A 56756-nucleotide genomic window follows, 5' to 3' on the forward strand; every position below is an offset into this window, starting at 1 on the left:
CCCTCGTTCGGATCATTGCGCGAACTAACCCGGGTCGTCGGCAACGATTGCGCCATCGAGATCGACACGAACAGTTACTCGGTGCCGTGGCGCCTAATTGGTGAGCGCGTGGCGGTAACGGTCGCGGCCGGCGAGGTGCGGATCCGCCATGGATTGCACCAGGTGGCGGTCCATAAGCAATCGGAGGGGCGCCGGCTGCGGATCGTCGATCCCGCCCATCTCGATGGTGTTGCCGGGCGGAATGGCGCGGTTCGCCGGCCGGAGATTGCGGCGGCGGTGCCGGGGTCGTCTCCACCGCCTTCGTTGTTGCGTCCTCTTGCCGAATATGAAGCCGTGATCGGGGGAAGCTTCTGATGACGCGCGCAAAGAAGGCAACCGAAGTACCGACTGATCCCCTTGATGCCATGCTGGCGCGATTGCAGCTCTCCGGCATCCGCGATCAGCTCGATAGCTTGCTCGACGAGGCGGCGCGCGCAAACCTGTCGGCGCGTGAGACGCTGATCCTGCTGTGCGAACGTGAGATTGCGCGCAAGGATCATCGCCGCATCGACATGGCGCTGAAGCTTGCACACTTCCCGGCCGTGAAGGAGCTTGCGGGCTTCGACTTCGAGGCGCAGCCGTCGATCGATCCGAAGCAGATCCGCGACCTGGCCGCGTCACGTTGGATCGCCAACGGAGAGAACGTGCTGCTGCTCGGCCCGCCGGGCGTCGGTAAGACGCACTTGTCGATCGCGCTCGGGCGAGAGGCAATCCTGGCCGGGTATACGGTGCAGTTCACCACGGCGACGACGCTGGTCGCTGGCCTTGCCAAGGCGCATGGCGATCGGCGCCTGGACGAGAAACTACTCGCGCTGTCGAAGCCAAAGCTACTGATCGTCGACGAGCTCGGCTATCTGCCGCTGGAACCCGACGCGGCCCATCTGTTCTTCCAACTGGTCAGCCGACGCTACGAAACTGGTGCCATGCTGATCACGTCGAACCGCAGCGTTGCCGAATGGGGCACCGTGTTCGCCGATCCGGTGGTCGCCACCGCGATCCTCGACCGGCTCCTGCACCACAGCTACGTGTTGACTATCCGCGGCGACAGCTACCGGCTCCGCGCCAAACGGAAGAGCGGCCTCATCAAGCCGCCGCCCGCCGGTGACGGCCCTCCGGTCGGCTCCGCCTCCCTCCGTCCCGTCACCGGCGGAAGCAACCTTCAACCAAGATCATAACCCGATGGTGGGGGCAGTTCTTCATGACGCAAAGGGGGCAGTTCCGGATGGCGTTTGACACCGAGCTTCAAAAATGACAGAAACTGGGATCCGGAACGATCGGTGGAGCGTAGCGAAAGGTATCGACCTGCAACAGCTTCGATTGGCTGTTATCGCCTGTGAATGCGGAAGCTTTCGACGAGCCGCAGAAGCGCTTTCAATCAAGCACAACGTCATCAGCCGTTCTATCAGTCGACTCGAGCATTTGATCGGCGCCTCGCTGTTTGAGCGCTCAAGCGGTGGAATCAAGCCCACGCGCGCTGGCCGGGCGATTCTACGTATTGCACGGCTGATCCTGGAACAGGTCGACATGCTCGTTGACACCGGTAGATCCGGTGGTCGCGGCGACACAGGCCATCTTGTCGTTGGCTTCTACACGTCCATGTCCACCGGCAATTTGCGAGCGACGATAGGTGAACTCAAGAAACTGCTCCCGCAACTCGAACTGGCTACGGTGGAACGCTCTCGCTCTCATATGATGACTGCCCTCCGTAACGGCACCGTCGACATTGTTGTTGGCCCTGGACGTCTGCCCTCAAAGGACGTCAGGTCACTACTGCTGTGGAGCGAACGCATTCTGATCTCGCTGCCCCAGGATCACTGTCTGGCAGCACGCCAAATCATCTATTGGACCGATTTGCGTAACGAAAAGATCCTTCTAAGCGACTATGATCCCGGACGAGAGCTCGAGGATCTCATGATTTCGAAGTTCGTGCTACGTGACGACCGCCCCAAGGTAGAGCGTCATGACGTAAGCCGTGGCATCATCAAGAGTCTGACGAGCATGGGTATGGGGCTCAGTCTGGTGATGGAATCGGATATTGGTGCAAGTTTCGCTGGCCTTGTGTACCGAGAGTTGCAGGACGGAACGGGACCAAGCCGGGTGGACTTCTATGCGCATTGGCGTGACGACAATGAGAATCCGGCTCTAAAGCGTCTCCTAAATCTGTTGGCAGAACGCTATCCCTCACCTCCGCCGGTTCTCGGGAAATGACTGGCTCGCTTCGCCTTTGCGAAACCGCGGTCCGTGGCCATAAAGCGCGCCAGCATGGGCGCGATCAGCTTTGCCGGATCGGTGGGCTGCCCATTTTCGCGTGACAGGGCCTCTGCGTAGGCGACGAGATCCCTATGCACTGATGCTGGCAACTCAGTGGTGACCTTGACCGGCTTGTCGTCCGGCAGTGCTCCTATTCTAAGCTTGGGCATCCCCTATCCTCCGTACGGTGCAAGTATGAGGTCGCGATTGACGATGACGCGAATCGGGAAACCCGGCCGCACGGTCAGAGTGGGCTGGATGTTGAGACTTCGCCGAACCACCTGCTGTCCGGTCTGGTTGAGTGAGTCGGAGGCTCCGTGTCGCAATGCCTGGATGATGGCGCTGTCGTTGCTATTGGTATCCGAGCCGGCCCCCAGCTCGGTACCGACCGCCAGAAACGTCGATAGTGCCGCAGCCTTGAATAGCTCGCCCCAGTGATTGTCCACTTGGTCTTCGAGACCTGTAAACCCGGCGGTGTCAGCGCCAGGTTGCCGCTCGAGAACGATCGAACGTCCGTTCGGCATGATCAACCGGGTCCAGACGAGCAGCACGCGGGACTGGCCGAAAGTGACTTGGCTATCGTACATGCCGATCAAACGTGCTCCCTGAGGCACAAGAAGAAAGCGACCGGTCGGCGTGTCAAACACATTCTCGGTTACCTGTGCCGTGACTTGGCCTGGGAGGTCTGATCGGATTCCGGTGATCAGAGCTCCCGGAATGACGGTGCCAGCTTGCACGATATACGGTGAAGCTGGCCTCGTGATACGGTCAGAGCTGACCGTGCGACGATCCACAGAAGCGTTCACGAAGGCAAGCTTTCGGTCCTGACCGCTCTGCGCAAGCCCGTCGGCCGTGGTGCTCGTTGCGTTCGGTGGCATCACACGGTCGCTTCCAACAGCGGCAGCGGCGGTCGGACGCAGTTCTCCTCCATTGGTCGCGGCGAACAAATGGCTGACACGGGCTGCTTCGGTCTCCTGGTCCCGGCGCTGCTGTTCCGGGTCAGCTCCGATCGTCGGCGACTGCCCCTGAGCAGCAAGGATCGGTCGACCGAGGTCTCCAGGGAGCGGCGGACCAAGCTGCGGAATCGCCTGCCGTGTGCTGCTCGTGTAATCCTTCGGCAGTGTCTCAATGCCGTCGGCAACATTGTGATGTTCGGTGCTGTAAAGCTCATCAGCAGGCTGATTTCGGGAACGATTGTTCTGCAGCGACCACAACACCGCTCCACCGATTACAAGTAATGCAGCAGCGCTCCCTCCGGCCAGTACTTTCCGCGACAACCGTGTCACGCGCGGATGCTCAGCTCTTAGACGGAAGCTCCTAGACTGCTCGTCTTGCGTCCGCGCTGGAGTCGTTTGCTCGTGTTCACTTCCATTCGGAGCATTCATGACGACGGCCTCCCGTCAGTCCTAACAATTCTGACTTTCTGCTGATGCTCGCCGCCGAGCCGGAGTTCGGCAGCTGCGAACAGCCGATCGATAATCAACACGTTGCCGTAGGCGCGATAATTGACAAGTTCGGTCTTACCATCAGGGCCGATGACGAAGAGCGGAGGCATCTGTCCCTGAACAATTCCTTGCGGGAACTCGACATAGACCTTTCGGCCATCGTCATATGCGGCGACCGGTCGCCAGGGTGGCTTGTCCCCTTCAATCGCGTAGCGAGAGATGCGGTTCACTGGCTCCGGAAGAACGGGTTTCAGAGCAACCGAACGCGATCGTTCGCGGACGGTTTCCGGATAGTACCAGGCAACGGATGGCATGTATGGCCGCTCGCGGGAGCGGAGCTCGATCAGGTAGGTGCGCCGGTCGGTATTGACGACAAGATTGGTTTCGATCGATGCGCGGGTCGGCTTGAGCAGGATATGGACACGTCGCGTGTCGCCGCTACCGCTCTCCGTATCGCCCACGACCCAGCGCACGGTGTCGCCGGCCGCAATAGGCCCCGATCCCGTCAACTGCTCTCCTTCTTCGAGCGCGATATCCGTGATCTGCCCCGGCGCGGCGTAAACCTGATAGAGCGCTCCGGGGCTGTAGGCGTAGATTTGCGCTGCGTTGAAATATCCCCGTTTGCGTGGTTCGACCCGGGCTGCGCTATTTGCAGTCTCAACCCGGTTTACGGGTTGGGGATCTTCTTTCGCGGCCGCCTTACCGCCGAGAGCCGGCTTCCAGAGCGGAGGAACGTGAAGCGGCTTCGATCGGTCGTCGAGAGCCATCCGGGGCGCTGGCAACGGGGGCACTTCAGCGTCGTAGCTGATCTCTGGTGGTACGTAGGTTGCGCACCCACCAAGCACGGACGAACAGAGCAGCACAGCGCATAGAATTGCTCGTCTCGAGCTCACGAACTCGGACCAAATCGATTTGCGCCTGCTTCTGGAGCTGAGACGCTTCAAATGAACGTCAGACGGCGTCTTAGTCACTGACTCAACTCCTTTGACCAGTTGATGGCGCGGACGTAGACGCCAAGGGGATTCTTGCGCAGGCGTTCGGCATCGCGCGGCGTCTCGATCACAACAGTGAGAATCGCAGTCCAGCGCTCGTTTGAGCTCAACGAACCGTTGTCGTAGGTGCGCTGGGTCCACGCGACTCGAAAGCTTTCTGAAGACGCGCGAATGACGCTGGAGACCTCCACGGAGATCTGTGCCTTGCCCAGCCTGGCAAAGGGATCATTGTTACGCGCATAGTCGTTGAGCGCGGCGGCGCCACGATCGGTTGTAAAATCGTATGCTCGGAGCCAGTTTTGGCGCAGAACGATGCCGTCGGCCGGCAAGCCTCGGACATCCTCGATAAAGCGTGCCAGATGGTATGCGATCTGCGCGTCGGTTGGTTGATAGTCGATATTCGCCGGTGCAACCCTTTGGGCTTGACCGAGATGATCGACCTCGACCACCCAGGGCGTGATCGATCCCCGGCTCGTTTGCCAGACAAGGCTCCCGGCAAAGCCCGCGGACAGCATCAAGCAGCCGAACGCCATCAGACGCCAGTTCTTGGCTTGCACGCGCGCGGATCCTATGCGTTCGTCCCAAACCTGCGCTGCCTTTTGATAGGGCGTCACCGATTCGGGCATGCGCCCGTAGCGAACGGAACTTCGTTTGAACATCGATGATTGCCCCCTGGGATCGAGTGATTAGGTTCAAGTCGTGCGTCGCTAGCGCTCGGCTAGCCGCAAAAGCGCATTGGCTGCGTGTCAGCGCTCTCCTTCCGACAGATCGACGGAGGAACCACTGCCACCGTGATCGCCTGAGCGAACCGCGTGGCCGGCTGCCGATGCTCCGTGGCGAATGGTCTGGCTACGCTTCATCCGTCGCGCCCAGTCGGGCTGACCCGCGGCAGAAGCGCTCGTGGCCTGCTCGCCGGCTTGCCCAGTTCCGTCGAACGCAGCTGCTGCACGTCGCAACGGGCTCAAGGCAGTTGAGGCGCCCGCCTCCGCGACGCCAGCAAAGCCGCCACTTCGATAGGCGGCGGATGCTCCGCTCAAGACGGCGCCGCCACCGCGCGCGGCGCCAGCCATCGCCCCGCCGGCAAGACCAGCACCACCGGCGGCAAGACCTGTACCGGCCGCAACAAGGCCGCCGGCAGCAAGGCCCGTTCCGATCGCGGCGCCGGCGCCGAGCTGCGGCCCGCCGGACACCAACCCGTTAGCAATTCCTGGACCGAAGATACCGAGCCCCAGCAGGGAGAGGGCTGCGAGCACCATCGTCATCGCGTCTTCGATGGTCGGCTGTGCACCGCCGAAGCCAGCGGTAAACTGCGAGAACAGTGTCGATCCAATGCCAACGATGACGGCCAGGACGAGAACCTTGATCCCAGAGGATATCACGTTGCCCAGGATCCGCTCCGCCGCGAAGGCGGTCTTGCCAAATAGACCAAAGGGAATGAGCACGAAGCCGGCCAGCGTTGTGAGCTTAAACTCGATCAGCGTGACGAAAAGCTGGATTGCCAAAATGAAGAAGGCGAGCAACACCACGACCCAGGCGAACAGGAGAACGACGATCTGGACGAAATTCTCAAAGAAACTGATGTAGCCCATCAGATTCGAGATTGAGTCGAGCAACGGTCGGCCGGCGTCGAGGCCGACTTGGGCGATCCTTCCCGGTCGCAGGAAATCGGATGCAGATAGGCTTGTGCCAGACGCCTTCAGCCCAAGGCCGGCAAAGCTTTCGAAGACGATGCGTGCCAAGCTATTCCAGTTGCCGATGAGGTAGGCGAAGACGCCCACAAAGAGCGTCTTCTTGACAAGGCGCGCGATGATGTCCTCGTCCGTGCCCCAACTCCAGAACAACGCGGCGAGCGTGATGTCGATCGCCGCAAGGGTCGTCGCGAGATATCCGACATCGCTACCCAAGAGGCCGAAGCCGTTATCGATATAACGCGTGAACGTTTCCAGGAACTGGTCGATGATCCCGGTACCAGTCATGGCCTGTTCGCCTCAGGTGTCGCCAGAGGCGGATATCCTTGCGGGATCCGGCTCTGATCCTTCGGGGCCGGCGCCAAGCCTGCGGCGGAATCATCGTGGTCAGGAGCTACAGCCTTCTTGCCAAAGAAGCGACGTCGGTTTTCGTCCCAAACCCGCTTGCAATGGTGATACCCTGCCGTTTCCTCAGAGGTGACGCCGCGACAGCGTGCAAGGTCAGAGCTGGTTGCACCTGTCGTCTGCTCCACAGTCGGCGGCGGGAGAGAATCGTCTCCACCGCGAAGCTTAATCGTGCAAGCAGCGACGACGAATACACCGATTGTCGCAAGCAGTGACAACGCCTTGAATGCCCTTACATCGGTCATTAGTGGAACATCCGTACGTCCTGGGATTGATAGCCCTGACCCGGTTTCAGGAATCGACGAAGCTGTTCTCGTCCCTGATCCTGAGCCGATGTCCGCTGAGCGGCTTCAAGACTCTGTGCCCTGGCCTGTGCCGTCATGACGGCCGTGAGGTCGGCGAGTTGCTGCGCGTTCAGCGCGAGAATCTGATTGCCGGCCTGCATTGCTTGCAGAGCGCCGCTGGCGCCCTGGCTCGACGTTACGAGCGCTGACGTCTGGATGCGGTTGGTGTCGAGATTGCCAACGATGCCGGCCTGAACCCGGAGCGCGTCTTGCGTTGCCGTATAAGTATTCTGCCACCGCGATTGAGCGTTGGAAATCAGCAACTGATACGACTGGCTGCCGCTAGCTGGCGCATAGCTTGTCGAGAATGCGCGATCAATCTGCTGGACGTCGTAAGCGATCCGCTGGGCCTGAGCCAGCAATTGCTGGGTCCGCTGGATCGATGATTGCAACGGCTGCAGCGACGAATACGGCAGGTTCGCCAAATTCTTCGTCTGATTGATCAGCATATGCGCCTCGTTCTGCAACGAGGTGATTTGGTTATTGATCTGCTGAAGTTCCCGCGCGGCGATCAGGACATTCTGAACGTAGTTGTTTGGATCGAAGACGATCCACTGCGCCCGCGCGGGCATCGCCACGCCGAGCGTGAGGGCGATGGTGCCGGCAGCCGCCAGTAGGCCAAGGTGCCTCATTGCGATTTCTCCAGATTGCTGAGATTGGGGATCAGATCGGCCGCCCAGGCGGCGCCACGATGCTCGAGCCAGGCCGGTACGAAACCGTCAGGTCCATGCTCGGCGAGAAGCTGCGCGATGGCAGCCTGGTCGGTCTTGGAAGAGGCTGCGGTGAAGGCGAGAGCAAGTTCACCTAATCCAAGTTCGAACATTCGATTGCCGCGACGGGACTGACAGTAGTAGTCGCGCTTTGGCGTTGCCCGGCTCAGAAGTTCGATCTGGCGATCGTTGAGTCCGAAGCGGCGGTAGATGGCCGTGATCTGCGGTTCGATCGCACGTTCGTTCGGCAACAACACGCGCGTTGGGCAGCTTTCGATGATCGCGGGCGCGATCGCGGAGCCATCGATGTCCGAAAGCGATTGAGTGGAGAAGATGACGGAGGCGTTCTTCTTCCGAAGCGTCTTCAGCCATTCGCGGAGCTGGCCGGCAAAATCCTCGTCGTCGAGCGCAAGCCACCCCTCATCGACAATCAGGAGTGTCGGCCGGCCGTCGAGGCGGTCCCCAATACGATGGAAGAGGTAAGCCAGCACGGCAGGGGCCGCACTGGTTCCGATCAGCCCTTCGGTCTCGAACGCCTGGACCGAGGCTTTGCCAAGGCGTTCGAATTCGGCGTCAAGCAGGCGCCCGGATGGACCGCCCAGACAATAGGGTTGCAGGGCACGTTTCAGGGAGTTCGATTGCAGCAGGACCGACAGGCCCGTCAGGGTGCGTTCCTGCATCGGCGCCGAAGCAAGAGACGTCAGTGCCGACCACAGATGATCCTTGACCTCAGGGGTGAGTTCGATTCTTTCCCGTGCCAGGATCGCGCCGATCCATTCCGTGGCCCATCCGCGCTCGGAAGGATCGTCGATCCAGGCCAACGGTTGCAACGCAACGGGCTGGTCGCCTCCGTCAGACAATGCGCCGCCGAGATCATGCCAGTCGCCATCCATGGCGAGCACGGCCGCCCGGATCGAGCCACCGAAGTCGAACGCAAAGACCTGAGAGTTTGGATAACGGCGGAACTGGAGCGCCATCAGAGCGAGCAGTACCGACTTGCCGGCACCCGTCGGCCCCACCACAAGGGTATGGCCGACGTCACCAACGTGGAGCGAGAACCGGAACGGGGTTGACCCCTCAGTCTTGCCGAACAGGAGGGGCGGACCCTTGAAATGCAGGTCCCTCGCCTCGCCCGCCCACACGGCCGACATTGGGATCATGTGGGCGAGGTTGAGCGTTGAAACAGGCGGTTGCCGCACATTGGCGTAGACGTGCCCGGGCAGGCTGCCGAGCCAAGCCTCAACGGCGTTTACCGTCTCGATCATGCAGGTGAAATCGCGGCCCTGAATGACCTTTTCGACCAGCCGCAGCTTTTCATCGGCAGCGTTGGGATCACGGTCCCACACGGTGATGGTCGCTGTGACAAAGGCTTGCCCGATCTGGTCCGACCCCAGCTCCTGCAACGCTGCGTCGGCGTCGATCGCCTTGTTATGGGCGTCGGTATCGAGCAGTGTCGACGCCTCGTTGGTCATGACCTCCTTGAGAATCGCGCCTATGGACTTCCTCTTCGCGAACCATTGGCGGCGGATCTTGGTCAGCAGCTTGGTGGCATCGGTCTTGTCGAGCATGATCGCCCGGGTCGACCAACGATACGAGAACGCCAGGCGATTCAGGTCGTCCAGGATTCCCGGCATGGTCGCGCCCGGAAAGCCGACAATCGTCAGAACGCGCACATTGGCTAAACCCAGCATCGGCTCGAGCCCGCCAGTCAGCGGCTGGTCGGCCAACAGCGCATCGATGTACATGGGAATTTCGGGTACTCGAACGCGATGGCGCTTGGTCGAGATCGTTGAGTGCAGGTAGGTCAGCGTGTCCTGATCATCGAGCCAGGCGCATTCGGGCATGAACCCTTCGACGAGTTGCAGCACACGGTTGGTTTGATCGATAAACCCGCGAAGGATCTCGCGCGCGTCAGTTCCAACGGTGCGGTTGCGGCCCTCATAAAGCAGTCGCTCTGCCCGGGCAGCCCCCTCCTCCGGCGGCAGATAGAGAAAGGTCAGGAAATAGCTGGACTCATAGTGCGCGCCTGCTTCCTCGAACTGCGCCTTGCGTTCGGCGTCAACCAGCGCCGACGCGACATCCGGAAAAGTGTTCGGCGGGTAGCTACCGGCAAAATGGCGCTGTGCTTCAACGAATAGGGCCCAACCGGATCCGAGGCGACGCAAGGCGTTGTTCAAACGGCCTGCGACGCCGACAAGCTCAGCCGGCACAGCGCTATCGAGATCGGGTCCCCGGAACTTTGCCGTCCGTTGGAACGAACCGTCCTTGTTCAGGATGATTCCTTTGTCGACGAGCGCTGCCCAAGGCAGGAAATCGGCGAGACGCGCGCTGGAATGGCGGTATTCGGCGAGATTCATCATAACCGAGTGCTCACGCATTGAGATGGCCGGGAATGCGCAGATGTCGGCGCACCACATCAACAAAGGCGGGATCGCGCCTGGCGGCCCAGACGGCGGCCATATGGCCGATGAACCAGAGGACGAGACCCGCAATCCACAGTCGCAATCCAAGTCCAAGGGCCGCCGCAAGTGTGCCATTGACGATCGCGACCGAGCGCGGCGCGCCGCCCATCAGGATCGGCTCGGTAAGCGCGCGGTGAACGGGCGCGACAAAACCTGCGACCGATTCATCCATCAGATCACCACACCGCCGCCGAAAGAGAAGAACGACAGGAAGAAGCTCGAGGCTGCAAACGCGATCGACAGCCCGAACACGATCTGGATCAGTCTGCGGAAACCACCGGACGAATCGCCAAACGCAAGGGTGAGCCCGGTCACAACAATGATGATGACGGCGATGATCTTGGCGACGGGACCTTCAACCGACTGCAGAATCTGATTGAGCGGCTGCTCCCAGGGCATGTTCGAGCCAGCCGCCCATGCCGGCGCCGTCATCAAGAGAACTGAACTGGAAGCAGTCAGGGTTGTAGTTTTCCAAAGAACGCGAATTTGCTGACGCATGTCAGTCTCCTGCTGATGAGAGGCTGTAGTCGCCCGCGGCCTCCAGCCCTGAAACGGCAGCCAGCTCGGCGAGGCGACGATCGGTACCGCGGCCTGCAAGGACGGCGACCATGTTGATGGTTTCGGCGATGAGGGCACGCGGAACCGTGATGACGGCTTCCTGAATGAGTTGCTCGAGCCGCCGCAGCGCGCCGAGCGCCGTGCCCGCATGAATAGTGCCGATGCCGCCGGGATGGCCTGTGCCCCAGGCCTTGAGCAGATCGAGTGCTTCGGCACCGCGGACCTCGCCAATCGGGATCCGATCAGGACGCAGTCGCAGCGAGGACCGAACAAGGTCGGATAGCGTCGCCACACCGTCCTTGGTTCGTAGCGCGACAAGATTGCGCGCTTTGCACTGCAGTTCGCGGGTATCTTCGATGAGCACCACCCGGTCGGCAGTCTTCGCCACCTCGGCCAAGAGCGCATTCGTCAATGTTGTCTTGCCGGTCGACGTCCCACCGGCGACAAGGATGTTCTTGCGTGAGGCGACTGCATTCTTCAGTATCTTCGCCTGCTCCGCGGTCATGATGCCCGTGGCGACGTAGTCGTCGAGCGTAAACACGGCGACCGCGGGTTTGCGGATCGCGAAAGCAGGAGCAGCAACGACTGGAGGCAACAGACCTTCGAAGCGCTCGCCGGTCCCAGGCAGTTCGGCCGAGACGCGTGGTGCGCCGGAATGCACCTCCGCGCCGACGTGGTGCGCCACCAAGCGAACGATGCGCTCGCCATCCGCCGCGGACAATGTTTCGCCGGTGTCGGTCAGGCCACCCGACAGCCTGTCAATCCAGAGTCCCCCATCAGGATTGAGCATCACCTCGATGATGGATTCATCTTCAAGGTAGCCCGCGATCGCCGTGCCAAGCGCGCTCCGCAGCATTCGTGCGCCGCGCGAATTCGCCTCCGATTGAAAGGAATGGATTGCCACTGCTGTCCCCACCGAATGAGGACGTCCAAAGCGCGTCCTCTGATGGGGATGATTAGAAAAGCCATCGGTCGACTAGCGCAATAAGCGCTTTTGGTGATCGTAGATCGTCGTAGAAAAAGAAAGACGACGAACCACCATTTGGCGCCTACACGGCCTTATCGGTGCATTGCAGGTCGCGCTCTTTACCACTCGACATCATCATCGCAAGACATCAGTACGACGGCTTGCTCACAGAAGATGCCTGGTTCGACTGCTTCGGAAGCACTGACCGGCATGGTGGAAGGAATTGAACCCATCCGCGATGTGAACGATTGGAGCCAAGGCAGTGCGAACCAGATCAACGCCGCGATCTGAAGGGCCACGTTGAGACCAAACGCGACTTGATAGGCTACAAGGGATCTGTGACCATCCTCTGTGGGCCACTGCTCAAGAATCGCACCCGTCGCGTACTGGGCCAGAAAAGCCCAACCGAAATGCAGAACGTTCAAGGCCCCATTTGCGCGACCGGCAAGTTCCGGCGGATAGCGATCTGCTATCACCGCGAAGCTGACCACGGTTGCCGTTCCGACAATTGCGACAACGGACCAGGGCAAGATGGACGGCAAAGGCACGCGAAGGATCAAGGCTAACTCGGCTGCAATAAACAGCAGCGCGACCACCGCTAATATCGCCTCCACCCTGACACCTCTTCGTTTAATGTAATGAACCGTCATACCGAACAACCAGGCGCCGCTGCTAAGTACAATCGACATCATGAACAGCTGTCCGACGAAACTCGCACGATCAAAGCCCTCGATATCCATCAACCATGGCGATGCCCACAATCCCTGCAGCGACCAGGCCGAACCAACACAAGTCGCGGACAACGGGGCCATTCGCCAGAAGTGCCTATCGCCGAAAACGGAGCTAAGGGTGGCGGGCATTGTCGATTTTGATAAGACAATGCCTCGTTCGGGCACCAGGAAATAGATAAACATGGCCGTAGCAGCAGTCGCAGCCGCCAAGATTTCAAAGAGCTGCCGCCAACCCATCCAGGCGAGTAGGTGCTCGGCGGGAGCTGTGGCGGTCACCGCCCCTAGTGACCCCAGCATGACCATGTAGCCGTTCAGCAAGGCTACTCGCTCCCTGGGAAACCAGAGAATGATGGACTTCAATCCAGCCGTCAGCGCAGCCGCCATGCCAAACCCGATCATTGCGCGCGCGATCAAGAGTGACAGGAAGCCGGTCGAGACCGCGAACAGTCCGGCGCCCGCGGCGGCGATCAAAAACAGGGCACTCTGGACGCGACGTGGGCCAAATCGGTCCAACAATATGCCGATGGGAATCTGAGCCGCCGAGAAAACAAGAAAATAGACTGACGTAAGCAATCCGAGATCAGCGGTCCCAAGCCCGGCATCCGAACTAAGATGATCGGCGATCAAAGCGTTGATGGTGCGAAACAGATACGAAAGATAGTATCCAGCGGCAAAAGGGAGAAAAACGCGCGCGATTCGACGCCACACTATTGAGATTTGCATGCTGGCCCCTTGTGCTCTCAGCTCGTGCGAGCCGATAGCGCGTCCAGTTCTTTGTCAGTTCGGCAAAATCTCTGCAGTCGTAGGCCGGCGTAGAAAAAGAAGGGCCGGCGCGATCGCGCATCTAGAACGCTCAGTCAGGATTCGTCGGCCGGTTCCTGGTGGCGGATATCTTCTGGAATTTCGCGCAGGAAGCTTTGCCCTTTTTGCAGACGGCGACCGAGCGCCTCGACAAATCCATCAAAGCGCTCCCTCCCCTTTGCTTGCGCGGCCGCCTGTGAATCGTGCGGCAAGGGTGGTGTGACCGTCAGCCAGAAGCGGATGAAGAGGGCCAAAGTCTCGGCCGTCAAACCAACGTCACGCTCCAACCTTTGCATCTGACGCGACAGCCGATCGAGGCGCCGGGCGAACGCTGCCTCCCGCCGGTCCGCGCCGTCCGGCGATAGAAACGAAGCGACGGCCGCTTCCACGATCGCAGATCGGGAAAGCTTCTTGCGATCCGCGAGTTCCGAGATCTGTTTCAGCAGCTCTGGCGGGAAGTAGACGTTCATCCGGTCGCGCATATTGCCTCAGAGCTCCATGCCGTCATTCGGGTCCATGGCGACCTGACGGGCAACACCGCGCATTTGTTGGCGTATGAGCCGGGACTGACGGACCGCATCATCGTCATCGTCGAGAACGGCGGCAAATTCTTCTGCCGGTGTCGGCTCGGTCTCCTCCTTGACGATCGCGACGTGGTCGGGGAGTTCGGGCTCACGACGCAGGCCGCTGTTCGCCGTGTCTTGCTCGACCTCCGCGCCTTTGTCGGTTGGACCTGCCGCCGCCTTCAGCGTTCCGAGCGCTGACCATCCGTCGGTAGGCGGTGATCGACCGGATGCCGCTGGATCAGGCGGTGGCAGAACCCGTTCGGTGAACCGCGGGTCATCGTAGTAGCGAACCTTCTTTGCCCGGATCGGCGGTGCGCCCGCCACCATGACGATCTCGTCCATCGGTGGAAGCTGCATGACCTCGCCAGGGGTCAAAAGCGGCCTCGCCGTCTCCTGGCGCGAGACCATCAGGTGCCCCAGCCATGGGTTCAACCTATGACCGGCATAGTTCTTCATCGCCCGCATCTCGGTCGCCGTACCGAGCGCGTCGGACACACGCTTCGCTGTCCGCTCGTCATTGGTCGCGAAGCTGACTCGGACATGGCAGTTGTCGAGGATGGCGTTGTTGGGCCCGTAGGCCTTCTCGATCTGATTCAGGGATTGCGCGATCAAGAAACTCTTGATGCCGTACCCCGCCATGAAGGCGAGCGCGGACTCGAAGAAATCCAGCCGGCCCAGCGCCGGGAACTCGTCTAGCATCATCAGGACTCGATGCCGGCGGTCGCGGGCGTGCAGATCCTCGGTCAGACGACGGCCAATCTGGTTCAGCACGAGGCGGATCAGTGGTTTGGTCCGAGAGATGTCCGAGGGCGGCACCACCAGGTAAAGACTCGTAGGACGACCGTCTGCGATCAGATCGGCGATGCGCCAGTCGCAACGGCGGGTTACCTGGGCCACGACGGGATCGCGGTAGAGCCCGAGGAACGACATCGCGGTAGACAGGACGCCGGAGCGTTCATTCTCGGATTTGTTGAGGAGTTCGCGCGCGGTCGACGCGACAACGGGATGAGCGCCCTGCTCGCCGAGGTGCGGCGTGGTCATCATCGCCTTTAGCGTCGCCTCGATCGGCCGCTTCGGGTCGGACAGGAAAGCGGCGACGCCGGCCAAGGTCTTGTCCGCTTCGGCATAGAGGACATGGAGGATGGCACCCACCAGGAGTGAATGACTGGTCTTCTCCCAATGGTTCCGCTTCTCGAGGGAGCCTTCGGGGTCGACCAGGACATCGGCGACGTTCTGGACATCGCGGACCTCCCATTCCCCGCGCCGGACTTCGAGGAGCGGATTGTAGGCTGAGGACTTCGGGTTAGTCGGGTCGAACAACAGAACACGGCCATGACGGGAGCGGAAGCCGGCGGTCAGTTGCCAGTTCTCACCCTTGATGTCGTGAACGATGGTGGAGCCCGGCCAAGCCAGCAGCGACGGAACGACGAGACCGACACCCTTACCGGATCGGGTGGGTGCAAAACACAACACGTGTTCCGGCCCGTCATGGCGGAGGTAGTCGCAATCGAGCTTGCCCAGCACCACACCATCCGGACCGAGAAGCCCGGCCGCTCGAACCTCTTCCGTATCCGCCCAGCGGGCCGAGCCATAGGTCTCAACATTCTTGGCCTCACGCGCCCGCCACACTGACGTGCCGACCGCCACCGCGATCGAAACGAAGGTTCCCGACGCCACGATGAAGGCGCCCTCGACAAAGACCTGTGGCGCATAGGCATCGTAGACGAACCACCACCAGAAAAAGACGGGCGGGTAATAGACCTTGAAGCCTAGGAGTTCGAACCAGGGTCGCCCGAGCTCGGGCTGGTAGGCGAGCCGCCAGGCTGTCCACTCGGTTGCTCCCCAGATGGCGAGCAAAACGATGAGACCGACGACGATCACCTGTCCCCAGAGGATTTTGGTTCCGGACATCCCGAACGCCTTTCCGCTACTGAACTGGAGAGATTGCTAGAGGCCAAGGTCGCGCTTCCGACCAAAGCCCCATTCGATGCCACCGCCGTCCTTCACGACGCCGGTGACGTGTTGGCCGAGTTTCTTTTCGAGTTCACGGGACCAGGGCACGAGCTGAAACCCAAGCCCGTTGTCGATCATGGCGAAGCGCCCCGAGGCGAGCGTCAAACGCTGACGATAGACACCGACCACATGCTCCCCAGAGGTGACGTTCACAGGAGGCAAGCCGGTGTCGGCCGAGACTTTTGCGGCCACCCCATCGAGTTCGCGTCGACGCAACGTATTCAGGAGGTCTCGCGGCAAGGTGATCTGTTGGCCCTGCCGCCGCGCCAAGCCCTCCTGGATCAGATGCTCGGTGCGGGCTTCCATGGCATCGCGGGTCTGGCGGCCAAAGCCGCCCATGGCGAGCGGCATAGCATCGCGTTCGACGAGGCGGTGGTCGAGCCAGGTCGCCCCTTTCGCGGTAACTTGCTCCCTGAGGTCGAGATCGGAGCGGGTCACAAGCACCAGGGTAGGTCGCAAATCGCCGGCGTGACCGAAGCGCTGGACTTCGACGATGCCGCCAATCGGTGGAGCATGTTCGAAGGCCTCGATCCCTTGGAAGCGCACGTGGTGAGCGCGTCCGTCTGTTCCGTCGATCATGGCGTAGGCCTCGCCAGTCAGTTCGTCATGCAATCCGCGCTCGACCAGTCGCCCGACGATGTGCGACGCCGGCGGTCCACCTTCGATGACGAAGTCGGCAACACCACGCGCTTCCCCACGCTCAGTAAAGGCGCGGTGCATGGTCTTGATGATGTCGCCGCGCATGCCGAGGTCGCGCAAGCTACGCTCGGCCTCGAGTTCGACCATCCATTCGCTTGGTGCGGCGGATGCGGCAAGGCCCATCTTCTCCAGGTGCTGCAGGCGGCCGATCATCAGGCGCCTGATCTCGGGATCGGACCTGCCGGGATTCTCGGAACGAAGATCGACATAGCCGGTCTCGTCGGCTGCCAGCCGGATCTCCCGATCAAGCCGCGTCCATCGTTCCGCCGTGACTTCCGTCTCCAGCGAACTGCGGACCTCACGCTCCAGTTTTGGACCCAGTTCAATCGCGACCAGTTCCTCGGCGCGCGAGCGCAGGCCCCGGCTGATGTAGTCGCGTGAAATCACGAGATCCGCGCCTTCCTGGTCTGTTCCCCGAACCAGAAGATGGACGTGAGGGTTGTCGGTATTCCAATGATCAACAGCCACCCAACCGAGCCGCGTCCCGAGATCGGCCTCCATCTGCTTGGCGAGATCGCGGGCGAAGGCCTTGAGGTCGGTCATATCGCCGGCATCCTCCGGTGAGACGATGAACCGGAAATGGTGGCGGTCGTCCTTGCAGCGTTCTGCGAAAGCGGCGCTATCGGCGCGGTCGCTGCCGGCATCGAACATCTCGGCCCTCTCGCCACTTCGAGTCACTCCATCGCGCTTCAGATATGAGAGATGGGCCGTCAGTGGTGCGGACCGGAAGGCACGTCCTTTGTGCCGGACTACACGCGCCTTCACCACAACGCGCCGCGTCGAGCCGAACAATCTGGCACGGCTAAAGGACAGCCGGCCGCGGCCAAACGTCGAGCGTCCATAGGCCGCCGAACGCCTGCCGGCTACGGTCTGACCCGACGTGTGTCCTGCTCTCTTCGCCGCCCGCAGTACCTGGCTAACGAAGCTCTTGGGTTTCGGCGCGCGGGTACTGCGGATGCGCCCAGGCCGAATCCGCAGATCGCTGTCGCCCGCGGTCATGGCCGGACCTCCGTGCAATGAAGAGCACACACGGTGCCGAAAATGTCCTTGATTGCATTCTTCAAATTACAATGCGCGGCACGCGCCCCGACCGACCGGCACGTCGGAACCCAAACCATACCAATGGCTTGCGGTTCGACCGGCGAGCCCCTTTTATCTCGCGCGCCTTCCCAACCATGTTTGCCCACGGCCCTCGTGTGTCCGTCAATCGCCCGCTCTGGCACGCCATTGCTTCCCAATTTGCACACGAGGCCACTATGGCGGCGTCCCTAGCCCCGACCGTGCGACGAACACACCTTTACCCCTGGGGATCATCGCCGACACATCGTCTCGAGAGGCTGCAGTCCTCGCGTCGCTCAACGACACGAATGCTGACGGCTGATCCTGCCTCCTCGTCAGATCGGAGCGCGCAGCGAACGGCGTTGACGCCGCCGACCGCTGTCGGGCGGCGGTCGACATCGGCGGCAGTCCAACACCGAGCCGGCCTGCAAACTTAGCCACATAGGCTCGCGTCTCGTCTGGCAAAAGGCCGCCCGCGAGATGCCGCTCGTAGCGTGAAGGCCCGGCGTTGTACGCCGCAAGCGCGCCGGGCCAACCGTAGCGGCCGAATAATTCCCGCAGATACGCAGTTCCTGCCAAAATATTGTCGCGCGGATCGTAGGGATCGTTACCGAGATGGTAGCGACGGCGTAATTCGGTCCACGTCGCCGGCATGATTTGCATCAGACCCATTGCCCCTTTAGTCGACGTGGCGTGCACATCTCCCGCGCTTTCGATGCTCAAGATCGAGCGAATCCAGTCCGCCGGAATCGCAAAACGTCGCGCGCCTTCTTCGATGAAAGCCGCAAATGGATCGCCGAACTGATCGACAACTGGAATGACCGTTGAACTGGCTTCCGCCAAAGCAGCATTTTGTGAGGAGGTGAGATGCAGTAGCAGCGGTATGATGGCCCCAGAACGCACACTCCATCGAACCAAAGCTGCCGTCGTACTCGCGCCTGACCAAGGTAAAGCTGATCCACGCCAGCCATTCGGCCGCCCTGAACTGGCGCTCTGGGCGTCGATCTTACAAGTGCTGGTCGCGATGGAGAATTAGTCCAGCCATTGATCGAACAGAGTAATGGCGCGGCGAGTACAGAGAACACGCACGTCACTCCTCCCACGTCCACACCGGAAGCGCACGACCGATCACGGCCGACGCCGGTAGCGATCCAAAATAACGACCGTCCAATGAGTCGCTCGATTGCCAGTTCATGAGAAAAAGTTCACCTTCGCCGACCACACGGCAGCCACTCCATTTGGGCAGCGGACGGCCATGTCCGTCGCGATCCGTCGCCTCGCCCATGACGATGCCATCAACCGCAATAGTGGCCCCTCTTCTGCAAACGGTCTGCCCGGGCAGCGCCAGCACGCGCTTGAGCATGGGGACGCGGAGCGGCAGATAGCCGTTCAGGTCGAGAAACGTTGCGAGCGGCTCCGGCGGCTGAACGGCGACCAGTTCGGTGACATGAAAGCGCTTCACCGAGCGCAAGCGATAGAGACCGATCGGCACGCTAGCGGATGCATTCCAGATATAGAGTGGAAGCGGCTCGAGCGCGATTGCAACGACAAGCGTCACGGCAGCGCTGCACATAACCGTCAGGGTCCTCAGGCGGCTCGTCATCGCATGACTCTCCGCCGGTGGAGCCACGCCTGATGGCGCGCCTTCGTATAGGGGCGCGGGCTTTCGTTGACCGACAAGCGGTTATGAATGTGCTGCCAATGATCAGGCGCGACATCGGCCGGATCGATACCGAGGGTCTCGATCGCATCGATTATCTGCAGCACCCGTTCAACCTTCAGCCAGCCAGAGAGCCGCAGCAGAATCTCTCCGCCCGGCTTCACATAGGGTACGGTCGAACAGCGTTGCCCCGGCGCGACCGCGCGCAAGATGTCGATTCGCGAAATGACCGTTCCAAAGTCGCTCGATGTCCAGCGGACGAAGCCGAAGATGCTGCCTGGCGCAAACGACAAGACGCGGCGGTGACGATCGACCATCAGCTCCTTCACGATGCGACCGAACCGAACACGGTTTTCGATGCGCTTCTCCAGCCACAGAACTTCTACTTGAGTGAGATCGCTCATGCGGCTGTCCCCTGAGACTGGGATTGGAAGCCGTGCGATCGAAGTTTCGCGAGGAACATATGTGATCGCAGTGCCGGATTGTCGAAGCACGCAAGACCAGCCGGATGCCGGCAGTTACCCCAAATCCGACCGGTGGCGTAAGACATTGCGGCCGTCAGGCGCGACCTCACCAACGCTACGTCACCGGCCTCGACGATTGGCGGAGCCGCCCACATCAGAACATCCACATCGCAGATGGTCGTGACGCCGTGCGCCGCCGCGGCCTCGACACCATCGCAGATGGCATCCCCGCTGAAATCGATCGGCACAATGTCCCTTGCCAGCGGAACAAATGGATACGCCATCAGATCCTGCTCATCGCGAGGCGCGAGCTCGGCGAGCAGCGCCCGAAAGAGCTCAAGCTGGTCGCGCTTAGAATGCTGCTTGCGCCGCATGGTCATTGCTCACGAACCGAATCAGCGACGTTCCTGGCCCGCATAGGGGCGCAGAACTGGATGCTCCTTGGCCGGCAGGACGGTGCCCTTGCCCGGATCTGACGTCGAGGTCTTGGCGCCGAGATCGGCCCAGGCTTTCAAGTCATCCAGCGCATAGACGACGCGGCCGCCAATCTTGCGATAGGTCGGCCCGGTGCCGTACGTCCGATGCTTCTCTAGCGTGCGACCGGAAAGGCCAAGGTAACGCGCGGCCTCCGGCGTTCGCAGGAAACGCGGTGGTAAGCCGGCCATCGGATCAGGCATTTGAGAGCTCCACGGCGACAGCACGCTGCGAATGGCAGCGCTGGAGTATATGGGGTCATCATGGAGGAGCGCCCCCTCGCAGGGGGATGCCGAATATTGAGGGGACGATTTTCGATACACCCAAGGCCGGCGGCTATTTGTCCTTGCGCTTCGATTGCAGAAGTTTGCGGTAACCTCCACGCATCAGGGCAAGACCGCCCTGCACCAGACGGATCGTTCGTTTGCGCAGATCATGCGTCTTCCAAGCGCGATCGGGGATGCGTGTCTTGCCAAACAGCGCTTCAGCGACAATGCGATAATTGCCGCCGGCATTATGCGTGTCGAGCGCGCGTATCGCAGCGCTTAGGCGTTCGCGACGCTGTTTGGACAGTTGATGAAAGGCAGGTCCTGGCGCGCGTCCGTTCATCGCACGCCAGAGCCGTCGAGCTGCATGTGCCCGCGCGTCGAAATCTCGATCCAGCGGCAGCTCGGCAATATAGGAGGCGCCGATGACGGGCGCTTCCTTTGACCAGATCCGGTGCTCCACTGCGCCGATGGACAGCACAGCGTGCCAGCCGTCGGCCGCACGACGCACCTGGGCAGCGATAAGTTCGGGCAGCGCCTGAGACGCTGACTCTCGATGAGCGGTCGGCGCCGCCACTGCAACTGGAACAACGGTTGCTAGAACCTCGGGCGCCCAAAAGACTGTTTGTTCGTCAAAGGACTTCTGAGGGTTATGGGCGAAAGCAGATGCCCCACCTTCTCCGGAACTCGTCGGTTACTTCGCCAGTCGGACTGTCGGCGATCATCGCATCGTATTCGCGCCGGTAATCGGCATTGCGACGAAGACATTCCCAAGCGATGTCGGTGATCTTGGCATCTTGGAGACTCATATAAGAATCTGGCGAGCGCCAGTCGAATTCAGGCATTGCTTCCGCCCCATTGCACGCAGCTGAAGGATTGCAGCGCAATAACTATGAACGAGAGGGTTGCAGGAAGACCCTAGTTTGACACCACGTGGTGCTCCCAGAGGACCACGTGCCCGCTTGAGACGACGATTTCTAAAGGGACGATTCGGACGATGAATTTCTTCTAACTTTTCCTCGCGACGCGTAACAGGCGCCCCTGTTCCGTCATCCACTTAGCGCGCGAGAGATGACTCTGATATGCACTCCGTGCGCGGTCAGGCTCGTGCTCAGGGTCAATATGTAGGACTATGCGCACGACTTCCCGCCAGTCCACTCCTTCTCCCTCCGCTTGCAGGAGCCGCATGTACGTAACGACGTGCTGCTCGTCATACGACGTTACAGTCGTATCCTTTGGGGCTAAATCGGCTACATCTGGATCGAGCGGCGGTGTTGGCATGATCTTACGGTCAGAGGACTTCACGGAATCTGCTGTCGTAACGGCTCGCGTGACCGCACTTTGTTAAGTATATCGAGGTGCAATATACTGAGCAAGCGGCGACCTTTCCCACATGGATTTGCGGGAGACATTCGCCACTAATTTGCGTCGTCTACGCAATGCGAGGGGATGGTCTCAAGACGAACTTGCCTTGGAGGCTGAGATAAGCCGGAGCTACCTGAGCCAGCTCGAAAAGGGCGTGTATTACGTCAGCATAAAGGTTATTGGTCGGCTCGCCGACAAGCTCGACGTCGAACCAGACGAGTTCCTAAGGCGGGCCGCAAAGAGAGGTCGCGCCAAATGAGCGCTCGTCGTCTCCGGGCCGGGCCGCGCAAATAGAAGCTGCCGACTCCCAGTCGCTTTGCTGCCGACCTCTCTAATTCAGCACTAAGCGGAAATACAAATCCGCCGGTCGTCCTGCTTCGCAGGAGAGTTGTGTCACATCCCCTGCCTGACATGGTCGCGCCAAAAGGCTGCGCGCGCCCGACGGCGACATTGTCAAGAAAGTCCTTGCGCGAAAGTCCGGTGATACCGCTCCGACCGGCACGGCAAGCCGTGCTTCACCCTTGCGGCCGCGAGGGCGGAGCCTCATACCGGTGTCTACGAAGATGCTCCTTCTTTTTCCGCTCAAGGAGGCGCAAAAAGGCCCCGCCTCCGAGACAGATCAGGGTGAAGCCCTCGTCGTCGACCCTCACCAGAGATGCCTAGATCGTGGCCGGGAAAGCTCGGATCGTCGAGCTTGGTCGAGAGGTATTCGCGATCGTTGTCGCGGGCAGTCTTCTTACAGGCGGCCCCGAATTCGGTTATGCTGGCGAAGATGCGGAAGTCAGGCGGCACAAAGGGGGCGCGCCGTACATTCGGCCGATCGAAGAAAACTACGGCGACATTCGAATGCTTGGTAGATGACCGACCGCCCATGCAACACCTCGACCGATGATAATTCAACGATGCGCACTATTCAGATCTGCTCTAAGCTGTGAGGCTGCGTCCTGAGCGGGCTCTCGGCTTGGTAGCGGCTCATTCAAGTCCTACGCCCACAAAGCGACAGACCGGGCTGAGGATGCGGAAGGGCCGGTTGTGAGCTCGCCAAGCAGCCAAGAGAACGCCCACAAGAGCAATTGCTCCCAACAACGCTATTAACCAATGAACAGTCCGAGCTCGGGACGGCGACCCGCATCAAGAATAACAGTTTCTGGTCAGTTCAAAAACGTCACAGCGAGTCGGCGTTCATCACGCCACACCACCGAGCAATTGATGTTAAGACCTACGCTCGGAATGCGCAGGCCGAAGGCCATAGGCACGGACGGCGCGTCGCGAGTCTGAACGATTGCGGAGGACGCCGTGAGATGGCGCACCTTGCAGCGCATAGGGGCACCATCAATCACAATCTGTCCCGCACAGACCCGCCGCTCGTTCGCCACGTCTTGCTGTCTCCTCCCTCTCTAGCGACGGGGATATTGATCGGCGATTCCCGTCGCAAATAGGGCGAAACCGAGACTACGCCGCGAGCTTTTTCTCCATCGCAACCAACCTCGCCAGAGCATGGCTACGGCCTTTCGCTCGGCCTGCTTCGTATCGTCCGAGCCGCCTATCGCAGCGATTTGGCGAGCCGTCATACCATCCCGGGGCGTCTTCCTGCTCCTCGACATGACGGCCTAGCGTCGCTTTCGGAGCCCTTCCATCTCACCATGCGACCGTCCTCGACCCCTGATGTTGTGCCGGGTCGCAACATCAGGCTTCTCCCGGCCGGCCGGATCGCCGCCGCTTCTCTGCCGCCCAGCACGGCGGGCCGATGCCTTTCCACTTCGCTCCAAAGCGAGGCAAGAAAAGTTGCAAATCGGCCCCGCCTACAAGGAGGCGAGGCCGACGATGGCCAGCGGTCAGTCGCCGTTGCGCCGGGACCAGATCAGGCTGAAGCCTGCGTCACCTTCGACCTTCACCAGCGAGGCGTAGATCGGGGCCGGGAAGCTCGGATCGTCGAGCTTGACCGAGAGATATTCGCGATCGCTGTCGCGAGCCGTCTTCTTCCAGGCTGCGCCGAACTCGGTCACGCCGGCGAAGATGCGGTAGTCGGGAGCCTTGTCGTTGTCCTTCTCGGATGCGGCAAACCTTGCCTTGATGTTCAGCGTCAGCGTCTTGATGAAGCCGATGTAGCCGTTGTCCGAAGCAGTGAAGGTGCCAATGGTAGCCATGGTAGTCTCCGTTTGTTGCTCGGGCCGCGACCATCGCAGCCTCGATGGCGATCCTGGCCCGGGGAGCGATCGACCCGCAGCCTTCAGGCCCGCAGCGTCAGCGGAGGACGGCGAAAGCCTGCCTTTTTTGTCTTCCCGCGAGGAATGCCGCCTCTTCGCGGCAGGGGAAAAAAGCAGGCGCAGCCGTTGCGGGAAGGCGATCGAGGCGTAAGCCGCCCCTCGGGCTTGATCCGCCATCCGAGGTTGCGTTGGACGCGAGCCCCGAACGAACTGACGGAAGCAACCTTGACGGCTGGCGCCGACATTCTACAAGGACTGCGGCTGGATCGATCGGGCAGATGCTGACGGTGGCGCGTCAATGGCAAGAATGGCGCATCACAGCAAACGTTGGCGCCCTCTCGTCACCTTCCGGGGTGCCGGATCGAACGTTAGCCGGAGCTCTGCGTCCGCCAAAAGCGACTGCAAGACCCGCAGGCATAACACAATCAGAGCGTTCGGCCTCATCCGCATCGGCGTTGCCGGTAGCCTCGGAAATTAAGAGATCTGAGAAGACTCCGAAGGCCGGTCGGTGGGCGTTGGCCTCGTCGACGCTTTGCCCTGGCAGAGGGTGAGCAGCATCGCCCCGTTCCACTTCCGCTAAGCTCGCCGTTCAGACGACAAGGCTCCAGGCGTCGATCACGATTAGACCAGCAGCCGTGAACGCGCTGGTGTCGCGAGACGCGAGCGCGAAATCATGCGATGCTGCGATCGCTGCGATATAGCCGTCGGGCGTGCGAAGCCTTTCCCGGCGGCGCGCGCCTTCACGGCCAAATCGGCGTAGCGGTGCGCCGCGGTATCGAACTCCAATCCGCAAACAACTCCAGCACGCCATCGGGCTCAGCGGTCGGCTTATCCCTGCGCTTGCCCCTTGGAAGCGCGCCGATGCCGAACATCAGCTCGGCGATCGTGACGCTGGAGAGAAAGAGCGTCTCCGCCGCCTGTTCATCGAGCCAATTACGGACGGCCGGATCGCGCACGATCATTCGACATGCGGCGGCTCGGCGGGCTCATTGCCGCCTACCTGTCCGAGGGCTTCGATATCGGCGTTGGAGAGCCCGATTTTTCGGCTCATATCGGCGAGCGCAGTGCCCAGGCGCAACCGATTGGCGGGTCGCACAGCATCCTCCAGAATTGCGCGCATTTCCGCTTCCGCGCTGCGATTATTTTGCACCGCACGCAACCTCAAGGCGCGGTTAGCTTCCTCGGAGAGATTGCGAATGGTGACAACGGGCATAATGGCAGCTCTCCGCAAATGACAGCATCGTTGCATTAGAATTGCTACCAGAATTCAAGACGAACGGCGTTCACGCGCCGCCGAATTTCCAGACCGGGATGCCGAATTTCCTAGCCTTGTCGGCAAGGTTATCCTGGATGCCGGTGCCGGGGAAATGGAGAACGCCAATCGGCAAGGTTTCCAACATTGCGTCATTGCGCCTGAATGGTGCGGCTTTGGCATGCTTTGCCCAATCCGGCTTGAAAGCAATCTGCGGCACCTTTCGGTTGTCGGCCCATTTGGCGGCGATCAATTCGGCACCCTTAGGTGAGCCGCCGTGCAGCAATACCATGTCGGGATGCTTGGCGTGGACTTGGTCGAGACGATCCCAGATCGAATGATAATCGTTGAAATCGAGCCCACCGGTCAGTGCGATCTTCGGCCCGGAGGGCAGCAAAGCCTCGGTTTCCGCGCGGCGCTTGGCTGCAAGGAACTCGCGGCTATCGATGATCGCCGAGGTGATCGTCCGATGATTGACAAGGGACCCGGAACGGGGACGCCAGAGCGAGCCGGTGTGACGCTCAAATTGCTCGGTGGCGAGGTCGCGGAACAGCTCCATGGCGTTTCGGCGTTCGATTAAGGTGATCCCTTCCGCCGTAAGACGTTCGAGCTCGACCGACCGGACCTCCGAACCATCCTGCTCGCGCTGGCTCTGTTGCTGCGCCAGTTCGTTGCCGTCAAGTTCGCGCTCGACACGGCCAGTCGCCCGGTGAAAGAGGTTGACCGTCGACCACAGCAGATCGTCCAAGTCGGGCTCGATCCGCGTGTCCCTCATCGTCGCGACGAAGGCGTCGAAGATATCGGCGATAGCGCCTGCCATGAGATTGGCATCGGGGAGAGGCCTCGCATCAGGCTCGTCCTGGAACGGACGGTGGCCATAGAGCTGAAGCTCGTTGAGTGCGATATCGATCGGTGACGAGCGGTGCTGCGGTTCGAACGCGATATCATCATGGTCGGTCGTCATGGCTGGAGGTCCTTTGCCGGATCGGCCGCGCCCATCGCGGCCTTCGTGGCGATGACCAGACGGGGGGCGGAATGGACCAGAACCCGAAGCCCAGCGCAGGGCCGAAGCGAAGCGCAGGATGGCGAAGCCCGGCTATTTTGCCTGGCGATGCAAAGGCCCGAGAGGGCCGGCGGAAAATAGCTGAGCGCAGCCATTGCCGGGCCGGGCCGCCTCCCGTCCCATCGCCCTCTCAGAAGGCCAGGGGCGACTCCGTCCAGCAATCCCGACCTCATGTCGACGAGTGACGACATCGCGTTCGAACTCGCCGACGCTATCCCGTATCGGTCCTCGCCGAGGGCGCAAAGCGAACAACGTCCTGTGGCAGCAACTGCGCCCTTAAGGCTGCCCCAAATTCTTGGATGCCCAATGCGTGCAGGTCTGAGTTGAAGTCGTCGAGCCAGGGCGACAAGGTGAGCACCTCAACACCGGCGGCTTCCGCGCGGGTCGTCAGGGCCACTGCCGACGCTATGCCCGCGGCATCTGCGTCGGAAGCGATATAGAGCCTGCGCAGCGGCCGCGGGAGCAGCAAGGCAGCGAGGTGATTGGCTGAAAGGGCAGCTACCATAGGCATGGTCGGCAGCACACATCGAAGCGAAAGCATGGTCTCAATGCCCTCGCCTGCCGCGAGCACATCATCAGCTGACCCGAAGCGCACAGCGTTACCGAGAAGTTGGCCCATTGCGCGTCGAGGTGTATCAACTGGCGCCTTGCCGTGTCCTAACGGATGAAGCCAGGTGCGGTGTACCCCGGTAATTCGACCGTCGAGATCGGTAACACGAGCGATCATCGCCGGCCAGGCTTCGGTCGGCGAGCCATCGTTCGGCCGATAATAACAGCGCGCATGAAAACGCAACGCGCCTTCATCGTGGACGGATCTGATACCGCGTTGCCACAAATAGGCTTGGGCGACCGTCCAATCAATCGGCTGCGACATGCCAAAGAGTCGTCGCGCGGCCTCTACGGACCCGATCCGCGCTCGAGGACGGCCATGAATCGACGCCGGTCGGGGATCGGGCCTGGGTATGCTCAGGAATCCCCGCGCCTCGTCGGCCACGTCGCGAAAATGCACCAGCCCGCAGCTGGTCCGAATAATGTCGAGAAGGTCACCATGCTCGCCGGTCGCGGCATCCGTCCACTTGCCTGCAGGCCGCTGCGGCAAGTCGTTCAACCGGACGAACAGCGAGCGGCCAGGGGTATTTCGGCTATCTCCAACCACCCAATAGCGGCCTTGGCGTCGACCGTTGGAGAGATAGTGTCGACACACCGCCTCGGCCTCACGGGCCAGCAAACGCGCCAGTTCGGAGGCGTCGCGCATCCGGCGGGCCTCTCGTTCGTCAGTACAATCAATCGGGATGTTCGATGAGGGCGACAGCGTTCGAGCAGGCTTTGTCATTTGAGGTCTCCACGACAGGCGACCGAGAGCCTCTCTCTCGACCTCCACCCTGTCATGGCGCTTTGCGCCGCCCTCTTTCTCTTAAGGCTTTCGAGCCCGTTTTCAGGACCTCGTTCAACTGGCTTCCTGATCCCCACCGACAGGGTTGCCGGCCGGAGACATTTCGGGAAGGAAACCGAGCAGATAATCAGCGGCCTTGTTCGCCTGCGAGGCAGCTCGCAGGATCGCGCGGTTATCTTCGCGCAAGACCTCGAGCCACGAGCCGATATAATCGGCATGGCGTACGGTGGGTACAATGCCAAGCGACGCACAGCAGAAGGCAGCACAGAGTTCTGCAATCATTTCCTCAAAGGCGTATGTCTTGGTGCTGTAGGAACCGCCAAGTTCGCGATTGAGGCGCGAGGAATGACCGCTGGCGTGGCCAAGTTCGTGGAGCGCCGTGCGATGCCAATTGATCGACTCGAAGTAGGCCGCTGGAGGTGGCACCTGCACATAATCCTCAACTGGCGCATAGAAGGCGCGGTCGCCACCGATCCGAAAATCGATGCCGGTTGCTCTGATCAAGGCCTCGACCCTCGGTTCGATCATACCAGGCCGCGGGGGCGGCGCAGCTGTCGCTATCTCTGCGGGGAGTCCATCACACTGGTCGGCGTTAAAGAGCGTAAAGCGCTTCAGAAATGAAACAGCCTGCGCTTCCTCGCCCGTCTCGTAGGCGCGGCGTTTTTCATCCGCTGGTACGAAGTGATCAGCGTAGACGACAGTGGTACCGCATTCACCCTTGCGGACATGACCGCCGAGCGAGAACGCCTGACGGTATGTGAGCCAGCTGTGCCCCGAGAATCGGCGCTCGCGGGCCGCGTTCCATAGTATCAGGACGTTAATGCCACTGTACGGACGACGCGTCGCGGCGTTTCTCGGCATAGCCAGCGAGACCTGCGCTGCCGCAGTCTGCCAAGGCTGAACCCACGGCACATGGCCTGCCTCCAACTCGGCGATGATCTTGTCGGTGATTTCGTCATAAACGCACGACCGATCCTGGCCGCTGCGCGCTCGATGATGTTTGGACATCGCGGATCTCCGCGACGGGCACCGCAAGCCTCTCTCGCAGCTCCAACCCGTCACGGCCCTCCGCGGCCGCTCTCTTACTCTCTCCTTTTTTGCCGCTTCCATTTCGGACGCCGATTTCCGGCTGCACCGCACGCCCGCGTCAGCTGGGACAATCCAATTCGTTCCCCTCGCTATCCTGAACTGGGGCTGATTTGGGACCCGAGAGGGAGACGCACCATGGCTCTGTTCGTTGGATTCGATATGTCCTTGAGAAGGACGTCATGCGTGGCGATTACTCGCAAGCTGGCGGTGATCATGCACCGAATGTAGGTCGACGGCACAGAGTTCGGTTCGGACATCCGGCCGTCGCGGACGTAGCCTAAGATCGTCCGAGCACTCTGCTCTGCCTAACATGGGGAAAGGTCAATGCGTTTCCATCCGTGTAAGGCGTTCGCGTCAAGTACGCGCTGTCAGCTTGGACGACCTAACCTCGCCCGGCCCCATCATGGAGGTGCCTTCGGAGAGGAGCACGGGCAGAAGCAGTAAGCGGCAACGATCGTCACCCGAAGGGTGGAGACGCTTCGCGGCTCCGGCCGCAAGCGGATGCTTGCGGATAGAGCGTGACCGACAGGTAGGGGCCGCCCAACAATACTTCCGCTTATGCCCCGAATAATAGCGCTTGCTCGACGAACGCGCGAAAGTCGCCGACCGGCATGGCCTATCGACCTTGTGCATTTGCCGACGACCCGGCGTCCGAGGCACCCGCGCGCATCGATGTGAGAAAACGTCCGATTAAGGCGCTCTCCGCATCCCGCGCCCATGCCAGGCTGAATTCGACCTGCGCGTTTGGCTCGTCGACAATCTTGAATACGACGCCAGGAAAGCTGACTTCAGCCTGGCTCTGTTGCGCAAGGGTAACGCCGAAGCCCGCGGCCACAAGGCTGAATACCGTCTGTTTGCCAGCCGGTTGAGCTTGAAAGGGCACGCCTATGCCGATCATCGAGGCGTAGAACTCGCGCATGGCGTGGCTCTGCGGCCATTCCTGTACGTAGATCGTCTCGTCGCGCAGATCGGACCATCGCAGCAATTCGCGTGCGGCAAGAGCATGTTCCTTGGGCACTGCCGCCACCATCCTCTCGCGATAAAGTGGCTCCATCACGACCCTCGGCCAGGGTGCAAAGCTCGGCGCCAGAGCCACGTCGATCCGCCGCGCGGTCAATTCAGCGTAGATATCATGATCGGAAAGCTCATGGATAATCAGCCGAACATTGGGATGATCTCGCCGCCAGCGTCCAAGCATGCTGCGCAGAGGCTCGCCGAGGGGTGGAGAGCGCACGCCAAGCCTGAGCTCTCCGCTTGTTCCGCGTGCTGCTCCGTTGGCGGCTTGCGTCACTGCCGCAAGACTGGCCAGCATTCTCTTGGTTTCCGCGAGGACGGACGCAGCTCCCGGAGTCAGCACAACACCTCGTCGGCCTCGTTCAAAGAGGGTTAGTCCGAGGTCGCCTTCCAGTGTGTCGACGCTTCGCGTCAGCGTCGATGGGGTCACACCCAGCCGTTCGGCGGCGGCATTGAAGCTGCCGTAGTCCGCCACCGCAACGAAATATTTAAGCGCTACGAGTTGCATGGGCGAAGCATAGCGACAAGCCTCATTCGAGGCGAGACCCCGCTATGTTCCGACTTCGACCGCTTCGCCATTACCCCCCGACAGATGCGGCAGCGTTCGCGATAAATTCCGCTACCGCTTCGGGTTGGGAGAACATCGGCACGTGTGAACTCTGAAGCACCAACGTCTGTGCCCCCATGCGGCTGGCCGAGTCACGCTCCACGTCCGGCGGGATGGTTTCATCGTGTGCTGCGACGATGTACCAGGAAGGTTTCGAGCGCCAGGCCGCCTGCGAAATCGCATCGCTGAAGCATCTGACCGCAAGCGGGCCCTGCGTTGCGTAGACGATGTCGGCCTCGTCCGCTGGAACATCCTGGACAAAGTGTTTGCGCACCCCCTCCTGCGTCAAAGCCACATAACCTTCGCCATAGGGCTTGATCTCGGCCGCACCGGGGGCGGGCCTATAGGGCTTCCACCACTCGTCGAACGACTGACCGCTGTCCGGCGCGCCCGCCGCGACGTAAACGAGGGCTTTGACCTTGGGATGATTGCCGGCCTCGGTGATGACGGCACCGCCCCAGGAGTGTCCGACCATGACAACCGGGCCCTCCTGCATGTCCACCACGCGGTGAGTGGCCACAACATCATCGACGAGGGAACTCAGAGGGTTCTGAACAGCGAGAGCTTTTAGACCGCGCTTCGTCAGGAGAGGAATGACCTTGGCCCAGCAAGAGCCATCCGCGAAAGCTCCGTGCACCAGCACGACTGTTCCAATTGCCACGATACGACTCCTCTCCTTCGACCGGGATGTGCCGGACTTACTCCGGCTTGGGGCGACGCTGCCGCACACACCCTAAGGTGCTATTGGCGTGCCGTCATTCCTGTCAGTGAAGCAACGCGCATTGCCGACGAGACAATGTCGCCTGTTGGCGAATGTATGGTGTCAGTCGGATGACATAGTGTCTCGAATGCAATACGTCGGCTCTGGGTCCCAAGTGCGACTTCGCGAGGATCGTCAGACATGACCGGTCCTATCGGACCAGCGGGCATCCGGTTGGGGCCTCGACTTCGAACATCGCATTACAGGACGGCTTGAAGCCAAACGGAAAAAGCCCGCGAAGCCGGAGTTTCAGCGCAGCCGACGGCCCAGCCCACGCGGACGACGCTCACTTGTGCGATACAAACTAACCGCGGCGAGCTCCACACGATGATAGCTTGTGGACATCGTGGCACGTTGGGTTGACCGCGGGCTTCTGTGGTGGCGTCGTGTGCTGAAAGGAGCGGCGCCGAGGATGAACGAAGAGCAACTTCGCGAACGACTGCGGAAGGTCGAGGCACTGTATTTCGGCGCAACGAGCCCTGGCGAACGGGAAGCGGCGAGCGCCGCGGCCGACCGATTGAACGCGAAGCTCGAGGAGGTGGCGCGACGCGATCCTCCTGTCGAGATGAAGTTCAGCCTGCCTGACGAATGGTCGGTGCGCCTATTCGTTGCCCTATGCCGGCGCTACGGCGTGCGCCCCTTCCGCTATCCCCGCCAGCGCCGCACGACGATCATGGTGAGAGCGCCGCGGCGCTTTTTCGATGCGGTGGTGTGGCGACAGTTCTCCGATCTGCACACGGATCTGTGGATCTATTTTGAGCAAACGACGGAGCGACTGATCAAGGATGCGATCCATACCGACACCACAGACGCAGAAACGGCGGCCGAGCCGAATCTGTTGAGTTGACGGCAGATCACGCATCAAGTTTTGCTTGCTCGCGTCGGCCTTCCAATTCCAGGCCAAAGCTCGGCGAGCCGGTCGTCGGTCGTGTCGCCGGAGACGTCGCGCTCCAGAACGTCGGCGAGCCAGATCTCTGGATCGATCCTTGTGAGTTTCGCGGTCTGCATCAAGGTCAATAGGTTCGTACGCGTCTCGCCGCCACCTTCGCCGCCGCGGAATAGGCTGTTCTTTTTTCAGATGGCGATCGATCGAATCGGTCGCTCCGCGATGTTCGTGTCTGGTTCGATGCGGCCGTCGTCAAGATGAGGCGCGGCCGACGCATTGCTTACGATACAAACGATTCACCAGGTAGCGTTTGCCATTCCGACATCGACGAGCTCGATCGTGGTCTCGACGTGGGATGAACGATAGACCCGTCGGAATCGGAATTGATCGGCCGCAAGAATCATATGCCTCTCGACGAGCGGGCGAACACGAGCACGACGACAGATATTGGATGGCCCAATGCATTGCCCGTCGTCCTGTTAGAACGATCATCCGGAGCGATCCATCTGTCGATCGGTGCCACTTCGATTTCAGGCGATTCAAGTCGCATGCCGCTGTCAATCGGACAGACCACTTATTTGCACGCTAGGTCAGCCGAATTCCCTACTAGCGCGTGACGGCTCTTTTCCTCGCTGCCCTCTCGTGCTCCGATTCTGCGCGCGTGACTGGAAACGATGGAAACATGCTTGCGATGGATTCAAGGGTCGGCGAGCCCAATTGTATCGGTGATCTTCTTCGGCGCCCTGCGCGACGAAAGTACTCTCGAACGATGGCGCCGCGCCGTCAGATTCATCACTTGGACCGTTAACGCATTGACGCACGAGCTGTCGTTCATGGCATCCCGCACGGCCCTTCCGGCCCGTTATCCACCTTTCGGCACATGGCCAGCGCTCATGCGGGCCGACATGGCCGCGGCCTACCTGGATTGCCGCGATACAGGTGAACTCGCACGCGCCGTCGCACGCGGGCAGGCTCCATCGCCGACCGGCTATCACGGGATTGGACGGGCTCGACAGCCAGTCTGGTCGAAGGCCGCTATTGACCGCTTCGCCACGCCAAGCAGACCGATGCATTTAGACAGATTGGCCGGCGAAGATCTAACCTCTCTCGTATGAAAATAGCCAACCCTTCATTGCCGCTTCCCCGCTACTGCCGATCAAAGCTGCTGAAGTGCGGTCGATGGGCCTATTTTTTTGAACCACCGACGTGGGCCCGCAAACAAGGCTGTCCCGTTATGGCCCAAGCGCTGGGGGAGAACTTCACCGCTGCCGTGGAGCGAACAGAGAATATCCTGTTGCCCGCATTCGACAGCTGGCGCTCTGGAGGATTGACGGACATGGTTCCAGCTTCGCCGGTGCCCGGCACGTTCGATTGGCTCGTCAGCATCTTCCGCGCGCACCAGAAATGGCGAGAACTCGATCACAAGACACAGCGTCAATATGACCAAGGATTGGCGCTCTTCGCCAACCACCGACTCAAGGATGGAAGTCGCACTGGCTCAAAGCAGATTTCCGATTTCACCAAAGGATTTGTCGACGCCGTCTATGCGAAGTTGCTCGTCGTCGAACGCTCGGACGCAGACGGCAATATCATCAAGCGCGAACGACGGCGCTTCGCGAATGCGGCCATGACCGCTTGCAGGCGCGCCTGGTTTGTTGGCGAGCGTGCGCAAGAAGCGAAAGTACCTGCGATCAATCCATTCTCACGAATGGGCTTAAAATCCCGCGCGCCGGGGCGGCCTGCGCGAGAGACACCTACGGCCACGTGGGACGAGCTTTTCGCGTTCAGGCGGACAGCGAAGAGACTAGGATACCATTCAATTGGAACCGCCGCACTGCTAACATGGGAGTGGTTACAGCGTGAGGAACACGTGTTCGGCGCCTTCGAGATCGCCCACTATCGGCCGAAAGAGCGACCAAACAGCGTAAGGATCGTGCATCCGAAGAATAGCGAGGAAGCCTGGTGGCCCTTGTTCGATGAGGCCGATGAGCCCCTCTTTCCCGAGTTGATGACGGAACTCGACGCAATCAAAGCATCCGTCATGTCGGGACTAGCGTTTCGGCGTGATCATCCACATCGAAGATCGTCCACTCCGCTTCCATGGATCACCGAACGCAAGGATCTGCGTTACCTCCGCCGCATCGTCAAGAAGATAGTCGTAGCGGCCAGACTTCGAAACGAACTCTCGTTTACGTCGTTTCGCCACGGCGGATTTACGGAAGGCGCCGATAGCGACCTCACAGATGCCGAGTTGCGTGCAGCGGGACGTCACCGATCGAAACAACAACTGCCGACGTATGCCAAACGCACGCGAAAGCAGTTAATCGCCGCTGCCAAGAAACGCCGGGAAGAGCGAGCGAGAACCGTCCTTTTGCCGGACGACCTGGTTACTCCTCCCCCGATCGTCCCCAACAATCGACGGGTCTGACGTTCCAGATCCCGCCAAGGCTGCAACGTCCTGTCAGAGGGTGCCTCTAACCAAGCGGTTCGCTACCGCCCGGGCCACGTCGGTTTACGCTTCTCCGAAAATGCCTTGAGTCCCTCCTTGGCATCCTCCGTCATGGCGAGAAGAGCGATCTGGCTTTCGGTGTAGGCGATGCTTTCGTCAAATGACATCGAGGCAATCGCGCGCATGGCGTATTTGCCGCGACGGATGGCCGTCGGAGACTTGTCCACAATGCGCCCGATCAGCCAGTCGACCTTGGCATCGAGCTCGACGGCAGGCACGACATAATTCAGGAGACCAGCGGCCTGTGCGGAGTTGGCGTCGAACGGCTCGCCGGTTAGCGCCCATTCATTGACGAGCCGCGGCGGAGCGATCGATTGCAGCAGGCTCATCACCTGCATCGGAAACACGCCGACCTTCACCTCCGGTAACCCGAAGATCACGTGATCGCCCGCGACCGCCATGTCAGTCATGCACAAAAGTCCCATGCCACCCGCCATGCAAACGCCACCGACGCGCGCAATGGCAGGCTTGGTGGAATTCTGCGATAGCCGCAACAGGTCGGCGTAATCGACATTGGGACGCGAATAGTCCATCGCGAACGCCGCGCCACTGTTCTGCAGATCTGCGCCGGCGCAAAATGACTTGTCGCCAGCACCGGTCAGCACGATGACGCGCACGTCCTTGTCGTCATGCGCATCGCGATATCCCCTTGCGATCCCAGCGATCACATTACCATTGAGCGCGTTTCGCTTGTCAGGACGGTTGATGGTGATCCAGAACGCCTGCCCGCGCTTTTCGAGAATGACGCTATTGTCGGTCATGTTTCCTGCCTGTGCGCTGTTTTCAGCCCACATTTGCGGCAGGATCGGCATCAACTGCAAGCAGATTTACGCGTGGGCCGACGCCTTCTTGACCCAAACCTTGTTGTCGTGGAATGCGGCCCCGCCGACCGGTGCAACGGCTTCAGCCCCAGTCAGCATATTGATGCCGTGGCCACCGATATGGGCCTTATTCGGATGAACCGACTCGGCAATCAAAACGCCACGGCGAACGCCATCAAACAATCTCGCAGTTAGCGTCGTCTCGCCTCGCATATTGCCGAGCGTGACCGGATCGCCGTCAGCGATAAAAAGCGCAGCCGCATCGTCGGGATGGATCATCACGGACGGGACACCCTCGCGAGTCCGCGAGGACGGCGTCTCATTAAAGGTCGTATTGAGGAAACTGCGCGACGGCGATGTCGCGAGCCGGAACGGATGCCGCTCGTCCGCCTCCTCGATGATCGTCCAGTGGTCCGGCAGCGAGGGCATTCGCTCCCAAGCCCCCATCAAACCACCTGATCCGACGGGAACTTTGCCCCAATCCACCTTGAAATGGAACTTCTTGTCCGGATGGGCAAATCCGTCGAGAAAGTGCGAGGTACGGAAATCGGGCTGAAGATCGCGCCAAAGCTCGGCCTCCAGCGCCGCAATACCGCCATGGCCGCTCTTCTTTAGCGTCGCGTCGATCAGTTCGCGCGCCGTCATGTCGAAACCGGGATGCACAGCATTCAGACGGCGACCGAGCCCCTGCATCACCTCATGATTGGAACGGCATTCGCCAGGCGGATCAATCAGCTTCGGCCCGACCGAAATATGCTGGTGGCCACCGCCATAGTAGAGATCGTCGTGCTCCATGAACATGGTGGCCGGTAGCACGATGTCAGCCATCTGCGCCGTCTCGGTCATGAACTGCTCATGCACCGCAACGAACAGATCCTCGCGACCAAATCCCTGCCGCACCAACGCCTGTTCGGGCGCGACCGTCATCGGGTTGGTATTCTGGATCAGCATAGCCTTGACCGGACCACCTCCCTTTAGCGCCTCGGCATCGCCGGTCAGGATTCGGCCGATCTTCGACTGATCTAGCACCCGCGTTGTTCCGTCGATCGCATCATGCCCCTCGATGATGGATTCGTCGAAACCCCAAATTCCAGCGTTGTTGAAGAAAGCACCACCGCCCTCATACTGCCAGGCACCGGTGACCGCGGGAATGCAGAGCGCGGCGTGCATCTGAGCCGCACCGTTGCGGCTGCGCGTAAACCCGTAGCCGAGACGAAAGAACGAGCGCTTGGTCTGCCCGACCAGACGTGCAAACCCCTCGATCTCCTCAACTGGCACGCCCGAGATCGCGGACGCCCATTCAGGTGTACGCGTCTTCAGATGCGCTTCGAGTTCATCTGGGCAGTCGGTATAGCGCGAAAGATAATCGCGATCCGCATATCCTTCTCGGAATAGCACGTGCATCACAGCGCAGGCGAAAGCGCCATCGGTCCCGGGCCGCACCAGGATCTTGACGTCGGCCTGCTTCATCGTCTCGTTGTTGTAGACGTCGACTGCCGCAATCTTTGCGCCACGTTCTTTTCGCGCACGCGACGCATGCGTCATCACGTTGACCTGTGTGTTGACCGGATTGGTGCCCCAGATCACGACGAGATCTGAGACCCCCATCTCGCGAGGGTCGACGCCGGCAATCTTGCCGGTCCCCACCGTGAATCCGATGCGGGCGATGGTCGAGCAGATGGTCGCGTAAAAGCGCGAGTATTTCTTTACATGCGAAAGCCGGTTGAGACCGTCGCGCATCACCAACCCCATGGTGCCAGCATAATAATAAGGCCAGACCGACTCGGCACCGAACTCGCGCTCCGTCGCGTCGAAACGCGCGGCGATCTCATCCAGCGCCTCATCCCAGGATATCCGCGCGAATTGCCCAGAGCCCTTCGGGCCGGTTCGGCGCATCGGATACATGAGCCGCTCAGGATGATGAATCCGCTCCCCATACCGCGCCACCTTGGCGCAGACGACGCCAGCCGTGTAGGTCTGTTGCTTGGAACCTCGCACCCTGCCGATCGAGCGGCCTTCGATGACTTCGACGTCCAGCGCGCATGCTGAAGGGCAGTCGTGCGGGCAGGTGGAGTGACGAATGTCGATCTTGGCGTGCTGGTTCATGGGCAGATAATTAACACCAAATAGCCAGTACGCCGAGAGCCTTTTCGGCCCGGTTTGTGAAAAACCGATGAGCATGCCCGGGTCCAACTGCCGCCGCGCTAGACGCGAAAGCCAGCCCGCAATCAAGTCAGCGTTCTCACCCGGCATGCGGCGGCATCAAGCTAAGAGCTCATGCTGACGTTTAATTAGCACATGTGGACCAGAGACGGCACCTCGCTCTCGGAATCAGTCGATCACGGGCCACCTTCGGTCGCAGCGCGGCATGAAGTTGAGCGATCTTCTGCGGGATGTCCTCACCAACAGTGAAATGCTCAGAGTGAGATCGAGAAGATTTCTCAACGCGTAGTTCGCAACCCGGATCCAACAGGGCGAAACGTCGCTTTCCAAAGAAACAGCGAGAGAGGGGACACCTTTCGTGCAAGCTCGACCGTCCTCTCTTGGCAGATGTGAGTGCTATAGGTTGATTGGCGCGCTCGAGAAACAAAAGCTGCGCCAAGGGACACTCGCAGCCTTGCGGGCGGGATGACCCGCGGCAGGCTGACGCCTTCCTCGAGCTAGAAGACCTCAGACAATCGATCGAGCGGGCCACCGTATCCAATCGCGCCAGGGTGACGTCTTGCGTCGCAAACGCCATCGTCAAAACGGAGACCAGCTCGCAGGCAGTCGGCGCGGGCGAGCATGCCAATCCCCCGACGCTAATTGTCCGGCAGGCGATTTTGCACCTCACGGCGTCGCGACAACGGACGCAAAGACTGCGACCGCCGTCGGCAGGACGATCAGCGAGCTATGCAAGCTGTGAAAAAACGTCAGTATCGCACGAGCGACAACGGTCGCCGAATTGCGGTTCTGGGCCTTGGCACCGCCGCGAATGCCCCACGATTTATGCGCGACGCGCCAGGGACAAACGAATTGAATCTCACCCTTCGACCAAAGCAAGCGATGCCCAACACATTAGAAATTGACCAACCCGAGACAGGTCAACCCCGCCCTGCGGGCGCTTAAGGGCTGATTCACTGGCTCCTTAAGGCTGTTCCATTGATCGCTCTTGATTTCGGCGGACAAATTGTTTTCATTAAACTTCCGTAACATCGTTACAGTTCTTGTCGCGTAGGAGTTCCAAGCGATGAAGGGACGATCGCAAAAGGAATACTTCCGCCAAATGGAGCAACTGTGTCTCAGGGAAGCCGAACAATGTTCGCTCGGAGATGGACGCGAGGCCTTCAAACTATTGGCTGAGACATACAATCACGCGGCCGCCCTTGAGCCCGAGGTCCCTGCAAAGCAAGATCGCCCGCTACTGCGGCTTCTTCACCGTTAACCCGCCGTCGCGCGGCACGGATCTCCCTCTCGAACCCACTCACCGCGGACAGCAACAAATCGAACGTTGCTGCTTCATCGATTGCGATATGGCAGGGTCATACTCCTGCGCGTCTCGCGAGTAACGAAAGAGGACGGTCTCGTGCCGTACCTCGCCCGTTCATATGGCCGTGCACTGTCTGGCCGCGCAAGCCAGGAATCCAAATGCCAGAAGATGTCGGCCACCGTCGCGGACACACTGCCTTCGTGGTGGCTGCCTTCCTGGGGTTCGCGCCCACACCCGGGAACCCCGGAACATGAGACCACGATGGCAGCCGCCGCCACGAGACTGAAGAACAGCCCACCGGCTCAAAACCGAGACGAGCGCACGGCGCACAGGGCGTTCTAGCCATCACCTCGGAAGGGTGCGGCGGCCGCCTCCCCTTGCCACTCTCGCCGTAGCACCGGCTCAGCGACGGCGCACCTGCCCCACCCGGCGATGCGCGTCAGAGGGAACAGATCTTCAAGATTTCGATCCCGGAGGGCACCTCTCTTCCTCTCGATCAGAAGGTCAAGATCTCCGCCCGCAATTTTGACATGTGTGACTCGAGCACTGGAATAGTTCAGGGATTCACCAGCCGTATCATGAACTCCGTCGAACGAATTGAAAGATATGACCGTTAGGCAAGTGCTCCCAGGTGAAGACCACGCCGGCAACTATTATGCCGGCAAAAGCCAACGATCCCCGGCGATGAGCTAATGAACCGGATGGTCATCCGCAGCAGAGAAGAAGTTCGGGATTTCGGGTAGAAGGTGACACAGTCGCTACTGCTGTGGCGCGCAGCACAGCTACGACTCCGCCACGCATTGGAAACTTCGGAAACTTCCCGGCGCGCTTGCGGCGCCCGCAGTTCATATTTGTCCGTCCGAATAAAGGATGAATGGCTAAGGCGCGCCTCACAATACTCGATAACGGGCACGTCGATCAGTTTGGCTGGCCCGGAGGAGCGCTGTTGTGGCTGAGACTATGCGAAACTCCCACGCTGTCCTCCGGGTGCCTGCCCTTACTCCGCCACGTCCCCCGACGCACGCGGCACTTTCATGTCACTCGCTCATTGGGACGAAACGATGGCCTTGGCTACCGGACGAATTCTGGAAAGGCTGCTGAGACGGTGCGGGCCGGATCGATGGCCACGCGCTAGCCGGCTGTGGGCACCGATCACAAGATTGAATCGGCGTTAGCCACATGTTCAAATTCAACCCGAACACTGCCCCGCCTGCTCTTCCTCCAAATGCCCTCGATCCGTTCGTCCAATTTTGTCGGACAGCCCCGGCGAAAGACCACTTCGCTGCAGCGTCACATAACGCCCGCCAGCCCGTTCGGAGAACGTCTACGTGTCGAATACTGCAGCAGCCTGGCCCTGTCATTTGCAATACGCATCTCCAGCAGCCAATAACCGACGCGATTGGTGCGTCCGCGATTCGAAACGCGGATCGGCCGGTACGATATCGTACACAGCGCTTTCTGTTGAGAAAGCTTTCCATATTGCTGTAGTCGGAAAAGTCTTACTGGGTCGGGCCCTTCAGGCGTCGCCGCCCCCTGCGATCTGCGCCGAATGGATATGGAATAGCTCGCAGTCGCCCGCGGCGTCGGTACAAGCGTTGCGTGACCATCGGTGGATGAGCGCTCGTATGACTGAAGAGCGAACGCTTCGCCGTCATCGATGAGGCGAGCGCGACGCCATAGAAATTCCGCAATATCCAGCTTTGTGGGGCGGCAGTCGCCCTGTTACCACACCCCCAGCATCAGAATGCAATCTCCGTCGGAGGACGGCGTGGAACTGATGTTGTGGTGACACCGCGAGCTCTGCGCCAAAAGGCGAGTCCAGCACGTCGATAGCAAAACGAGAGTTCGCGGGTCGCGACCTCGGAGGCGCGAAGCAACTCAGGCCTCGCCTCTATCAATCAAAGGGCCATACATGAGAACCGAGCTTCGGGACGGGTCGATCGAGGGACCCGAGAGCGAAGCGCGGTCGCTGCCGTGGATCGACGACCCCGCTGCTGCACCGTCCTTCTCTTCGCAGGCAACGACGTGGCTCACCGATGCCGGGCCACGTCCCGTGGCTTCGACGAGCAAATTCCCGCTAGGTCTTACCGTCGCGTTGTTCGCGCTCGCATTCCTGTTGCCAGCATGGCCGTGGCTGTCCGGGCACGTCACTATTCCGTGGGACGCTAAATCGCAATTCCTTCCGCCACTGCAATTTCTCGCTACGTCGCTTGCGAATGGCCAATCACCGTTCTGGACACCCAACGTCTTCGCGGGTTGGCCCCTCATCTCCGATCCGCAATCGCTGTTTTTCTCGCCACCACATTTTTTACTCGCCTACTTCGATCCGAAACCAAGCTTCCGCGCGGTCGATGACCTTACCTTCGGCTACCTGTTCCTAGGTGGCGTGGCTATCATTTTGTATTTCCGCGACCGTGGCTGGCACGCTGCCGGTTCGCTTGTCGCCGCGTTGGCCTTCGCCTTCGGCGGCTCGGCGAATTCACGACTGCAGCATACTGGCCAGATCATCAGCCTGGTCTATCTGCCGCTGACGCTCTGGATGCTGTCGCGCGCGCTCGAACGTTCGTCGTGGCGCGCTGGCTTGGTGGCCGGCGTGTTCAGCGGCCTACTCGCTGCAGGTCGTGATCAAGTTGCGCTCGTCTCGCTCTACGTCCTTGCCGGATTTGTCGTACATCATTGGCTCGAGGGTGATGATTGGCGAAAGCGTATAAGCGCGAGCATCAAACCACTTGCTGCCTGCTGTCTGGTCGGCATCCTCATCGCCGCTGTTCCGGTCGCGCTGACAGCCCTGCTCGCCGAGCGCTCAAACCGCCCCGAGATTGGCTGGATGCTCGCCGGCAAAGGATCGCTACATCCCGCACATCTCCTGACCCTGGCCTTCGCCGATCTCTACGGCGCTATGGATCCAGCCATCGGGTATTGGGGACCGGCGACGTCGCCCTGGAAAAACGCGCTTGGCGGCGCCGACCTCTCGCTCGCACAGAACATGGGTCTGGTCTATTCGGGAGCGCTGCTGCTCGTCGTCATCGTTTCGTTTGGCATCGTGCGCCGCCTTGCCTGGTCGCATGACATCCGGTTCTTTGCGATCACCACTATCATCGTCCTGCTCTACGGACTCGGCTGGTACACTCCTGTCTTCCACGTGATGTACGAATGGTTGCCTGGGGTGATGCTATACCGGCGCCCCGCCGATGCGACGTTCGTCATCGGGGCGCTGCTCGCCATCATCGCCGGCTATCTCGTACATCGCTGGCTCGAAGGCACGGTACCACAGCCGTCCAATGTACAGCGGGCAATTGAACTGGCAATGCCGGTTTCACTCGTCGTCGTGGCTATATGGCTGGCTCACACCGTTGAGTCCGTCACGCTGGTGGTCGCGCCGGTCATCACCGCGCTTGCCTTCTCCGGTGGTGCGGTCGTAGTGCTCCTTCTTGCGCGTTGGCTGAACGGTCTCTCGATCCTTGCGAGCATGCTGCTTTTGACCACCTTCTCGGCCGTCGACCTCGCCTGGAACAATGCGCCGCATATTTCCACGGCTATGCCGAGTTCAAGATTCGATGCGCTACGCCTCGACACCAGAAACGCGACGCTGGCGCTACTGAAATCAAAGCTTGCAACCGCGCACGACACGAGCCGACGCGATCGCGTCGAAATGATCGGCATCGGCTACCATTGGCCAAACCTGTGCATGATCCATGACTGCGATCACGTGTTCGGGCACAATCCGCTACGCCTCAAGTGGTTTTACGACGCTACCCTCGTCGGTGATACGGTCGTAGATTATGATCAGCGTCGCTTCTCGCCGCTGTTCCCGTCCTATCGTTCAGCCTTCGCCGACCTGTTCGGTCTGCGCTTCATCGCCGTCGGAGTACCAGTCGAAAAGGTCGATCCATCGCTTTCCCCCGGCGATCTCACGCTTATTGCCCGTACCCCAGACGCTTATGTGTACGAGAATCCTCGCGCATTGCCGCGTGTGATGGTGGTCTCTGACTGGCGCATCGCGAATTTCAACCAGCTTCTCACCAATGGCTGGCCGAGGGACGTCGATCCACGTCACACTGTCCTGCTGGAGCGCACGCCAGCGCTGCCACGCGCAAGCCCACCCCCCGACGCGGCGCCAGGCGCAGCACGCTTGATCCGCTACGGGAATACAAGGGTCGACGTCGAGGTCGACGCGTCGTCAAATAGCCTACTGCTCCTCAATGACGTTTGGCATCCCTGGTGGCGCGCAACAGTGGATGGCGAGCCGAGCAACATCCTCAGGGCAAACGTCATCTTTCGGGCGGTCGCACTTCACGCAGGACACCACACGGTGAGCTTCACGTTTCACCCTTTCGCAGGGGCCTTGGCCGAGCTGCTGGGCAAGTTCAGTTATGCCCATTGACTACCGCTCAAGCATAGGTCGTCCAAGTGTCGAAGCCCTGCTCCGTCAATCCTCAGATAACGTCAAGCCGCTCGAACCGAGTCAATTCCGGCCCAAGTTACGGAGCGATCCAAAAACCCGATAAGATGATCGCCAGTGAAACGGCAATCATCAGCGGGTCAGTTATGAACCAATCAGGCATACCGCGCGATGGCTCTTCGCTTATGCCCCACAACGTCAGATCGCGTGATGTCGAGTTGGGAAGTTCAGGATGAACTCAATACTGGCGCTCTGGACGAGCACCAGTGATTGGCTGCTGCACATGGTATGAGCGCAGGGCCGCAATGCGTGCACGCTGCGACCGCATAGGCAAATGCTGCGTCCTCGAGCTTGGTAAACGTGCTGAGATTCGGATGCAATTTTGCGGAACCCCGAAATCTAACGGACTTGCGAAAGGTTGCGCCACAGGGAAAATTCGACTGGGCGGGTTGAGAGACTCAGCGATGAAAAAGCGGCTCGCAAGCATTGAGCTTAGTTGGATCATTATTGAGCAACTGAAAGATGAAGGGCGCATACCGCAAGGGCTGGTCGTCGCGGTCCTCCCAACTCGGAACGGCAGTTGGCGCGCAGTCTTGGGAAGGACAAGATCGGCTCGCAGCAAGGCGCTGTTGCGTCGGCTTGCCATCATTGAGAAGCGCTTCAATAAGATGTTCTTTCCTGGCCAGCTAGGGTCACTGTCCTACCCTCTCGAGATCGGGCCCAACGCGGCGGCCCAGTTCGCGGATCGATTTGATTGTGTAGATGCGGCAATTGGTGTTCGAAAACTCGCTATCAACTCTGTCATCATCGATCTGTCACCCCTCCACCCTCAAAGCCACCTCCCCGACTTGGTATCTTTCAAAGCAGCAACCACACGCTCTCTCGGGTGACGAAGGACGACCAGGTCGGTCGACCTGATGCTTCAGTTCGTGGCCGCAGCCTCGATCGCTCTTGCGACCATTGCGGCAGATCGAGCGTCGAGGTGGACCCCGTCTGTCCACCGCAATTGGGACTGGTCGACGTCTATCTTCAGCCAAGAGCTCGGAATCGGAAAGACCTCTGACGCCATCTGCGCGCTAACTGTAGCAAAGCGGGTGGCCTCGAACTGTGGTGAGCAAGGCATGTGGACCAGCAGGACCTTGGCTCCCTTCGACTCGAGCAACGTCTTGTACTTTAGGATGCCGAACAATGATTGACGGACTGCGTTCGCCGACGGTGCGGCGCTAGCCGCTTGCACTGTCTGCTCAACCAAGCCGGCGTCGACGACGTCTGACGGCGGCCGCGCAATCAAACCTTCGATTCGGGACCTTACTTGCTCCTTTTTCAGTGGAGGGTGCATCATCGTCTCGTAGTACGCCGCGGCCGATCGCACAGGTCTAAAAATGGTAGATGTCCGATCCTTCAGCTTGGTGACGAGGCCCTCATCAACGGCGCGGGTCAGGATGTTCGCCTCGACCAGTACCAGCTTTGGCGGTGATGCCCCTGCGACGATCTCCAAGCCTGTTACCGGTGATCCACCAGCCAGCGACAAGTTCTCGATGTCCGCAGACTGGAAGTAGTCCTCAGACAATCTGAATGTCAGCGAGCTGCCGACCAACACAGTCTTGTGTGACGACCGGTTGAGATATTCTGCGGCCACAGCGTAGTTCTGCGCATCGGTGGTCATCGCGATCGTCTGGACATCATACTCGCCGGCCAACCTGAGTATGACTATTGCCGCAACTGCCGTGATCCCGAATTTGACCATCCAAAGCATCCGAAACACCTCAGAACTGGAAATAGATGAAGGCGGACTCCGGGCCGGCCTCTGCATAGGTCAAGGCGACGAGTGCACCATACGCAAGCGGTTCGATCGCTTGAACCCATGTGCGCTGCGGCAGCCGCGGCACAATGAAGTGCTGGAGGATGACGGGCAGCGAATAAGCCAGCGCCAAGCTCCGATATATTTTCGGCGGGTTCTGAATATGGCTCTCGGTGAAGAGGGCGGCAAAGTAGCTCGCGGCGTGACTGAACTCGGGGAGCTTGAAGAATATCCAGAGCATCGACACGATCAGGAAAACGACTGCAGCGCGGACCGCCTGGAGAGCGAGTGATTTTACGCTGTCCAGCTTATCGACGAACGATCTCTCGATCGCCAGCAGCACGCCATGCATCAAGCCCCAAATCAGGAAGCTCAAGCCTGCCCCGTGCCACAGGCCGCCAAGCCCCATGACAGCTATGAGGTTGAAGTAGGTGCGAGCTGGTCCATGCCGACTACCACCCAGCGGTATGTAAAGGTAATTTCGAAGCCAGCTCGAAAGCGAGATGTGCCATCGCCGCCAAAATTCGGCGATCGATCGCGAGATGTACGGCCTGTTGAAATTCTCGGGCAGGCGATACCCGAACAGCAGCGCAAGGCCCAGCGCGATCGACGAGTAGCCGAAGAAGTCCGCATAGATCTGAAAGCTATACAGGAAGATCAAAAGCCATTTGTCGCCCGTCTTCACCGTCTCGAAGAGAGGGTAAGCCATGTAGGACGTCATCTCGTTCAGATTGTTGGCGCAGTAGAGTTTGAAGAAGTAGCCCAGCACTAGCCAGCGCGTAGCCTCGGCAAATGGAACCTTTGAGATCTCCTTGGTTTGGATTTGCGGAAAGAAATTCCGAGCTTGCGTGATCGGCCCCGAAACAAGCTGCGGAAAGAAGATCACGTAGAGAAAGACCTCCCACACCGTCGCCGATCGACCTTGCTTTGGCAGGTCGACCAAGATGCTGATGTTGTGGAAGACGAAGAATGAAATGCCGATCGGCAGCGGGAGGTTCAGCAGGAAATCGCTGATGGCGCTCCCCGTTGCGATCGGCGGCGTGATCAACAGAAATTTGTACTTGAAGAAGGCAAGCAGGCCGAGATTAAAGACGATGCCGGCCGCGGTCCATGCGCGGCCCTTCTTCATGGACAGAACCAGAGAAGTCCACGTTCCTACGACTGCGATCACAAGCAATGGCAGCAATTCTGGCTGACCATAGCCATAGAAGAATAAGCTTGCAGCGATCAGAACATAGACCTGCAACCGCCTCACGAAGGGCAAATAGTAGACAACGAAGGCTGCGACGACGAATGCCGCAAAGGACCAAGATGTGAATGCCACGAGATGAGCTTGCCCTGGCTCGCTTGGTTGTGGGTTTGCAAGACATCCACTAGCACTGCGTACCGCAGCATCGCAACCAATAGGATCTTCTCAATCTAGCGCGAAAGCGCTCGCCGCATATGGCCGTCCGTGGTAGGCTCAGACGCCTGCACAGCTCCATTCCCCGCGCACGCTTCGTCGCACAACTTATCTAGCGCTAGCCCCTGTCTAGCGCGCCAGCTGCGTCTGCCCCGTCGACGATCCATCGACCGCGGTCCAGCCACCGTCGACGAACAACGTGCTGCCGCTGACATAGCTTGCGGCATCCGAAGCCAGATAGGCAACCGCGGTCGCAACGTCGTCGGCGCTGCTCCAGCGATTGAAGACGGTGCGCCCGGCATTGAGGTTGTAGTATCGGGCCGCCGCTTGAAGGGTCCCGTCAGCGCGGTTTTCGCATCGAGCGACTCCAGACATTTGACGGATCTCACCTGGATTAGCCAAGTGCAGAGCGCTGGTCGCGGGCATTTATGTAAGTGGCGAGTTCCAGAATTCAGTCGTGTCTCGCAAACCAGCGAGCGGGACGCTGAATGCGACAGGAACGAGGCAATGCTCGACCAGGTCATTTACAGGCTTCGGGTCTGAATTGCGGAATTTCCAGCATCAGGTCCGAAGATGCCACGTTGATGATCCACATGAGGAAGCAGCGTGAGCGCGCCGAGGCCAATGCCCGTACCCGAAAAGTTGCGGCCTTGGAGCCCGAAGAAACCGGGGCAGCCGGGATGCAAGGACTGAGAAGCTCAAACACCCGTAGCAGTTAAGCGGGTAGGTCCATGCACCGACGGTCAAACATGGAAGATGCGGGCGTAGCGCGACTTGATCGCGTCCCCTTCCCGCTCGACCGCGGCAGGATCGTCCTTCATCGTCTTGATCTCCTTCAGCGGCTTGCGCCCCGCCTTTTCCCGGGTCTGTGTATGGACGGAGCGTAGACCGCCAATGTCGATGTTGAGCTGTTGCGCCTCGCGGCCCAGCGCAAACGACTGAAACAGCCGCGCAGCGTTGGGATGCGGGCAGGCCTTGAAGATTCCATTCGGCCCGACAATGATCGGAGACCCCTCGGTGGCGTACACCGGTTCGACCGGCCGGCCGGACTCCTTCAACAGGAATACGTTGTATTCGTTGCCGTCAGCCATCACGGCTCGCTCGCCCAGATCGAGCTTCTTGGGTGGATCCGTCGAAGACTGCACCTGCATGATGTTCTGCTTCGCGAGCTTCTCGAAATAGCCCCAACCTAGATCGCGCTGCATCTGATAGGTTGCGGTCATGATTGTGCCGCTATAGCCCGGATGTGCCTTGACGATCTTGCCCCTCCACCTCGGGTCGAGCAGATCGACGAAGCTCCGTGGCGCCTCCTCGGCCTTCACCAAGTTGGTGTTGTAAGCGATGATCGAAAGCCAGACCCGGAAGCTTGCGAACTGGCCATCTACGTCGCGGTGCTCGTCCGGATAGAATTTTGCGACCTCCTCGGGGACATAGGGCGCCAGAATGCCGTCCCGCTTCCAGACGATAAAATGGGCGGCGTCGGAAGAGTTGACGACATCCACTGCATGAATGCCGCTGGCGTATTCCTGGCCAATGCGCTGGAATACACGCTCCGCCCCGGTCCGCTCGACGCGCACGGCGATGCCTTTATATTTCGCCTCGAATGCCTTCGCCAAAGTCTCGGCGACCGACAGATCCGTCGAGGTGTAGTAGTTGACCTGCCCCTCCTTCGTCGCCGCTTCGATCAGCGCAGGCGTGACCGGCTCGGCCGGGGGCTCCGCGGCAATGACCCGCGTCGAAAGCGCGGCACCGGCAAGCACGGCGCCGGAGCCCTTCAGCACATCGCGGCGCGATGGCCCGAGACGTTTCCTCATATGATTCCCCGCGCTTGATGGCGAAGTTGAACACGCTGCTTCCAGCCCAAATTTCCGAGACGGGGATGGAGTCAGTCGTCGACAGCGGTTGCAGGTTGCAGCTAGACTTCCGAGCAAGAAAGAAGACTAAAGTCGGGGGAGGGAGTGATGGCGGATTTGCGGTACGCTTTGGCGCTCGTTGCGGCATTGCTGGCCGCGTCAATTTCCGGCTCGGAAGCACAAGCCGACGACTACCCCACCCGCCCGGTCAGGATCATCGTTCCCTTTGGCCCGGGAGGACCGGCTGACGTCACCGCACGGCAAATCGGCAGCATTCTGCAGGAAAGCCTTGGCCAACCCTTCGTGGTCGAGAACCGGACCGGCGCCGGTGGCGTGATCGGCACGCTCGAGGTCGCGAACGCGCCCGCCGACGGATACACCCTTCTCATGATGTCGAATACCCAGACCGCGAATGAATCGCTTGTGCCTCAACGCAAGTATGAGCTGATGCGTGACCTGGCCGCGGTCGCGGCGCTGAGCTATTCCGATCTCGTGATCGTGGTCCATCCGGCCGTACCGGCCAAGACCTTGCAGGAGTTCATCGCACTTGCGAAATCGCAGCCCGGCAAGCTGAACTATGCGTCGTCGGGCCAAGGCACGCCCTATCACATGGCGGGCGAGCTGTTCAAAACCATGGCCGGGATCGATATCGTGCATGTCCCCTATCGCAACAGTGGTGAAGCCCGCAGCGGCATCATTGGTGGCCAGGTCGAGATGATGATCGACGCAGTTCCGGCGATGGCGCCAAACATTGCCGACAATCAAGTCCGCGCCCTCGCAACCACGGGCAAAGTACGCTCGACGGTGCTGCCCACCGTTCCGACGGCAATCGAGGCCGGAGTTCCCGATTACGAGGCAACGATCTGGCTTGGCCTGATGGCGCCGGCGAACACGCCGAAGCCCATCATCGACAAGCTGAACACGGCCGTGAACGCGGCAGTCAAGCAGCCGGACGTCCAGAAACTCTGGGCCGCTCAAGGCGAGTTGCCGATGGCGATGACGCCAGACCAATTCGACAAATTCCTGCGCGACGATATTGTGAAATGGGCCGAGGTCGTCAAGCGCTTCAACAAGACGCGATAAGTACGCTCCCGGATGGTCGCGGCAATGGAATCGAACCCATGAAGACCTTGAATATCCTGAGCGGAGGCGCGGCGCAGGGTCTGGTCGGCAGTCTCGCATCAGCATTCAAGGCCGACACCGGCTTCGATATTGCAGGCGAGTTCGGCGCGGTCGGCGCCATGGCCGACAAATTGCGCGCAGGTGTGCCGACCGACGTGGTTATCTTTACCGCCGTATTGGTCGGCCGGCTCGCCGACGAAGGACTGGTGTTGCAGAGTTCGATCGCCGACATCGGCCGGGTCGAGACCGCCCTCGCCGTTCGTGCCGGCGATCCGCCAATGAGCGTCAAGGATGCTGCGGATCTGCGCAAGGTGTTGCTCGCCGCGGATGCGATCTACGTGCCCGACACCAAGGCATCGACCGCCGGAATTCATGTCGCGAAGGTTCTCGCGGACCTCGGCATTGCGACCGAGGTTGCCGACCGATTGAAGGTCTTTGCCAACGGCGCGACCGCGATGCAGCATCTGGCTACGTCAGATGCCCGCCGGCCGCTCGGCTGCACGCAGTCGACCGAAATCATCAGCACCGAAGGCGTGGTGCTGTCGGGCGTGTTGCCGCCAGAGTGTGGCCTCGCGACCATGTATGCGGCCGCGCTGGCCACGCACGCATCCGCGACCCCGCAGGCACAGCGGCTGATCGCGTTGCTGACGTCCCCCGATGCGTCCGAATTCCGCAGCCGCGCAGGGTTCGTCGCAGATCGGACCTAGCGCTAGGCTCAGTCTAGCGCGCCAGTTGGGTCAGCCCCGTCGGCGGGCCATCGACCGCGGTCCAGCCACCATCGACGAACAATGTGCTGCCGCTGACATAGCTTGCGGCATCCGAAGCGAGATAGGCGACCGCGGTCGCAACCTCGTCGGCGCTGCTCCAGCGATTGAAGACCGTGTGCCCGGCATAGAGGTTGTAGATATCGGGCCGCTGCTTGAAGGGTCCCGTCAGCGCGGTTTCCGCAATGCTCGGCGCGATCGCGTTGACCCGTACGCCTGAGCGCCCGACCTCGGACGCAAAGCCCTTCACCAACAATCCGATCGCCGCCTTGGTCGATCCGTAGACCGCAAGGCCCGGCTCGATGGTCACCGCGCGCACCGAAGAACAGGCGATGAGGCTGCCGCCCCGTTGCGGGACCATGATGCGGCCGAACGCCTGGAAGAACCAGACCGTGCCCTTGATGTTGAGGGTGATGACGCGATCAAGATCCTCATCGGTGTAGTCGAGGACGGCCTTGCGAATATTCAGTCCGGGTGTCGTGACCGCGATATCGATGCGCTGAAACTCCGCGAGCGCCTTCGCTGCCAGCGCCTCGACATCCGCACGATCAGCGGCATCGCAACCGGCCGCAATCGCCGATCCACCTTGCGCCCGGATCGCGACGGCCGTCGCATTCGCGCCGTCCTGCGTCCGGTCGGCACACAACACGCGCGCGCCGAGCGACGCCAGCGCTTCGGCTGAGGACTTGCCGATTCCGGAAGCTGCTCCCAGCACAACGGCGGTCTTACCGGTGAGATCAAATAACTTGCGATAGTCGGTCACGTGAAAACTCCTGCAGCGGCAAACGCAGGGATGTCCCCTCTGGTTTGCTCTTGGAGCGCTAATATACTAATTTGCGAAGCAAGCGTCTGTCCAAGCCTCAAAGAAATCCGACGTTCGCTCCGACGGCCGCCGTAGGTGTGCCGGCAGGCCTCGCACTGAAACGGCCGCGGTTCGCATTCATGCTGGCCTGGGGCCGAGCTGGTCTCATTGCAATGCCGCCCGGGCGCCCCGCTCGTGGAGAGAGAAATCGCCCTCTTCTACAGCGTCAGCCGCGCGCCGGTACGTGATGCCATCCTGCGACTGGCGAATGAGAGCCTGGTCAAAATCTTCTCGCAATCTCGATCGGCCTTCTGGTCGACGTTACGACCACCCAGCACAACAATCCGGAGTTCTTGGACCGGCAAGGCTAATCTTGCGAAACTGCGGTCAACGCGTTCCCCGTCGTATCCTTGAACGGTACAGGCCGCAGCTTGGCAAATTCAGTCCCGATCGAAAGGCCAGCCGAATTGACCGCCTGGATCACATAGCAATGTTGCGTCGGAACGCGCGCCGAGGTTCGAGTGACCGAATCATCCCGTTAACTAGCGGACGCCTTCCTCGTTGCTTCACCCAGAAATGCAGTAGTAGATTAGCAACCATTGCACAATCTGGACGATTTTTTCATGAGCAATTTAGGGGTGGAGCGCGAGGGCCAGTCCACCCGTTGCGAACAGCTTGGGTCTTGCGCAGGTGACCGTGCATTAGCCATTGCCTGCCTCATCGTCTTGGGCATCACCCTGCTCTTACTGGTACCGAAAGCTATCGACGGTAACAACGCGACTGGGATCGACTTTTCATGTTTTTGGGGGGCGGGCAGGATGGCTCTCGATGGCCACGCCGCCGCTGCCTACGATTGGCAGCAGCTGCGGCAGTTGATCCTTCGGATTCATCCGACGATTGCCAACCAGCCTCCGTATCCTCTCGACGAGAATCCTGTACCGTTCTTCTATCCGCCGGTGTTTTTCTTTGTGGCGGCGCCGTTGGCGCTGTTGCCGTTTCCGATCGCGTTCTGGATCTGGAGCGCGGCAAAGCTGTTATGCTGGGCGCTCGTTACCTACGCCATCCGGCCGCGCTCCGCCGCGTTTCTGCTGGCACTTGCTGTGCCGCCCGTCCTATACGATTTCCTTGTCGGCCAAAGCTCCCTGCTCGCAGCATCATTGCTCGGCAGCACCCTGCTGACACTGGACAGGCGCCCGATAATTAGCGGCTTCCTGATCGCGCTGCTGATCTTCAAGCCCCAATATGGCGTCCTGCTTCCCTTCGTGCTGATAGCCACTGGACGATGGAGCGTCTTCATCACAGCCAGTCTGGTGACATCAGTCCTCATTCTGCTCACCGGGCTCACCTTCGGCTGGGACACCTTTGAAGGATTCCGCAGGGCGGCAACCTTCGCGACGCAGTTCCACCTCACTGGCGGGCTGTCTTGGTTCAAACTGCAGAGCATTTACGGCGTGCTTCGGCTTGCCGCCTTTGGCTACGAATTGGCCATGGCATTACACATCGTCGTCGCTGCAGTAGTCGCGACCTGGGCACTGATCGTATGGCGCCGCAATATCATCTTCCCACTCAAGGCCGCGAGCCTTCTCACCGCAACTCTGCTCATCTCTCCCTACTTCGCGATCTACGACATGGCTCTACTGGCCGCTGCGCTCGCTTTTCTCATGAACGCACCCATGGCCGAACATGGCTCTCTTCTCTCGAACCGCTCTGCACTGCGGATCGGGTACGGTGTACTTGTCCTGTCAGGGTTTGCCTATCCGATCGTGCTCGCGCCCGTCGGTCCGTTGATATGTGCCACGTTCATGGCAATCATCTGGACGCAATGCTGGCAACTGGACGTTGCTGGCGCGGCCGAGCGATCGAAACGGTTTATAGGGGCAGTGGAGCCGTAAGTTTCTTAGCCACGAATACCCACGCGCCCTTGAGACGCTCGAGGCTAGATTCCGAACCTTGCCTTGCAACCACGCCGACGACGGCGATTAGCAGTCCAACGATGATGACCACGGGTGTGGTCGTCGTTTTCTCAGGTCGTTCCATTCCTCGCTCCTGTTGAGAAATCAACCCGTAGGGTATATCACCATTGACCACAACGGTGACAGCCAAGGACCATTACCTTGACATTGGAGAGGTATGCTGCGCCGAAACCATATCTTAGGTCGAGCCAACTCAAGGTAATACCTCAACTAAGGACATTTCTTCGGCACCCATCCAACAGGGAGCGCCGAGCAGAGGTTCCCGGCATCGGCCCCGTCGGAGTGCGCAAGCCATCGCGGATGCGCCGCCGAAATGCGCGACATCATCGCAACAACCGCGATCAAACCGGACTGATCAGATCAAGATTGCGCGACACGCAGAGCGTGTGCCTTGCCGCCACTACCCGACATCCCTAGGCTGCCTCCCCACAACAAAAATCAGGGAGGCGATCGTCATGGCGACACGGCGGGATTTTCTGAAGGGGGGAGCTGCGGCAGCAGCAGGCGTCGTGTTCTGCAGCTGCGGGCTAGTTCATCACGCAGCCGCGCAACCATCGCGCCAGAAGTTGCCGGTGACGGTCAACGGCAAACGCGTCAAGACCATCGACATTCACTCGCATTGCCATTTCCGCGAGGCCGGCGCCCTGCTCGGCGCCGACGCCGAGAAGCTGCAAGTGCCGCCGGTCAACGGCGCGGGCGAAGCGTTCATCGCGATCGACCAACGTCTTGCTGCAATGGACGCGCAAGCAGTCGATATGGAGGTGCTGTCGATCAATCCGTTCTGGTACGATCGGGACCGCGACCTTGCCGGGCAGATCGTCAAGATCCAGAACGAGAAGCTCGCCGAACTGTGCGCCTCAAAGCCGGACCGGTTTGCGGCCTTCGCATCACTGACCTTGCAGGCGCCGGATCTCGCGGTCCAGGAGCTCGAGACCGCCGTGAAGAAGCAGCACCTGAAGGGCGCAGCGATCGGCGGCGTGGTCAATGGCGTCGAATTCTCCGACCCGAAGTTCCATCCAGTATGGGCCAAGGCCGAGGAACTCGGCGTGCCGCTGTTCATCCATCCACAGGGGATCCCGGAGCTCAACAGGCGGCTCTCAGGCAATGGCTGGCTCGGCAACACCATCGCCAATCCGCTCGAGACCACGATTGCGCTGTCTCATCTGATTTTCGAGGGCACGTTCGACCGCTTCCCGGGGCTCAGAGTGATCGCTGCGCATGGCGGGGGTTATCTCCCCTCCTACGCCGACCGCTCGGACCATGCTTGCCTGGTCGGGCCAAAGGGATGCAATCCCGACATCAAGCTCAAGAAGGCGCCGACGGAGTACCTCAAGCAGATCTATTTCGATTCCCTGATCTTCACGCCTGAGGCTATCCGGCATCTGGCCACGCAGGTCGGCGCGAGCCAGATCGTGCTGGGGAGCGACTATCCCTATCCTTGGCAGCTCGCCCCGGTCGATCACATCTTTGCCTGCTCGTCGCTGAGCGATGACGAGAAGGCCAACATTCTGGGTCATACCGCAGCAAGGTTGCTCGGCGTTGCCGCCTGAGGGCACGGCCATTGCACCGTCGGATGATTTGGGTTGTCGTCGTTGCCCAATCGGCCGCGACGATGCCATCGACGATCAATAGGCATTCACGGTCCGGATGTCGTTGTCCGGCTGGGTCGAATGCGCTAGCCGCGGGACGTCGGGCTCCTGGTCGGTGGCAAAGTCATATACGACGAACTCCGCTTGCGCTGCATCGGAGATCCATTTGACGACGGCCGGATGACTGACCAGCAACCCGACCAATGCAATAATGAAGAGAACAGGTAGGGCAACGAGCTTAATGCTGAAACTCTGGTAGTTGCTCCGCTCATCCCGCTGTCGCTTGTCGAAAGAGCCCTGCATGGATCCCTCCACATTGCGGATGCGCTCCCCCGACGTGTCATCTAGCGCAACGCACGCGAGGCCAATGTGAATAGCTTCACAGACCCTTCCGGTTCACCAGTTCGTGAGGCGTCAGCGAGCGCCGTCCCGACGTGGCTATTCGTCGTCGTTCGATCCGGCGTCGACCAGTTCCTGCAGGACGTCCGGCTTCAACACGACAATCGCACCGTGCTCGAGCTTGACCCAGCCGCGCGTCGCCCACGCACGGAGTTGCTTGTTGATGCTCTCGCGCGTCATGCCGACCATCTCGCTGATCTCTTGCTGGGTAATCGAGATGGTCCGCCCCCGCGGCTCACGCTTGTGTTTGTCGCTGAGACGCAACAGCGCGCTGGCAAGGCGGCCCGGCAGGTTTTGCAGGATAATCTGCTCGACCTGATCGCTGGTCCAGCGCAACCTCGCGCAGAGTAATTCGATGAACTTCATGGCAAGTGTCGGCTGGCTGCGCACGAAGGGGATAAATTCCCGCCGATCGATGACAAACAGCTCGCAATTGGTATTGGCAGTGGCATCGGCCGTGCGCGACAAGCCGTCGAGCAACGCGATCTCCCCGAATATCTCACCTGCCTCAATCAGATTCAGAATCGCGTTGCGGCCATCGGGTGACGAAATGCTGATCTTCACCGTGCCGGAAATCACGGCAATCAGGCTCGTGCCCGGATCGCCTTTGGAAAAGATCGCCGTGCCACGCTTCAGCGTAGTGTGCTTAGCGTATCGGCAAAGCTGATCGAAAGCGTCCGGCTCGAGATCCGAGAAATAGGGATGCTTGCGCAGCACCGACAGCTTGCTGTTTGAGAACGGCAGCGCGCCGGCAGTTCGTTCCATGGGCGGCGCACCGGTCATTGTCATCCAGAACGATTATGATTGCGAGCAATCGGCCCCGCGCCAGAAGCGGACACCGACAGAGCGATCGATCAATGAAAGCAGTACGATCATAGCCCCGTCGGGGGCCTACAGCAACAAAAGGTCCAGACCGGAGCCAATCGGCACGAAAGCCGCCCAAAACTACAATTTTCAATAAATATACTGTTAGAATAAACGCTATTAGTTGTGTGAAATAAAGCCGGCGCCGGACATCCCCAGCCCGCGCATGAAGCACAGTCTCGCCTGGTGAAACCGCCTTTGCACGCGATCATCGCCTAATGATCCGGTTGCATTCGGAGGTCGCGCACCAATCGCCTGGATCGCCCATTTCGAGGGCAACCGCGCTTGCCGATCCCGGTTTAGCAATTGGCTTAACCAAGAACAGAGCCTCGAAAACCCGACCAGACCTGTATCCGATGCGGGCAACCCGCTGTTCATCAACTTCGGCCAGTCTCCCGGTCAAAAGGGAGAGCGAAAGAAAATGCCGCAGATTTGGATGACCTATGAAGAGCTCGCTGACATGCTTGGTTGCGACACCGAAACAGCTCGCATTACGACCATTCAACGTGCGCTTGACCGCAAGAAAAGCCGCGATGGACTGACCCGCGCCAAGCTTGATTCCGACCTGACAGCGAAGTTTGTTGCCGCGATCCGGAATGCGGACGTGATTCTGGAACGAGCGCTGCGCGATCTTCGTGACATGCACGAGGTGATGTCGGGCGAGGGCCGGGTCAATATGGGACGTTCCGCCGCCTCAGGCTGATCGTGCCCCAACGACCTCAAAGCAGTTTACCGTCCGGTCCGAAGAACGGATGCG

Annotated in this window: 55 protein-coding genes and 2 pseudogenes (1 of these 57 running past the window's edge); 14 read left to right on the forward strand and 43 right to left on the reverse strand. The window is 60.3% G+C overall.

What is annotated here, in order from left to right; genetic code table 11:
• From AS156_RS43085 to AS156_RS30295, 3 genes are all read left to right on the forward strand, one after another.
• Positions 1-354, forward strand: a 354-nt coding sequence (locus AS156_RS43085) for a Mu transposase domain-containing protein (protein ID WP_430641822.1), incomplete at its 5' end; no start/stop codon positions are given.
• Positions 354-1214 (forward strand): IS21-like element helper ATPase IstB, encoded by an 861-nt coding sequence (gene istB, locus AS156_RS30290; RefSeq protein ID WP_050382252.1) that lies wholly within the window; start codon positions 354-356, stop codon positions 1212-1214. The genes AS156_RS43085 and istB, both read left to right, overlap by 1 nt.
• A gap of 73 nt (positions 1215-1287) precedes the next feature.
• Positions 1288-2247, forward strand: a complete 960-nt coding sequence (locus AS156_RS30295; protein ID WP_066512539.1) for a LysR family transcriptional regulator — start codon at positions 1288-1290, stop codon at positions 2245-2247.
• Here the strand turns inward: AS156_RS30295 and AS156_RS41365 are convergent.
• The 23 genes from AS156_RS41365 to AS156_RS45130 form a co-directional block, all read right to left on the reverse strand.
• Entirely contained in the window at positions 2214-2459 is a 246-nt protein-coding gene (locus tag AS156_RS41365; protein ID WP_082747817.1) for a DUF2274 domain-containing protein, read from the reverse strand. The genes AS156_RS30295 and AS156_RS41365 overlap by 34 nt on opposite strands.
• Positions 2460-2462: 3 nt before the next feature.
• A complete protein-coding gene (locus AS156_RS30300) occupies positions 2463-3674 on the reverse strand; it encodes a TraB/TrbI/VirB10 family type IV secretion system protein (RefSeq protein WP_066512542.1) in 1212 nt (403 codons plus the stop codon).
• Positions 3671-4705: a P-type conjugative transfer protein TrbG gene (gene trbG / locus AS156_RS30305; protein WP_066512544.1), complete on the reverse strand. Its 1035-nt coding sequence runs from the start codon at positions 4703-4705 to the stop codon at positions 3671-3673. The genes AS156_RS30300 and trbG overlap by 4 nt, the downstream gene beginning before the upstream one ends.
• Positions 4702-5385 (reverse strand): conjugal transfer protein TrbF, encoded by a 684-nt coding sequence (gene trbF, locus AS156_RS30310; protein WP_066512546.1) that lies wholly within the window; start codon positions 5383-5385, stop codon positions 4702-4704. Before trbF ends, trbG begins: the two co-directional genes overlap by 4 nt.
• A gap of 87 nt (positions 5386-5472) precedes the next feature.
• Entirely contained in the window at positions 5473-6702 is a 1230-nt protein-coding gene (gene trbL / locus AS156_RS30315; protein WP_066512547.1) for a P-type conjugative transfer protein TrbL, read from the reverse strand.
• A complete protein-coding gene (gene trbK-alt, locus AS156_RS41370) occupies positions 6699-7064 on the reverse strand; it encodes a putative entry exclusion protein TrbK-alt (protein WP_082747818.1) in 366 nt (121 codons plus the stop codon). The genes trbL and trbK-alt overlap by 4 nt, the downstream gene beginning before the upstream one ends.
• On the reverse strand, positions 7064-7795 hold the full coding sequence (gene trbJ, locus AS156_RS30320; RefSeq protein WP_066512549.1) for a P-type conjugative transfer protein TrbJ: 732 nt from the start codon (positions 7793-7795) through the stop codon (positions 7064-7066). The genes trbK-alt and trbJ overlap by 1 nt, the downstream gene beginning before the upstream one ends.
• Positions 7792-10233: a conjugal transfer protein TrbE gene (gene trbE / locus AS156_RS30325; protein WP_066512552.1), complete on the reverse strand. Its 2442-nt coding sequence runs from the start codon at positions 10231-10233 to the stop codon at positions 7792-7794. Before trbE ends, trbJ begins: the two co-directional genes overlap by 4 nt.
• A 10-nt stretch (positions 10234-10243) precedes the next feature.
• Positions 10244-10507 carry a VirB3 family type IV secretion system protein gene (locus AS156_RS30330; RefSeq protein ID WP_066512555.1) on the reverse strand — a complete coding sequence of 88 codons (264 nt, stop codon included), beginning with the start codon at positions 10505-10507 and terminating at the stop codon, positions 10244-10246.
• On the reverse strand, positions 10507-10833 hold the full coding sequence (locus tag AS156_RS30335) for a TrbC/VirB2 family type IV secretion system protein (protein ID WP_066512558.1): 327 nt from the start codon (positions 10831-10833) through the stop codon (positions 10507-10509). The genes AS156_RS30330 and AS156_RS30335 overlap by 1 nt, the downstream gene beginning before the upstream one ends.
• A gap of 1 nt (position 10834) precedes the next feature.
• On the reverse strand, positions 10835-11749 hold the full coding sequence (trbB, locus tag AS156_RS30340) for a P-type conjugative transfer ATPase TrbB (RefSeq protein WP_066512561.1): 915 nt from the start codon (positions 11747-11749) through the stop codon (positions 10835-10837).
• Between the two features lie 230 nt (positions 11750-11979).
• Positions 11980-13314 (reverse strand): MFS transporter, encoded by a 1335-nt coding sequence (locus AS156_RS30345; protein ID WP_066512564.1) that lies wholly within the window; start codon positions 13312-13314, stop codon positions 11980-11982.
• A 134-nt stretch (positions 13315-13448) separates the two neighbouring features.
• On the reverse strand, positions 13449-13874 hold the full coding sequence (locus tag AS156_RS30350; RefSeq protein WP_066512567.1) for a ribbon-helix-helix domain-containing protein: 426 nt from the start codon (positions 13872-13874) through the stop codon (positions 13449-13451).
• Between the two features lie 6 nt (positions 13875-13880).
• Complete coding sequence (locus AS156_RS30355) at positions 13881-15869, reverse strand: conjugal transfer protein TraG (RefSeq protein WP_066512569.1); 1989 nt, start codon at positions 15867-15869, stop codon at positions 13881-13883.
• A 36-nt stretch (positions 15870-15905) separates the two neighbouring features.
• The gene (locus tag AS156_RS30360; RefSeq protein WP_066512575.1) at positions 15906-17669 is read right to left on the reverse strand and encodes a relaxase/mobilization nuclease domain-containing protein; all 1764 of its coding nucleotides are present in this window, start codon (positions 17667-17669) and stop codon (positions 15906-15908) included.
• Between the two features lie 255 nt (positions 17670-17924).
• A complete protein-coding gene (locus tag AS156_RS30365) occupies positions 17925-18572 on the reverse strand; it encodes a lytic transglycosylase domain-containing protein (RefSeq protein ID WP_245313140.1) in 648 nt (215 codons plus the stop codon).
• A gap of 247 nt (positions 18573-18819) precedes the next feature.
• Positions 18820-19332, reverse strand: coding sequence for a S26 family signal peptidase (locus AS156_RS30370; RefSeq protein WP_066512579.1), 513 nt, complete (start codon positions 19330-19332; stop codon positions 18820-18822).
• Positions 19329-19793: a DUF2840 domain-containing protein gene (locus AS156_RS30375; protein WP_066512581.1), complete on the reverse strand. Its 465-nt coding sequence runs from the start codon at positions 19791-19793 to the stop codon at positions 19329-19331. Before AS156_RS30375 ends, AS156_RS30370 begins: the two co-directional genes overlap by 4 nt.
• Positions 19790-20227 carry a replication initiator protein A gene (locus tag AS156_RS30380; protein WP_136626505.1) on the reverse strand — a complete coding sequence of 146 codons (438 nt, stop codon included), beginning with the start codon at positions 20225-20227 and terminating at the stop codon, positions 19790-19792. Before AS156_RS30380 ends, AS156_RS30375 begins: the two co-directional genes overlap by 4 nt.
• 21 nt (positions 20228-20248) lie before the next feature.
• Positions 20249-20530, reverse strand: coding sequence for a helix-turn-helix transcriptional regulator (locus tag AS156_RS30385; RefSeq protein WP_066512588.1), 282 nt, complete (start codon positions 20528-20530; stop codon positions 20249-20251).
• A gap of 133 nt (positions 20531-20663) precedes the next feature.
• Entirely contained in the window at positions 20664-21170 is a 507-nt protein-coding gene (locus tag AS156_RS30390) for a DUF2285 domain-containing protein (RefSeq protein ID WP_082747820.1), read from the reverse strand.
• Between the two features lie 73 nt (positions 21171-21243).
• Complete coding sequence (locus AS156_RS30395; RefSeq protein ID WP_066512593.1) at positions 21244-21438, reverse strand: transcriptional regulator domain-containing protein; 195 nt, start codon at positions 21436-21438, stop codon at positions 21244-21246.
• A 163-nt stretch (positions 21439-21601) separates the two neighbouring features.
• Positions 21602-21874 carry a DUF2285 domain-containing protein gene (locus AS156_RS45130; RefSeq protein WP_066512596.1) on the reverse strand — a complete coding sequence of 91 codons (273 nt, stop codon included), beginning with the start codon at positions 21872-21874 and terminating at the stop codon, positions 21602-21604.
• 112 nt (positions 21875-21986) lie between these two features.
• Between AS156_RS45130 and AS156_RS30405 the strand changes: the two genes are divergently transcribed.
• Positions 21987-22217, forward strand: coding sequence for a helix-turn-helix domain-containing protein (locus AS156_RS30405; RefSeq protein WP_066512598.1), 231 nt, complete (start codon positions 21987-21989; stop codon positions 22215-22217).
• Between the two features lie 413 nt (positions 22218-22630).
• Here AS156_RS30405 and AS156_RS45820 read toward each other — a convergent pair.
• The 9 genes and pseudogenes from AS156_RS45820 to AS156_RS30450 all read right to left on the reverse strand — a co-directional run.
• Positions 22631-22762 (reverse strand): annotated as a pseudogene (locus AS156_RS45820) (DUF736 family protein); the annotation flags it as partial.
• A gap of 1031 nt (positions 22763-23793) precedes the next feature.
• Positions 23794-24105, reverse strand: coding sequence for a DUF736 domain-containing protein (locus AS156_RS30410; protein ID WP_066512604.1), 312 nt, complete (start codon positions 24103-24105; stop codon positions 23794-23796).
• 649 nt (positions 24106-24754) lie between these two features.
• Positions 24755-25127, reverse strand: a pseudogene (locus AS156_RS30415) (PIN domain-containing protein).
• Positions 25124-25378 (reverse strand): FitA-like ribbon-helix-helix domain-containing protein, encoded by a 255-nt coding sequence (locus tag AS156_RS41380; RefSeq protein WP_082747822.1) that lies wholly within the window; start codon positions 25376-25378, stop codon positions 25124-25126. The pseudogene AS156_RS30415 and the gene AS156_RS41380 overlap by 4 nt, the downstream one beginning before the upstream one ends.
• 70 nt (positions 25379-25448) lie before the next feature.
• Positions 25449-26381 (reverse strand): DUF2493 domain-containing protein, encoded by a 933-nt coding sequence (locus tag AS156_RS30425; RefSeq protein WP_066512611.1) that lies wholly within the window; start codon positions 26379-26381, stop codon positions 25449-25451.
• A gap of 310 nt (positions 26382-26691) precedes the next feature.
• Complete coding sequence (locus AS156_RS30430) at positions 26692-27735, reverse strand: DUF7146 domain-containing protein (RefSeq protein ID WP_066512615.1); 1044 nt, start codon at positions 27733-27735, stop codon at positions 26692-26694.
• Between the two features lie 192 nt (positions 27736-27927).
• On the reverse strand, positions 27928-28881 hold the full coding sequence (locus AS156_RS30435) for an ArdC family protein (protein ID WP_066512618.1): 954 nt from the start codon (positions 28879-28881) through the stop codon (positions 27928-27930).
• A 697-nt stretch (positions 28882-29578) separates the two neighbouring features.
• Positions 29579-30484: a LysR family transcriptional regulator gene (locus AS156_RS30445; protein ID WP_066512627.1), complete on the reverse strand. Its 906-nt coding sequence runs from the start codon at positions 30482-30484 to the stop codon at positions 29579-29581.
• Positions 30485-30554: 70 nt separating this feature from the next.
• Entirely contained in the window at positions 30555-31244 is a 690-nt protein-coding gene (locus AS156_RS30450) for an alpha/beta fold hydrolase (RefSeq protein ID WP_066512632.1), read from the reverse strand.
• A gap of 511 nt (positions 31245-31755) precedes the next feature.
• On the opposite strand from AS156_RS30450, the gene AS156_RS30455 reads away from it, so the two are divergent.
• Positions 31756-32190 (forward strand): hypothetical protein, encoded by a 435-nt coding sequence (locus AS156_RS30455; RefSeq protein ID WP_066512635.1) that lies wholly within the window; start codon positions 31756-31758, stop codon positions 32188-32190.
• Positions 32191-32204: 14 nt separating this feature from the next.
• On the opposite strand, the gene AS156_RS46145 is transcribed toward AS156_RS30455, so the two are convergent.
• The gene (locus tag AS156_RS46145; RefSeq protein ID WP_082747823.1) at positions 32205-32351 is read right to left on the reverse strand and encodes a transposase domain-containing protein; all 147 of its coding nucleotides are present in this window, start codon (positions 32349-32351) and stop codon (positions 32205-32207) included.
• 1112 nt (positions 32352-33463) lie between these two features.
• On the opposite strand from AS156_RS46145, the gene AS156_RS30460 reads away from it, so the two are divergent.
• Entirely contained in the window at positions 33464-34657 is a 1194-nt protein-coding gene (locus AS156_RS30460; protein ID WP_066512637.1) for a hypothetical protein, read from the forward strand.
• Positions 34658-34719: 62 nt separating this feature from the next.
• On the opposite strand, the gene AS156_RS30465 is transcribed toward AS156_RS30460, so the two are convergent.
• Both AS156_RS30465 and AS156_RS30470 read right to left on the reverse strand, forming a co-directional pair.
• The gene (locus tag AS156_RS30465; protein WP_066512748.1) at positions 34720-35499 is read right to left on the reverse strand and encodes an enoyl-CoA hydratase/isomerase family protein; all 780 of its coding nucleotides are present in this window, start codon (positions 35497-35499) and stop codon (positions 34720-34722) included.
• Positions 35500-35565: 66 nt separating this feature from the next.
• Positions 35566-37665, reverse strand: a complete 2100-nt coding sequence (locus AS156_RS30470) for a molybdopterin oxidoreductase family protein (RefSeq protein ID WP_066512639.1) — start codon at positions 37663-37665, stop codon at positions 35566-35568.
• 3275 nt (positions 37666-40940) lie between these two features.
• Between AS156_RS30470 and AS156_RS30485 the strand changes: the two genes are divergently transcribed.
• Entirely contained in the window at positions 40941-43412 is a 2472-nt protein-coding gene (locus AS156_RS30485; protein ID WP_082747824.1) for a YfhO family protein, read from the forward strand.
• Positions 43413-43894: 482 nt separating this feature from the next.
• Entirely contained in the window at positions 43895-44320 is a 426-nt protein-coding gene (locus AS156_RS30490) for a hypothetical protein (protein ID WP_066512649.1), read from the forward strand.
• Positions 44321-44352: 32 nt separating this feature from the next.
• Here the strand turns inward: AS156_RS30490 and AS156_RS30495 are convergent, their stop codons facing one another.
• The 4 genes from AS156_RS30495 to AS156_RS30510 form a co-directional block, all read right to left on the reverse strand.
• Complete coding sequence (locus AS156_RS30495; protein ID WP_136626507.1) at positions 44353-45177, reverse strand: hypothetical protein; 825 nt, start codon at positions 45175-45177, stop codon at positions 44353-44355.
• Between the two features lie 19 nt (positions 45178-45196).
• Positions 45197-46555 carry an MBOAT family O-acyltransferase gene (locus tag AS156_RS30500; protein WP_066512655.1) on the reverse strand — a complete coding sequence of 453 codons (1359 nt, stop codon included), beginning with the start codon at positions 46553-46555 and terminating at the stop codon, positions 45197-45199.
• Between the two features lie 207 nt (positions 46556-46762).
• Positions 46763-47008 (reverse strand): SDR family oxidoreductase, encoded by a 246-nt coding sequence (locus AS156_RS30505; RefSeq protein WP_066512657.1) that lies wholly within the window; start codon positions 47006-47008, stop codon positions 46763-46765.
• A 368-nt stretch (positions 47009-47376) separates the two neighbouring features.
• Entirely contained in the window at positions 47377-48447 is a 1071-nt protein-coding gene (locus AS156_RS30510) for a substrate-binding domain-containing protein (protein ID WP_066512659.1), read from the reverse strand.
• Between the two features lie 147 nt (positions 48448-48594).
• Between AS156_RS30510 and AS156_RS30515 the strand changes: the two genes are divergently transcribed.
• Both AS156_RS30515 and AS156_RS30520 read left to right on the forward strand, forming a co-directional pair.
• A complete protein-coding gene (locus tag AS156_RS30515; protein ID WP_066512661.1) occupies positions 48595-49569 on the forward strand; it encodes a tripartite tricarboxylate transporter substrate binding protein in 975 nt (324 codons plus the stop codon).
• A gap of 38 nt (positions 49570-49607) precedes the next feature.
• Positions 49608-50315 (forward strand): molybdate ABC transporter substrate-binding protein, encoded by a 708-nt coding sequence (locus AS156_RS30520; RefSeq protein ID WP_066512662.1) that lies wholly within the window; start codon positions 49608-49610, stop codon positions 50313-50315.
• A gap of 13 nt (positions 50316-50328) precedes the next feature.
• Here AS156_RS30520 and AS156_RS30525 read toward each other — a convergent pair whose 3' ends face one another.
• Positions 50329-51135: an SDR family NAD(P)-dependent oxidoreductase gene (locus tag AS156_RS30525; RefSeq protein ID WP_066512664.1), complete on the reverse strand. Its 807-nt coding sequence runs from the start codon at positions 51133-51135 to the stop codon at positions 50329-50331.
• 207 nt (positions 51136-51342) lie between these two features.
• Here AS156_RS30525 and AS156_RS41390 point away from each other — a divergent pair, with 207 nt between their 5' ends.
• From AS156_RS41390 to AS156_RS30535, 3 genes are all read left to right on the forward strand, one after another.
• On the forward strand, positions 51343-51588 hold the full coding sequence (locus AS156_RS41390) for a GntR family transcriptional regulator (protein ID WP_430641823.1): 246 nt from the start codon (positions 51343-51345) through the stop codon (positions 51586-51588).
• Between the two features lie 185 nt (positions 51589-51773).
• Positions 51774-53066, forward strand: coding sequence for a glycosyltransferase family 87 protein (locus AS156_RS30530; protein ID WP_245313142.1), 1293 nt, complete (start codon positions 51774-51776; stop codon positions 53064-53066).
• A 536-nt stretch (positions 53067-53602) separates the two neighbouring features.
• Positions 53603-54697, forward strand: a complete 1095-nt coding sequence (locus AS156_RS30535; RefSeq protein ID WP_066512667.1) for an amidohydrolase family protein — start codon at positions 53603-53605, stop codon at positions 54695-54697.
• A 75-nt stretch (positions 54698-54772) separates the two neighbouring features.
• Here AS156_RS30535 and AS156_RS30540 read toward each other — a convergent pair whose 3' ends face one another.
• Positions 54773-55039 (reverse strand): hypothetical protein, encoded by a 267-nt coding sequence (locus tag AS156_RS30540; protein ID WP_066512670.1) that lies wholly within the window; start codon positions 55037-55039, stop codon positions 54773-54775.
• 135 nt (positions 55040-55174) lie between these two features.
• Positions 55175-55918 (reverse strand): Crp/Fnr family transcriptional regulator, encoded by a 744-nt coding sequence (locus tag AS156_RS30545; RefSeq protein WP_066512673.1) that lies wholly within the window; start codon positions 55916-55918, stop codon positions 55175-55177.
• Between the two features lie 502 nt (positions 55919-56420).
• Here AS156_RS30545 and AS156_RS30550 point away from each other — a divergent pair.
• On the forward strand, positions 56421-56702 hold the full coding sequence (locus AS156_RS30550) for a hypothetical protein (protein WP_066512675.1): 282 nt from the start codon (positions 56421-56423) through the stop codon (positions 56700-56702).
• A gap of 16 nt (positions 56703-56718) precedes the next feature.
• Here the strand turns inward: AS156_RS30550 and AS156_RS30555 are convergent, their stop codons facing one another.
• A protein-coding gene (locus tag AS156_RS30555) for a phosphodiesterase (RefSeq protein ID WP_066512678.1) crosses the window boundary here: on the reverse strand, positions 56719-56756 show its 3' portion. It continues 802 nt past the right edge of the window; only the last 38 of its 840 coding nucleotides appear in the window; the start codon falls outside the window, past its right edge; it ends in the stop codon at positions 56719-56721.

It is taken from the genome of Bradyrhizobium macuxiense (assembly GCF_001542415.1).
Taxonomy (GTDB): Bacteria; Pseudomonadota; Alphaproteobacteria; order Rhizobiales; family Xanthobacteraceae; genus Bradyrhizobium; species Bradyrhizobium macuxiense.

Excerpts from the sequence above, each read along its gene's own strand:
- istB (WP_050382252.1), top strand. The coding sequence starts at position 354 with ATGACGCGCGCAAAGAAGGCAACCGAAGTACCGACTGATCCCCTTGAT.
- AS156_RS30295 (WP_066512539.1), top strand. The coding sequence starts at position 1,288 with ATGACAGAAACTGGGATCCGGAACGATCGGTGGAGCGTAGCGAAAGGT.
- AS156_RS41365 (WP_082747817.1), bottom strand. The coding sequence starts at position 2,459 with ATGCCCAAGCTTAGAATAGGAGCACTGCCGGACGACAAGCCGGTCAAG.
- AS156_RS30300 (WP_066512542.1), bottom strand. The coding sequence starts at position 3,674 with ATGAATGCTCCGAATGGAAGTGAACACGAGCAAACGACTCCAGCGCGG.
- trbF (WP_066512546.1), bottom strand. The coding sequence starts at position 5,385 with ATGTTCAAACGAAGTTCCGTTCGCTACGGGCGCATGCCCGAATCGGTG.
- trbL (WP_066512547.1), bottom strand. The coding sequence starts at position 6,702 with ATGACTGGTACCGGGATCATCGACCAGTTCCTGGAAACGTTCACGCGT.
- trbK-alt (WP_082747818.1), bottom strand. The coding sequence starts at position 7,064 with ATGACCGATGTAAGGGCATTCAAGGCGTTGTCACTGCTTGCGACAATC.
- trbJ (WP_066512549.1), bottom strand. The coding sequence starts at position 7,795 with ATGAGGCACCTTGGCCTACTGGCGGCTGCCGGCACCATCGCCCTCACG.
- trbE (WP_066512552.1), bottom strand. The coding sequence starts at position 10,233 with ATGATGAATCTCGCCGAATACCGCCATTCCAGCGCGCGTCTCGCCGAT.
- AS156_RS30330 (WP_066512555.1), bottom strand. The coding sequence starts at position 10,507 with ATGGATGAATCGGTCGCAGGTTTTGTCGCGCCCGTTCACCGCGCGCTT.
- AS156_RS30335 (WP_066512558.1), bottom strand. The coding sequence starts at position 10,833 with ATGCGTCAGCAAATTCGCGTTCTTTGGAAAACTACAACCCTGACTGCT.
- trbB (WP_066512561.1), bottom strand. The coding sequence starts at position 11,749 with ATGCTGCGGAGCGCGCTTGGCACGGCGATCGCGGGCTACCTTGAAGAT.
- AS156_RS30345 (WP_066512564.1), bottom strand. The coding sequence starts at position 13,314 with ATGCAAATCTCAATAGTGTGGCGTCGAATCGCGCGCGTTTTTCTCCCT.
- AS156_RS30350 (WP_066512567.1), bottom strand. The coding sequence starts at position 13,874 with ATGCGCGACCGGATGAACGTCTACTTCCCGCCAGAGCTGCTGAAACAG.
- AS156_RS30355 (WP_066512569.1), bottom strand. The coding sequence starts at position 15,869 with ATGTCCGGAACCAAAATCCTCTGGGGACAGGTGATCGTCGTCGGTCTC.
- AS156_RS30360 (WP_066512575.1), bottom strand. The coding sequence starts at position 17,669 with ATGACCGCGGGCGACAGCGATCTGCGGATTCGGCCTGGGCGCATCCGC.
- AS156_RS30370 (WP_066512579.1), bottom strand. The coding sequence starts at position 19,332 with ATGACGAGCCGCCTGAGGACCCTGACGGTTATGTGCAGCGCTGCCGTG.
- AS156_RS30375 (WP_066512581.1), bottom strand. The coding sequence starts at position 19,793 with ATGAGCGATCTCACTCAAGTAGAAGTTCTGTGGCTGGAGAAGCGCATC.
- AS156_RS30380 (WP_136626505.1), bottom strand. The coding sequence starts at position 20,227 with ATGCGGCGCAAGCAGCATTCTAAGCGCGACCAGCTTGAGCTCTTTCGG.
- AS156_RS30385 (WP_066512588.1), bottom strand. The coding sequence starts at position 20,530 with ATGCCTGATCCGATGGCCGGCTTACCACCGCGTTTCCTGCGAACGCCG.
- AS156_RS30395 (WP_066512593.1), bottom strand. The coding sequence starts at position 21,438 with ATGCCTGAATTCGACTGGCGCTCGCCAGATTCTTATATGAGTCTCCAA.
- AS156_RS45130 (WP_066512596.1), bottom strand. The coding sequence starts at position 21,874 with ATGCCAACACCGCCGCTCGATCCAGATGTAGCCGATTTAGCCCCAAAG.
- AS156_RS30405 (WP_066512598.1), top strand. The coding sequence starts at position 21,987 with ATGGATTTGCGGGAGACATTCGCCACTAATTTGCGTCGTCTACGCAAT.
- AS156_RS30410 (WP_066512604.1), bottom strand. The coding sequence starts at position 24,105 with ATGGCTACCATTGGCACCTTCACTGCTTCGGACAACGGCTACATCGGC.
- AS156_RS41380 (WP_082747822.1), bottom strand. The coding sequence starts at position 25,378 with ATGCCCGTTGTCACCATTCGCAATCTCTCCGAGGAAGCTAACCGCGCC.
- AS156_RS30425 (WP_066512611.1), bottom strand. The coding sequence starts at position 26,381 with ATGACGACCGACCATGATGATATCGCGTTCGAACCGCAGCACCGCTCG.
- AS156_RS30430 (WP_066512615.1), bottom strand. The coding sequence starts at position 27,735 with ATGCGCGACGCCTCCGAACTGGCGCGTTTGCTGGCCCGTGAGGCCGAG.
- AS156_RS30435 (WP_066512618.1), bottom strand. The coding sequence starts at position 28,881 with ATGTCCAAACATCATCGAGCGCGCAGCGGCCAGGATCGGTCGTGCGTT.
- AS156_RS30445 (WP_066512627.1), bottom strand. The coding sequence starts at position 30,484 with ATGCAACTCGTAGCGCTTAAATATTTCGTTGCGGTGGCGGACTACGGC.
- AS156_RS30455 (WP_066512635.1), top strand. The coding sequence starts at position 31,756 with ATGAACGAAGAGCAACTTCGCGAACGACTGCGGAAGGTCGAGGCACTG.
- AS156_RS46145 (WP_082747823.1), bottom strand. The coding sequence starts at position 32,351 with ATGCAGACCGCGAAACTCACAAGGATCGATCCAGAGATCTGGCTCGCC.
- AS156_RS30460 (WP_066512637.1), top strand. The coding sequence starts at position 33,464 with ATGGCCCAAGCGCTGGGGGAGAACTTCACCGCTGCCGTGGAGCGAACA.
- AS156_RS30465 (WP_066512748.1), bottom strand. The coding sequence starts at position 35,499 with ATGACCGACAATAGCGTCATTCTCGAAAAGCGCGGGCAGGCGTTCTGG.
- AS156_RS30470 (WP_066512639.1), bottom strand. The coding sequence starts at position 37,665 with ATGAACCAGCACGCCAAGATCGACATTCGTCACTCCACCTGCCCGCAC.
- AS156_RS30485 (WP_082747824.1), top strand. The coding sequence starts at position 40,941 with ATGAGAACCGAGCTTCGGGACGGGTCGATCGAGGGACCCGAGAGCGAA.
- AS156_RS30490 (WP_066512649.1), top strand. The coding sequence starts at position 43,895 with ATGAAAAAGCGGCTCGCAAGCATTGAGCTTAGTTGGATCATTATTGAG.
- AS156_RS30495 (WP_136626507.1), bottom strand. The coding sequence starts at position 45,177 with ATGGTCAAATTCGGGATCACGGCAGTTGCGGCAATAGTCATACTCAGG.
- AS156_RS30505 (WP_066512657.1), bottom strand. The coding sequence starts at position 47,008 with ATGTCTGGAGTCGCTCGATGCGAAAACCGCGCTGACGGGACCCTTCAA.
- AS156_RS30510 (WP_066512659.1), bottom strand. The coding sequence starts at position 48,447 with ATGAGGAAACGTCTCGGGCCATCGCGCCGCGATGTGCTGAAGGGCTCC.
- AS156_RS30515 (WP_066512661.1), top strand. The coding sequence starts at position 48,595 with ATGGCGGATTTGCGGTACGCTTTGGCGCTCGTTGCGGCATTGCTGGCC.
- AS156_RS30520 (WP_066512662.1), top strand. The coding sequence starts at position 49,608 with ATGAAGACCTTGAATATCCTGAGCGGAGGCGCGGCGCAGGGTCTGGTC.
- AS156_RS30535 (WP_066512667.1), top strand. The coding sequence starts at position 53,603 with ATGGCGACACGGCGGGATTTTCTGAAGGGGGGAGCTGCGGCAGCAGCA.
- AS156_RS30540 (WP_066512670.1), bottom strand. The coding sequence starts at position 55,039 with ATGCAGGGCTCTTTCGACAAGCGACAGCGGGATGAGCGGAGCAACTAC.
- AS156_RS30545 (WP_066512673.1), bottom strand. The coding sequence starts at position 55,918 with ATGACCGGTGCGCCGCCCATGGAACGAACTGCCGGCGCGCTGCCGTTC.
- AS156_RS30550 (WP_066512675.1), top strand. The coding sequence starts at position 56,421 with ATGCCGCAGATTTGGATGACCTATGAAGAGCTCGCTGACATGCTTGGT.